The 57,671-nt window shown below is 31.5% G+C and carries 45 protein-coding genes (1 of these 45 running past the window's edge); 30 read left to right on the forward strand and 15 right to left on the reverse strand.

All coding sequences use genetic code 11. The annotated features are described in order from the left end of the window. The 6 genes from CLV86_RS04780 to CLV86_RS04805 form a co-directional block, all read right to left on the reverse strand. Positions 1 to 5,609 (reverse strand): choice-of-anchor L domain-containing protein (locus CLV86_RS04780; protein WP_121050270.1); only part of this gene is annotated, 5,609 nt, incomplete at its 3' end. A 158-nt stretch (positions 5,610 to 5,767) separates the two neighbouring features. After that, positions 5,768 to 8,119, reverse strand: coding sequence for a penicillin-binding protein 1C (gene pbpC / locus CLV86_RS04785; protein WP_121050273.1), 2,352 nt, complete (start codon positions 8,117 to 8,119; stop codon positions 5,768 to 5,770). A gap of 2 nt (positions 8,120 to 8,121) precedes the next feature. Further along, a complete protein-coding gene (locus tag CLV86_RS04790; RefSeq protein ID WP_121050276.1) occupies positions 8,122 to 8,439 on the reverse strand; it encodes an antibiotic biosynthesis monooxygenase family protein in 318 nt (105 codons plus the stop codon). 34 nt (positions 8,440 to 8,473) lie between these two features. After that, positions 8,474 to 9,337: an SH3 domain-containing protein gene (locus CLV86_RS04795; protein WP_121050279.1), complete on the reverse strand. Its 864-nt coding sequence runs from the start codon at positions 9,335 to 9,337 to the stop codon at positions 8,474 to 8,476. A 153-nt stretch (positions 9,338 to 9,490) separates the two neighbouring features. After that, positions 9,491 to 15,073 carry an alpha-2-macroglobulin family protein gene (locus tag CLV86_RS04800; protein WP_121050282.1) on the reverse strand — a complete coding sequence of 1,861 codons (5,583 nt, stop codon included), beginning with the start codon at positions 15,071 to 15,073 and terminating at the stop codon, positions 9,491 to 9,493. 125 nt (positions 15,074 to 15,198) lie between these two features. After that, entirely contained in the window at positions 15,199 to 16,284 is a 1,086-nt protein-coding gene (locus CLV86_RS04805; RefSeq protein ID WP_121050999.1) for an isoaspartyl peptidase/L-asparaginase family protein, read from the reverse strand. Between the two features lie 121 nt (positions 16,285 to 16,405). Here CLV86_RS04805 and amaB point away from each other — a divergent pair, with 121 nt between their 5' ends. From amaB to CLV86_RS04820, 3 genes are all read left to right on the forward strand, one after another. Then, positions 16,406 to 17,959, forward strand: coding sequence for an L-piperidine-6-carboxylate dehydrogenase (gene amaB, locus CLV86_RS04810; protein WP_121050285.1), 1,554 nt, complete (start codon positions 16,406 to 16,408; stop codon positions 17,957 to 17,959). Between the two features lie 207 nt (positions 17,960 to 18,166). After that, positions 18,167 to 19,099 (forward strand): OmpA family protein, encoded by a 933-nt coding sequence (locus tag CLV86_RS04815; RefSeq protein WP_121050287.1) that lies wholly within the window; start codon positions 18,167 to 18,169, stop codon positions 19,097 to 19,099. Positions 19,100 to 19,117: 18 nt separating this feature from the next. Continuing rightward, a complete protein-coding gene (locus CLV86_RS04820; protein WP_121050290.1) occupies positions 19,118 to 19,711 on the forward strand; it encodes a hypothetical protein in 594 nt (197 codons plus the stop codon). A 222-nt stretch (positions 19,712 to 19,933) separates the two neighbouring features. On the opposite strand, the gene CLV86_RS04825 is transcribed toward CLV86_RS04820, so the two are convergent. Genes CLV86_RS04825 through CLV86_RS04835 form a run of 3 tightly spaced genes read right to left on the reverse strand, consistent with a single transcriptional unit; the run spans position 19,934 to position 22,758 of the window. Then, positions 19,934 to 21,067, reverse strand: a complete 1,134-nt coding sequence (locus tag CLV86_RS04825) for an ATP-binding protein (RefSeq protein WP_121050293.1) — start codon at positions 21,065 to 21,067, stop codon at positions 19,934 to 19,936. Positions 21,068 to 21,098: 31 nt separating this feature from the next. Next, positions 21,099 to 21,860 carry an SDR family NAD(P)-dependent oxidoreductase gene (locus CLV86_RS04830; RefSeq protein ID WP_121050296.1) on the reverse strand — a complete coding sequence of 254 codons (762 nt, stop codon included), beginning with the start codon at positions 21,858 to 21,860 and terminating at the stop codon, positions 21,099 to 21,101. 22 nt (positions 21,861 to 21,882) lie between these two features. Next, on the reverse strand, positions 21,883 to 22,758 hold the full coding sequence (locus CLV86_RS04835; RefSeq protein WP_121050298.1) for an aldo/keto reductase: 876 nt from the start codon (positions 22,756 to 22,758) through the stop codon (positions 21,883 to 21,885). 197 nt (positions 22,759 to 22,955) lie between these two features. Between CLV86_RS04835 and CLV86_RS04840 the strand changes: the two genes are divergently transcribed. The 14 genes from CLV86_RS04840 to CLV86_RS04905 all read left to right on the forward strand — a co-directional run bounded on the left by CLV86_RS04840 (position 22,956) and on the right by CLV86_RS04905 (position 38,574). Next, the gene (locus tag CLV86_RS04840) at positions 22,956 to 23,957 is read left to right on the forward strand and encodes an AAA family ATPase (RefSeq protein ID WP_121050301.1); all 1,002 of its coding nucleotides are present in this window, start codon (positions 22,956 to 22,958) and stop codon (positions 23,955 to 23,957) included. Between the two features lie 129 nt (positions 23,958 to 24,086). Then, positions 24,087 to 24,950 (forward strand): DUF58 domain-containing protein, encoded by an 864-nt coding sequence (locus tag CLV86_RS04845; RefSeq protein WP_121050304.1) that lies wholly within the window; start codon positions 24,087 to 24,089, stop codon positions 24,948 to 24,950. 44 nt (positions 24,951 to 24,994) lie between these two features. Next, entirely contained in the window at positions 24,995 to 26,677 is a 1,683-nt protein-coding gene (locus CLV86_RS04850; protein ID WP_121050307.1) for a hypothetical protein, read from the forward strand. After that, positions 26,677 to 27,681, forward strand: a complete 1,005-nt coding sequence (locus tag CLV86_RS04855; RefSeq protein WP_076731689.1) for a vWA domain-containing protein — start codon at positions 26,677 to 26,679, stop codon at positions 27,679 to 27,681. The genes CLV86_RS04850 and CLV86_RS04855 overlap by 1 nt, the downstream gene beginning before the upstream one ends. Positions 27,682 to 27,820: 139 nt before the next feature. Next, positions 27,821 to 28,855, forward strand: coding sequence for a vWA domain-containing protein (locus tag CLV86_RS04860; protein ID WP_076731690.1), 1,035 nt, complete (start codon positions 27,821 to 27,823; stop codon positions 28,853 to 28,855). A 127-nt stretch (positions 28,856 to 28,982) separates the two neighbouring features. Beyond that, positions 28,983 to 29,828 (forward strand): tetratricopeptide repeat protein, encoded by an 846-nt coding sequence (locus CLV86_RS04865; RefSeq protein ID WP_121050310.1) that lies wholly within the window; start codon positions 28,983 to 28,985, stop codon positions 29,826 to 29,828. A gap of 68 nt (positions 29,829 to 29,896) precedes the next feature. Then, entirely contained in the window at positions 29,897 to 31,663 is a 1,767-nt protein-coding gene (locus CLV86_RS04870; RefSeq protein ID WP_076731692.1) for a BatD family protein, read from the forward strand. 25 nt (positions 31,664 to 31,688) lie between these two features. Further along, positions 31,689 to 32,444, forward strand: a complete 756-nt coding sequence (locus CLV86_RS04875; RefSeq protein ID WP_121050314.1) for a tetratricopeptide repeat protein — start codon at positions 31,689 to 31,691, stop codon at positions 32,442 to 32,444. A gap of 105 nt (positions 32,445 to 32,549) precedes the next feature. Beyond that, on the forward strand, positions 32,550 to 32,792 hold the full coding sequence (locus tag CLV86_RS04880; RefSeq protein WP_241828216.1) for a hypothetical protein: 243 nt from the start codon (positions 32,550 to 32,552) through the stop codon (positions 32,790 to 32,792). Between the two features lie 93 nt (positions 32,793 to 32,885). Continuing rightward, positions 32,886 to 34,478 (forward strand): SulP family inorganic anion transporter, encoded by a 1,593-nt coding sequence (locus tag CLV86_RS04885; protein WP_121050316.1) that lies wholly within the window; start codon positions 32,886 to 32,888, stop codon positions 34,476 to 34,478. Positions 34,479 to 34,483: 5 nt separating this feature from the next. Further along, entirely contained in the window at positions 34,484 to 35,284 is an 801-nt protein-coding gene (locus CLV86_RS04890; RefSeq protein ID WP_121050319.1) for a universal stress protein, read from the forward strand. Positions 35,285 to 35,314: 30 nt separating this feature from the next. Beyond that, positions 35,315 to 35,941: a carbonic anhydrase family protein gene (locus CLV86_RS04895; protein WP_076731696.1), complete on the forward strand. Its 627-nt coding sequence runs from the start codon at positions 35,315 to 35,317 to the stop codon at positions 35,939 to 35,941. A 17-nt stretch (positions 35,942 to 35,958) separates the two neighbouring features. Beyond that, a complete protein-coding gene (locus tag CLV86_RS04900) occupies positions 35,959 to 36,642 on the forward strand; it encodes a DUF2490 domain-containing protein (protein WP_121050322.1) in 684 nt (227 codons plus the stop codon). A 69-nt stretch (positions 36,643 to 36,711) separates the two neighbouring features. Further along, positions 36,712 to 38,574 (forward strand): SulP family inorganic anion transporter, encoded by a 1,863-nt coding sequence (locus tag CLV86_RS04905; RefSeq protein ID WP_076731698.1) that lies wholly within the window; start codon positions 36,712 to 36,714, stop codon positions 38,572 to 38,574. 97 nt (positions 38,575 to 38,671) lie between these two features. Here CLV86_RS04905 and CLV86_RS04910 read toward each other — a convergent pair whose 3' ends face one another. Continuing rightward, positions 38,672 to 39,199 carry a CvpA family protein gene (locus CLV86_RS04910; RefSeq protein ID WP_076731699.1) on the reverse strand — a complete coding sequence of 176 codons (528 nt, stop codon included), beginning with the start codon at positions 39,197 to 39,199 and terminating at the stop codon, positions 38,672 to 38,674. A 67-nt stretch (positions 39,200 to 39,266) separates the two neighbouring features. Here CLV86_RS04910 and CLV86_RS04915 point away from each other — a divergent pair, with 67 nt between their 5' ends. Together CLV86_RS04915 and pheS are read left to right on the forward strand one after the other, a co-directional pair. Beyond that, the gene (locus CLV86_RS04915; RefSeq protein WP_076731700.1) at positions 39,267 to 39,623 is read left to right on the forward strand and encodes a hypothetical protein; all 357 of its coding nucleotides are present in this window, start codon (positions 39,267 to 39,269) and stop codon (positions 39,621 to 39,623) included. Positions 39,624 to 39,771: 148 nt separating this feature from the next. Further along, a complete protein-coding gene (gene pheS / locus CLV86_RS04920) occupies positions 39,772 to 40,791 on the forward strand; it encodes a phenylalanine--tRNA ligase subunit alpha (RefSeq protein WP_076731701.1) in 1,020 nt (339 codons plus the stop codon). A 124-nt stretch (positions 40,792 to 40,915) separates the two neighbouring features. On the opposite strand, the gene CLV86_RS04925 is transcribed toward pheS, so the two are convergent. Both CLV86_RS04925 and CLV86_RS04930 read right to left on the reverse strand, forming a co-directional pair. Beyond that, positions 40,916 to 42,022 (reverse strand): HmuY family protein, encoded by a 1,107-nt coding sequence (locus CLV86_RS04925; RefSeq protein ID WP_121050325.1) that lies wholly within the window; start codon positions 42,020 to 42,022, stop codon positions 40,916 to 40,918. Between the two features lie 11 nt (positions 42,023 to 42,033). Then, positions 42,034 to 44,175, reverse strand: coding sequence for a TonB-dependent receptor plug domain-containing protein (locus CLV86_RS04930; RefSeq protein WP_121050328.1), 2,142 nt, complete (start codon positions 44,173 to 44,175; stop codon positions 42,034 to 42,036). 92 nt (positions 44,176 to 44,267) lie between these two features. On the opposite strand from CLV86_RS04930, the gene CLV86_RS04935 reads away from it, so the two are divergent. From CLV86_RS04935 to CLV86_RS04960, 6 genes are all read left to right on the forward strand, one after another. Further along, positions 44,268 to 45,176: a DUF6607 family protein gene (locus CLV86_RS04935; protein ID WP_121050331.1), complete on the forward strand. Its 909-nt coding sequence runs from the start codon at positions 44,268 to 44,270 to the stop codon at positions 45,174 to 45,176. Next, positions 45,177 to 46,640 (forward strand): ankyrin repeat domain-containing protein, encoded by a 1,464-nt coding sequence (locus tag CLV86_RS04940; RefSeq protein WP_121050334.1) that lies wholly within the window; start codon positions 45,177 to 45,179, stop codon positions 46,638 to 46,640. 10 nt (positions 46,641 to 46,650) lie between these two features. Continuing rightward, positions 46,651 to 47,136, forward strand: a complete 486-nt coding sequence (locus tag CLV86_RS04945) for a DUF2271 domain-containing protein (RefSeq protein WP_121050337.1) — start codon at positions 46,651 to 46,653, stop codon at positions 47,134 to 47,136. Between the two features lie 10 nt (positions 47,137 to 47,146). Next, positions 47,147 to 49,339 carry a PepSY domain-containing protein gene (locus tag CLV86_RS04950; protein WP_121050352.1) on the forward strand — a complete coding sequence of 731 codons (2,193 nt, stop codon included), beginning with the start codon at positions 47,147 to 47,149 and terminating at the stop codon, positions 49,337 to 49,339. Between the two features lie 16 nt (positions 49,340 to 49,355). After that, entirely contained in the window at positions 49,356 to 49,712 is a 357-nt protein-coding gene (locus CLV86_RS04955) for a DUF6686 family protein (protein WP_121050355.1), read from the forward strand. Between the two features lie 62 nt (positions 49,713 to 49,774). Next, positions 49,775 to 50,170, forward strand: a complete 396-nt coding sequence (locus tag CLV86_RS04960) for a hypothetical protein (RefSeq protein WP_121050358.1) — start codon at positions 49,775 to 49,777, stop codon at positions 50,168 to 50,170. A gap of 147 nt (positions 50,171 to 50,317) precedes the next feature. On the opposite strand, the gene CLV86_RS04965 is transcribed toward CLV86_RS04960, so the two are convergent. Beyond that, positions 50,318 to 51,319: an NAD(P)H-dependent glycerol-3-phosphate dehydrogenase gene (locus CLV86_RS04965; RefSeq protein ID WP_121050361.1), complete on the reverse strand. Its 1,002-nt coding sequence runs from the start codon at positions 51,317 to 51,319 to the stop codon at positions 50,318 to 50,320. 166 nt (positions 51,320 to 51,485) lie between these two features. On the opposite strand from CLV86_RS04965, the gene CLV86_RS04970 reads away from it, so the two are divergent. Both CLV86_RS04970 and lysM read left to right on the forward strand, forming a co-directional pair. Continuing rightward, positions 51,486 to 52,442: a nicotinic acid mononucleotide adenyltransferase gene (locus CLV86_RS04970; protein ID WP_121050364.1), complete on the forward strand. Its 957-nt coding sequence runs from the start codon at positions 51,486 to 51,488 to the stop codon at positions 52,440 to 52,442. A gap of 161 nt (positions 52,443 to 52,603) precedes the next feature. Then, positions 52,604 to 53,089, forward strand: coding sequence for a peptidoglycan-binding protein LysM (gene lysM, locus CLV86_RS04975; RefSeq protein WP_076731711.1), 486 nt, complete (start codon positions 52,604 to 52,606; stop codon positions 53,087 to 53,089). A gap of 87 nt (positions 53,090 to 53,176) precedes the next feature. Here lysM and CLV86_RS04980 read toward each other — a convergent pair whose 3' ends face one another. Both CLV86_RS04980 and CLV86_RS04985 read right to left on the reverse strand, forming a co-directional pair. Further along, positions 53,177 to 53,536, reverse strand: coding sequence for a YraN family protein (locus CLV86_RS04980; protein WP_121050367.1), 360 nt, complete (start codon positions 53,534 to 53,536; stop codon positions 53,177 to 53,179). A gap of 58 nt (positions 53,537 to 53,594) precedes the next feature. Continuing rightward, positions 53,595 to 54,599 carry a S66 peptidase family protein gene (locus CLV86_RS04985; RefSeq protein WP_211330593.1) on the reverse strand — a complete coding sequence of 335 codons (1,005 nt, stop codon included), beginning with the start codon at positions 54,597 to 54,599 and terminating at the stop codon, positions 53,595 to 53,597. Positions 54,600 to 54,637: 38 nt separating this feature from the next. Here CLV86_RS04985 and metG point away from each other — a divergent pair, with 38 nt between their 5' ends. The 3 genes from metG to CLV86_RS05000 form a co-directional block, all read left to right on the forward strand. Beyond that, positions 54,638 to 56,731, forward strand: coding sequence for a methionine--tRNA ligase (gene metG, locus CLV86_RS04990; RefSeq protein ID WP_121050370.1), 2,094 nt, complete (start codon positions 54,638 to 54,640; stop codon positions 56,729 to 56,731). A 127-nt stretch (positions 56,732 to 56,858) separates the two neighbouring features. Next, a complete protein-coding gene (locus CLV86_RS04995; protein WP_121050373.1) occupies positions 56,859 to 57,332 on the forward strand; it encodes a lipocalin family protein in 474 nt (157 codons plus the stop codon). 6 nt (positions 57,333 to 57,338) lie between these two features. Then, positions 57,339 to 57,671 carry the 5' end (the start) of a YiaD family glycine zipper/OmpA-like lipoprotein gene (locus CLV86_RS05000; protein WP_121050376.1) on the forward strand. 375 nt of this gene lie beyond the right edge of the window, so the window shows 333 of its 708 coding nt (coding positions 1-333); the start codon lies at positions 57,339 to 57,341; the stop codon falls past the right edge of the window.

Consider the following 57,671-nt stretch of genomic DNA (forward strand, 5'->3'; position numbering starts at 1 on the left):
TAATTCGTCTTCTCGTAAACTTTTACTCCATTTCTATTAAATATAGTTAAGCTTTGAACATCGAAACTACTTAAATCAAACGTGTCATTCTTCTGGTCTCCGTTTGGTGAAATACCTTGTGGAATTATACATGATTCTAGTTCATCTACAAAAATATCTTCGCTTGCTGTACAACCTGTTTCGTTAAACATTACTTCAATTGTATATGTTCCAGATGTTAATACATTATCTATAGTTAAATCTGTTTGTCCAGAAACTAATACACCTTCATTATACCAAGTAATTGTTACTTCAGATTCCGAATAATTATCTGCTATTGCTGTTACAGTGATTGGAACTGTAGCGTTAGGGCATACTTCGTAGTTAATAGCAGAATCAAAAGTTGTTACTGGTGATATGCCAAATGCTAAATTAAACGTTGTTGTTTCAAAACAACCGCTTGAAGCATCTTCTACTCTTACATATATAGTTTGAGCTCCTCCATCAAAATCAGATGGGTTAGTAATAGCATTTGTACTTGCTTCAGCATCTGCTAAATTAGTATGATACGAGAAGTTGAATCCTGTTTGGTTATTAATTATTACTGCTTCGTTAGAGGTTAAATCGTAATTAGAAATACCATCTTCGTCATCATCACAACCAAGAATGTCTTCAGCTTGAACAAGAACAGGTTTTGGTGCTAATGCTAAGTTAAAAGTACCAACCTTAAAACAACCAGTGGTATCATTCTCTATTCTATAATAAATTATAGTTGGAGGAGTGCTTTGGTAAGCTGTTGGGTTAGCTATTGCATTTGTTTCAGCTTCAGCATCGGCTTGAGTTTCGTAATAAGTTACGGATACATCGGTTTGAGTACCAATAATTGATGCTTCGTTTTCGGTAATATCAAAGAAAGCCTGACCTGTATTATCTGTGTCACAACCAAGAACGTCTGGTAACGAATCTGGTGACTCAGGACTTGGGAAGAATTCTACAATAATATTATCTATAACAAAACAAGAAGCATTCTGGTTTAAAACTATTTCTACTTGATAAGTGTTAGTTTCTGTAACTTCTAGTGTTAATCCATCTTCAGGAAGCCCAGTAGTTTCATTTATAATAGGCTCTTGAATCATAAATTCATCAATTGTGTACCAAGTAATAGTTGCATTATCACCAACAGGTACTCCAATATCTAAAGTTACACTTTCACCTTCACAATTTGCGTTTCCGTTTGCTAGAAGAATATCTTCTCCTAAGTCTACTTCACCAATTTCAAAACTAGAAGCTTTTAGGAATACTGCTGAGTCGTAAGCAGTATCTCCATCGTCGGCAATAACTAATTTAATATGGTAAGTTCTATTTGGTACTACTGTAGATTGTGCTACTAACGGTACTGTTCTACCAATAAAGTTAGTTGGGTTAGAGATTGGTGGTAAGCCACCTGCTCCATAGTAAGCATCAAATAATGTCTCGTTAGCTGAAGGGCAACTTGCGTTGTAGGTATTATCTCTAATTGTAAATACAGAAACTGGTGTTGTTGTTCCTGGTACTACTGCAAGGTTGGTAGTAGTACCTGTTACAGTATCTGTTAATAAGAAAGCAAACGCATCTGAGAATCCACATTGGAAAGTTCCATACTCTTCGGCAGCAAAAATAAATTCAAAAGACATGTCTTCTATAAATGGAACAAAGTCAAACTCAATAATTGAGGCATTGTTAGTTGTTCCTTCCATTATCTCTGCTTCTAAGTCGGTATCACCTGGCCAGTTAAAATCACCATCACTTAAATTACCTGTTTCTGGTCCTGGTGCATTTGCAGCATTACCTGTTGTCATTACAATTCCACTTTCAAAAGGGAATCCAGATCCATTAGCTTCAAAATAACCAATTCCATTATCTGAACCAAAATCTGTTCCTGTAGAAGAGGTAATATTTGATATTGTAGAACATGGAGAGTTTACTAATACATCTTCAACTAAACCTTGTACAGAATAAATATCATCATTATCATCGTTATCTCCATTAACATTGTCTGATAATGTTACATAAATTGGAGGTGGAACTGTAAATACACATAAGTCGAAAGTTGTTGTTGTTGGTGTTGAGCCATTAGAGAATACTCTAATATAATATGTATTACCAACAGTAAGGCCATTAACTATATTTTCGTTTGCTGTACTACAGCTTATATTGGTTAAGTTGTTACAATCGGTACCTTCATATACTCCATGAGATAAAAATGTTGTAGAACCTACAATGTTACTTAAGTTAATTGCATGATCTGTAGATACGGCAACAAAAGAGAACCAAACATCATCATTTGGTGTTCCATTACAAGGATTTGCTTGTGTCGACTGTGTAGCTCCATATAAAGAACCACTTGTAAAGTTTGTACAGTTTCCATCAGCATTTGCTGTAAACATTATTGCTCCATCACATTCATCATTAGCAGGTAATGTTGAAAAAGTTATAGGACCTGTCCAATCGCTAAATCCATCACCAGAAGCACTACAATCTGATCTTATATAAATTTCGTATGTTGTTCCAGCTGTAAGTCCATTTTCTGTAACGGTTGTACTTGTTGTAGCTGTACCGTTAGCTGTTGGTATTCCTGTTCCAACAGGTTGTACAACATATTCCCATGCCGTTTCTCCTGCACCTGGTAACCATGAAATGTCTACAGATGTTTCTGTTATATTAGCTGTTGTTATATTGTTAGGGAATAAACAAGGAGGTAACTCGTCTATTGTTACATCATCAATCGCAATATCATCATAGAAATCTGTAGGATTTATAACTTCAGAGAATATAAATTGAACTTGTATATCTCCTGTAATTGTTAATGTGCTAATATTAATTATAATATATTCCCAGCCATTGGTATTTGTATTGTATGTTGCAACAGGATTCCATGCTGCTCCATCCCAAACTTCAACGTCTAATTGAGAATTAGCATTTCCTTCATTATCACTTAATAGATAAAAAGATAGAGCTGGTGCTGTTAAAGCAGTTACATCTATAAGAGGAGACACTAATGTTGCTGGAGCATCAGATCCAGAAGAATCTACCCAAGCAAAATAACCATTTGTTGCGGTTGTTCCAGTTATAGTACCGTTATTACCTATATGATCGAATCCACCATTATCAGCAAATTCCCAGTTTTCACCACCAAACATTGTCCAACAATCTGGAATAGTACCAGCGTTTTCAAAACCTTCTGTATAAGGAGCAGTAAATGTTGCGCATTCTGTTGTAAATGTAAATGGACCAATCCAGTCACTAAATTCTGTTCCACAGTCTGCTCTTATATAATATTCGTAGTCTGTAATAGCTGTTAAACCTGTTGTTGTATATGGATTAGTTGTTGCAGCATCTCCGGCTCCAGTAGGAGTTCCTGTTCCAGGAGCTTGAACAACAACTTCCCATGCTGTTTCAATACCATTAGAAACCCAAGATAATGTAGCTGTAGTATCAGTTGTACTGTCAACAGCTAAGTTAGATGGGTTAGCGCATGTTGGTAACTCATCGAAAGTAACATCATCAATTGCGATATCATCATAAAAATCGGTTGGTGTAATAACTTCAGAAAAAATGAATCGTGCTTGAACATCTCCTGTAATTGTAAGTGTACTTAAATTTATTATTTTTTCTTCCCAACCGCTTGTGTTTGTATTATATGTGCCCATTAAATTCCAAGCGGCACCATCCCAAACCTCTACATCTAATTGAGAATTATCATTTCCTTCATTATCACTTATTTCGTAAAATGATAATGCTGGAGTAGTTAAGCCAGATACATCTACAAAAGGAGTGGTTAATGTTGCTGGAGCACTAGATCCAGAAGAATCTACCCATGCAAAATAATTATTTGTTGCAGTTGTTCCAGTAATTGTACCATTATCTCCAATGTGGTTAAAACCAGGATCATCATCAAAGAGCCAGTCTTCTCCACCATCCATTGTCCAACATAATGGAATAACTCCTCCGTTTTCAAATCCTTCTGTGTAAGGAGCTACAAATGTTGTACATTCTGTATCAAAAGTTAATGGTCCAATCCAATCACTAAAATCACCTCCACCACAATCTGCTCTAACATAATATTCGTATGTTGTTGCTGGTGTTAATGCTGTTGCTGTATATGGATTAGTTGTTGCAGCATCTCCAGCTCCAGTAGGAATTCCTGTTCCAGGAGCTTGTATTGCTACTTCCCAAGCTGTTTCTGTACCGTTAGAAACCCATGATAATGTTGCAGTAGTTGCTGCTGTAGCGTCTACAGCTAAGTTTGATGGGTTAACACATGATGGTAATTCATCAAAAGTAACATCATCTATTGCAATATCATCATAAAAATCTAATGGCGTAATAACTTCAGAAAAAATAAATCTTGCTTGTACATCTCCAGTAATATTAAGAGTACTAATGTTAATTGTACGTTGTTCCCAACCACTTGTGTTTGTGTTATATGTTGCCATTAAATTCCAAGCGGCTCCATCCCAAACTTCTACATCTAGTTGTGAATTATCATTTCCTTCATTATCACTAATTTCATAAAATGTAATAGCTGGAGTTGTTAGTCCAGAAACATCTACTAAAGGAGTAGTTAATGTTCTTGCACCAAGATCTCCTGAAGAATCTGCCCATGCAAAATATCCGTTTGTAGCTGTATTACCAGTTATTGTTCCATTGTCTCCAATGTGGTTAAAACCTGGAGCATCATCAAAGAACCAATCTTGACCTCCATCCATCGACCAACATAAAGGTATTGCACCTCCGTTATCGAAACCTTCTGTATATGGTGCTATAAAAGTTGTACATTCTGTTGTGAAATTTATTGGACCAATCCAAATACTGTAATCACCACCACCACAATCTGCTCTTACAAAAGCTTCATAATTTGTAGCTGGTGTTAAACCTGATGCTAAATATGGATTGTTTGTTGATGTTGCAGTGCCAGATCCGGTAGGAAAACCTGTTCCTTGAGGCTGCACAGCAACTTCCCAAGCCGTTTCAGTTCCTCCTGCTGTCCAAGAAAAATTTGCTTCTGTTGCAGTTGTATTAATAAGAGTTAAGTTATCTGGATTAGGACAAGTAGCATTGTAAATAATAACATTATCAATTAACCAATACCAAGCCCAAATATTGTTGTCATCATACACAAAACGAACTTGCATTGCACTGTTAGAATATGCTGTAAGATCAATGTGTTGTTCATCTGGTGTTGCAAAAGTACCAGCATCTGCCGATTGTGTTAAAACAGCAACCCAAGCACTACCATCCCAAACTTCTACAGTGGCAGTATCTGTACTACCATTATTAAAGTATTGAGTGAAATCTAAAAAAATAGCAGTGGCTCCTGTTGTATCAAAAGTTGGAGAGGTTAATGTTTCGAATAACAGTGTACCATTTCCATTTGCATCACTATCTACAATAGCAGCATTTGTACCATCAAGGCTGTTGTTTGCAAATCCTTGTTGTCCAGAAATCCAGGAATCTCCAGTGGCATCACCACCATCATCTATAGTCCAAGATGCTGGAATTTCTGTGTCAAAATTTTCGGTTAAATAAGTTTGAGCATTTATTGATAAACTTATTAAAAGTAAAATCAACAATAAAGTAATCTTTTTCATTATATGATCAGTGTTAGTATGTTATTAAAACAAGAATTGATTGTTAAATATATGCTAATTTATTACATATCTTGTTACAGATAGACGTAATGCATTCTTTTTCGATGAAGTGATACATTATGAACTAAAATTTTCAAGTATTCAATATTATTCTAAAATTATTGACTAATCTCTAAGTTTATTCGGGATTCATTGCCAACTTGATCTATGGCGGTAATGGTGTGTTTACCTTCTAAAGGCTTGATTGCAATATCGTGAATTTCAGTGGTTTTTCCTATGTATTTATTGTCAATATACCAATAAACAGTGCTCATTTTTTTTGAATGTGCAATCTTTAAAATGAGCTCGTTAGTTTCTTCGTTAAAATCCTTAGGAAGGAAAATTTTTGCATTGTTTTTTGGGTATATAAATTGCATTTTTTCATCTTCTATAGCAATACAATCATTTCTAAATCGAGGAAGTGTTTTGTAAAATGGATTTTTACTCCTATAATAATATTCCATTAAAGGAGGAAGCACAAACCATGAGGTGTTTTTTATGTTGTTTATTGTTTCGCATGAAGTGTTTACTTGATAGCTTTTAGAATTGTCTAAGTGAATTAATTTATGGTACGGACATGGTTTGGTTTTAAGTCCGCTATTTTGAACAAATGTTTTTAAGCTGTGTTCGCAATATTGTCCGGCTCTATAACCACTTTGTTTACATATATTTATTTCTGTCATTTCATCAAAAGGTTTGGCAAACCATTCGCTATTTGGTAACAAATCGAAAACATCAAACAAGATGGGAGCAGCAGCTTCTACGCCAACTAAACCAGGTCGTCCTTCGCCATCTGCATTACCAACCCAAACACCAACCACATAATCTTTTGTAGTGCCAATTGCCCAAGCGTCTCGAAAACCAAAACTGGTTCCTGTTTTCCATGCTATTTGTTTTGAATCATCAAAAAACTCCCAATTTTCGTCACCTTCAGGCCTGTTTACTTGCTTTAAACTTTCGTAAGTAAGGTAAATTGATGCAGCGTCAAATAATGTTTTTTCTGTAGATTTTTTTCCGAAGTCCATATTTTCCGAAGCTAAAAAAGTAGGTTCACAAAATTCATTTGAAAAATATTCGCTTGATGTTTCGTTAAAATGATTTAAAGTTGAAGAAAAACTAGCGTAGCTTTTACACAAATCCCACAAATTACTTTCGGCACCACCAAGAATTAAAGATAAACCGTAGTGGTTTGCATTGTATTTTATGTCTTTCAGTTTTAAATCTTTTAAATAATGATGAAATCTATCTAACCCAAAATCTTTAAGCATTCTTACTGCGGGAACGTTTAAAGAGCGCGACAATGCGCGGCTTGCAGGAACTGCACCATCAAATTCTTTATTGTAGTTTTCTGGCACATAACTTCCAAATTGAGTAGGAACATCTGCCACAAGAGTGTTTGGTAATAAATCACCTGCATCTAGCATGGCGGCATAAAGAAATGGTTTTAAAATACTACCTGTACTTCTGGGTTTAGTAATAACATCCACATCTTTCTGGTTTTTTTTATCTGTTGGTGCATTACCAATGTAAGTTAATACTTGGCGTGTTTTTACATCTAAAACTAGAACTGAAATATTATGAATTTCATTTTGTTTTAATAAGTTATAATGGTTGTGAACCACATTATTTGCTTGTTGCTGTAGTTTGTAATTTATTGTTGTTTTTATGCGTTCTCCAGAATTAGATTTTACTATTTTTTGAAGTAAATGTGGTGCGATTTGCGGTAATGGATACGGTTTTTGAGGTAAACCTTCTGCAATAGACAAATTATAAGTTAGAGAATCTATTATTTTATTTTGAAGGAGTTTTTGTAATAATCTGTTTCTTTTTTTTAATAATCTCTCTTGATTTTTCCCAGGATAAATTAAGCTTGGTGCATTAGGTAAAACAGCTAAAGTTGCACTTTCTGCCCACGATAATTCGTGCGGATTTCTATTAAAATAGCGCCAAGATGCAGCATCAACGCCAACTACATTGCCTCCAAAAGGAGCGTAGCTAGAATAGTATGCTAAAATCTCATCTTTGCTTTCGCGAATTTCTAAACGTGTAGCAAGAATAATTTCTTTAATTTTTTCTAAATAAGTTCGCGATTGTCCTTTTCGTGATAAGCGAATAACTTGTTGAGTTAATGTGCTTCCGCCTCGTTTTATTGCTCCAGAATTAATGTTTTGTTTTAGTGCTTTAAATATTGAAACAGGATTAAAACCAGGATGTTTGTAGAAATACTCATCTTCAAAATTAATAATACAGGTTTTAAATTTTTCTGGCACACTATCGTTTTTAGGAAATCGCCATTGGCCATCTTTGGCAATTTGTGCGCCTAATAATGTGTTGTTGCTACTTGTAATTACCGTTGCTGTTGGATCTTTAAAGAGTTGCTTTGGTAAACAAAAGTAATAGACAAGCAAAAGTATAACGATAATTACCGACTTGATTTTGTGCTTTTTTATGTAGGCAAATGCTTTATTCATTTTTATTCTTGCATGCGCTTGAAAGTGTATTCACGCTCCACTTTACAAATTTTTACATTGTACCAAGAGTACCAATCTTTAATCCCTTTTTGTTGTGCAATTACATGATCTGTTTGTTGTTTCCAGAGTTGTATTGCTTCTAAGTTTTCCCAATAACTAACAGTGATTCCTACCTTGTTTCTTGCAGAATCTATGCTAATAAAACCAGTTTGTGTTTTAGCTAAAGTTTCCATTAATTCTGCCATTTCACTGTAACCGTTGTCGCCTTCAGTTCTAGTAGAAGTAAAAATCACTGCGTAGTATGGTTTAAAGTTTTTCATCTTTAGTTTCCGAGAAAGCGGAAATCTTTTTTAATTAATTTTCGTGTTTTGGTACTGTAAATGTTACTGTTTTTTCAGTAATATTATCGTCGAAACCTGTTAATACAAATTTTAAAAATACTTGATTTGTTGACACGCTAATAGGAAACTGATGGGTATTACTTATATTTTCGATGTTTTTCATCCAGCTTTCTCCACATTTTTCTGCAACAATAGTTTTTAAATCTTCAATGGTAAAAGGCACAAATTGTTTTGTGTCTGCTTCGGTGTAAGTTAATGTTTCGAACCTTGTTTTGTTTATTTTTTTAATTGGTTTCCAGTCCGATTGAAATTGTTTCCACTCACTTAAATCGCAAAGAGAATCTTCATCTAAGATATTTATTGTGTTTTGATAGCGCTGTAAAATTTTTACACTTTTATAATTGTTATTTTTAACTTCAATGGTTTTTTTACCAGGAGTATTTTTAACATGTATATCTATGTTAAGATTGTTTTTTGTTGTTAAATCTTGCAATTCGTCGTCGTTATAAATAGCTAAATTTTTAATATGAATATCTGCTTCGGTGAGTTTAATATTCACAATTTTAGCCATTTTATTTTCAGATAAAAAACCATTAAAAACATAGCCTTTTAAATCTTGATAGCCATTCATTTTTATTTTTACCCATTCGCCTTCAACTTTTTTGCCTTGGTCTAGAATTACCAGTTTTTTATCTGTTTTTTCTACAACCTCAACAGCTTCGTTATACATTAATTTCCCTAGTTTAGAAGCACCAATATCCGGAAGCTCTCTAACCGTTAAACCGCTGTCTGCTGTTACGTAAGCATAGTCTTGACTGTAGCCAAGTGTTACAAATAATAATACAATTGCTGTGATAAAATGTTTTGTCGTTTTCATAATGTTTTGTTTTTAAATTAATATGACAGTTAAACATTTTAGTTGGTTTGTTATCACCTGAAAGCGGTTTAATAAAGCGTCCTTTATTGTCTTCAATTTCAAATCATAGTGGTTTTTTTTTGTTTTTTAGATTCCTGCTTGCGCAGGAATTTGTTATTTTTCTACGGTTACCCATTGTCCTTTTGTGCGTACTAAAAACTCATTATCGTACATGGCTTCCGCTTGAACACCTGGTAAATAATAGGTACCTAAGTATGATGCGTTAAGCATAACATTAAAGGTATTTGTACCGTATTTTCCTTTTTTATTTAAATCGAAATAAAAGTTTACACGATCGTCTCGAATATCTGTAAATCGTGCTTGGCTTGTGGTATTACTTCCAAAGGCAGTAAAACGCGTATTTACAATTTCCCAACCAGAAGGAAATATTTGTGTTAAAGCAACATCTGTAACACGTTCGTTTTTAAGGTTAGATACGGTAACAGTTGCCACAAAATCTTGACCTTGTTTTAAGTTTGTTATATCTATTGTATTTCCTTTTAAATCTTTATAAACAACACTAGTGCTTAAACCTCTTTGTTCGGTTAACTCTTCGCCTAAAGGTAATTTTCCAGAATTTAATACACGAATGTAAACCACATTGCCTTGTTTGTTTTTAAAGCTTAATTTATTGTTTCCGTTTATTACTTTTAACTCGCGTTGTGCGATTGCACTTTTGGTATTTATAGTTTCGGTTTTACCATTAATGGTGTATTGTAAATCAAGAGATTTTCCACCGGTTGCTTTAACCATTTTAGCCATTGCTAATAAGCTGTAAGCTGTTGTTTGTGTACTCATCCAGCGGTTGCTTGACAACTCTTTTGCCAATGTTTTTGCTAATTCTTGCATTCTAGAATCTTTGGTAAGTACCATAGTTTCTAATGCCATTGCACGATTTCTATCTATAGAACCGTAAGTGTAATAATTATATTTAGGTGCTTTAAATTCTATATTTGCAGTTTTAGAAATGGCGTTACTAGCCTCGTTTTGTCCTGCTAAGGCATAAGCGGCAGCCAATCTCCATTTTGCTTCGTTAGAAATTTCGCTAAACTCTTTAAGCCTGTTCATAGCACCTAAATCTGGACTTCCTGCTAAGGCTAAAGTGTACAATCTGTATGCTTGTGCTAAATCACTATTGTATATTTTGTAGCTTGGTCTCCAGCTTCTTGCTGCTTCTTTTTGATATTTAATCCAATTACTTTTAAAGGTTAATGGTAATACGAATCCTAGTTTTTCGGCTTCAAGCATAAAATGACCTGCGTAACTGGTTCCCCAATCATTAGCAGTGTTTTCTCCCATCCAATAACTCATGCCTCCATTTGGTCTTTGGAAATTTCCAAGACGCTTAATGCCATTTTCTATATTAGATTGAATTTCTTGTTTTTTCTTTAACGGAATATCAAAAATTTCATTTAAATATAACTGCGGAAACACTCCTGACGTCGTTTGCTCTACACAACCATGAGGATATTGTACAAGATATTGCAGTCTTCGAGAGAAATCCATTGGTGGCATTGTTGAAAATTCAATCATTGCACTATTAGAACCTTCAACACCAAAAGTTGTAAAATCGAGACTAGCTGAAGCCGATTTTTCTAACGTTTGATCGAGCGCTTTAGAGGTTATCGGATTCACATTCTCAACATCAAGTTCTACTTTGTAAGTCGATTTTTCGCCATTTCCACTCGCAATAACCTCTACAGTATTTATACCATTTGCTTTGCTAACGTCTAACTCAAAATAAGCCATTTGCTCGTCTGGTTTTGCAAAAGATAATCTTTTAGATTGCTCACCAACAACAGAAATGCCGTTGCTTAATTTTAATTTAATATCTACATTTTTAACCTTTGGTTCCATAGCAAAAACAGTAACAGGAAGTGTAACTTTTTCACCAGGACTTAGTTTTCTAGGTAGCGTTGCTAAAACCATTAAAGGTTTTTTAACTTCAACAGATTTGTCTGTGCTTCCATAAGCTTCAGTCTCTGTGTTTCCGGCAATAACCATTGTTCGTACAGCACCAATATAATTAGGCATTTTAATTTTGTGTTCTGTTCTTCCGCCAGGTTCTAATGTAAACGGACCTAAAACTTTAACAACAGGTTTAAAACGGTTTGCTTTTTTGTTTTTTCCTTCGGCAGCACTTCCGTCTCCACCAATAGCAAATATTTGATCGATACTGCCAGAGTACGCTCCAACAACATCATCAAAAATATCCCAAGTTTTTACACCTAAAGCTTCGCGAGCATAAAATGAAGACCACGCATTAGGTGTTTTAAATCGTGTTAAATCTAATAAACCTTCTTCAACCATTGCCACAGTATACGTCATAGGTTTGTTGTTTTTTTCTGAAACAATAACAGTAAATTCTTCTTCTGGTTTTAAAACGCTAGGCATTCTAATTTCAGGTTCTAATTTGGTGTTTGGGTCTTCAACTAAAATTGGAATAACTCCATAAAGACGTAACGGTAAGTCGTTAGCAGTTGTAGCATGCGGTTGTAATAATGAAATGTTTACAAACACATTTGGCGCCATTGCTTTAGTAATAGGAATATCTACAACCGTTTCACCTGCTTTTGTTTTTAACCATTTATGTTCTATAACTTCTGTACCATTTTCTATAGAAATTAAAGCGCGACCTTCGGTTCCTGACGGAAACGTAATTTTAGCAGTTTCACCAACATTATAATTTTCTTTATCTGCTGAGAAAACTAACATTTTTGCTGCCTCTTTATCGCCTGTTGGTTGCTTTTTCCACCAATTTTTATAGAAGTATGCTGTGCGACCGGTTGCGTGACCACTTTTAGGATCGTAAACACGAATTAAATAGCGTCCGCCATCTTTTTCAGGAACATTAATATTGAAGCTGGCTTTACCATTAGCATCAGTATTAATTTTACTATTCATATATGGTTTATGAAAAGAACTTGAGGTGTATTTTGATAAATTATCGTAAGATGAATTCCACCACCAACGCCATTCAACTTTATAAACTTTTACCTCTAATCCCTTTCTTTTTATAGGATTGCCTTGGTCGTCTACAACTACAATATCAAAGGATTGATTTTCGTCTGTAAAAAACGAGCCATAAGCTCTTCCTTTAGGCGAACGTAATCCAACAAACGATTTGTAAGGTGCATATTGTTTTGTAAAAGCATCCATAGAAAAATCGCCACCATTTTCGAAAGCACGTACTAAAAATTGTACGTTTAACATACCAGGAGCATTTTGCCCAACGCTTAGTTTGTTTTTAATTTCGGTAAAACCTTCTTCGTTTACATTGCCTTCAAAAACGTTTAGTTCTTCTTGAGAAAACGAGCGTGAAGGATCTCTAAACGTATAGTCTTTAAAATTTTTAAAAGGAGCATATGCATTACTGAATTTCGCTTTAATTTCAGTTTTTACATTTTTTGCAGGTGCTCCATGTAACCAGTTTACATTTAGTGTTCCGTTTAAGGCTTCGCTACCGGAAAGCACTTCATTTTTAAAATCGACTTTAATTTTTAAGCGGTTTGGTTTTACTGTTTCTACTTTTAAACCTTTGTAAAACGTAGCACCACCAACACTAACTTTTGCATTCCAGTTTCCTGTTTTGTTTTCGGTTGAAGTAGGTACTGTAAACGTGTAAAAATTATTTATGTTTTCGCTTGTAATTTTTTTGTAGGCTAATTTTCCATTAGGATCTGTAACTTCCATTTTTATTGGATGACCTTTTGGTAATTTATTACCATTATCGTCTAAAATAAAAGTAAGATGTAGTGAATCTCCAGGTCGCCAAACGCCACGTTCTCCATAAATATAACCTTTTAAGCCACGTTGTAAATGGTTTCCAGAAACATCGAATTTACTTAGTGATAGTGCTTGTCCATCTCGTAACTTTATATAAGTTTTATTTTTGCCTTTACTTACAATTGCAAAAGAAGCGTGATTGTTGGTTTCTATTTTAGCTAAACCTTCTTGGTCTGTTCTAGTGCTAGAAATTTCCTGTTGTTGGTAGTTGTAAAGCGTTATTTTTGCTGCAGCTTCAACATTAGTATTTAAGATATTTGTAACTGCAAAATAGTAGTTGTTATTTGCTCCTTTTTTTACAATAACGCCAAGGTTTGATGCTAATAAATTTTGTGAAATTTCACGATCTTGGTTGTAGTACGCGTCATGACATGGGTTGTCGCGTTCTCTCCAATTGTAGTTGTAATTTCTGTATCTGTACGTTACATTATCCCAGTATTCTTCTTCTCTGCGGTCTTCATCTTCGGTTGTACTTTCGCTGTATTCGTCGTAGTAATAATCGTCTTCGTAGTACTCATCTTCATAATAATCATCGTTGTTTTCAGAATTTGTAATATTTCTATTTACAGAACAATCGTACAAGGAATATTCTTTCTTAAAACTTACTTCTACACGATAAATAGCACCTGAATCTACAGTTAAAAATTTAGATAAATCTGCACTGTAGGTTTTCCATTTTCCGTCATTTTCAATACCATCGTTTACTAAGGTAATGGTTTGCTTTGCAATGCGTCTTCCTACTTGTCTAATACTATTATCATTACCTCCTTGAAGATTATTGTCTTGCAAAAACTGAAGTATATTATCTTGATATATTTTTATAATTTTTAAGTCTACTTTTTTAAGATTTACGGCTTCAAAATTGAATTTTAATTCTTGAGAATTAGGAAGAATAACACCACTGTTTACTAAACGAACTTGAGGTTTTACTTCTTCGAAAGAAATGGTTTCAGAAAATGGTTTTTTAAGTTTATAGCCTTCGGTGTTTTTAATACCTTGAAATACATCAACCTGTACGTTTCCTGTGATTTTAGAATCTGGGTATGCTTTTAAAACATTACCATCGACCACGTATTTTGAATTTTTGGTATTTTGAATGGTTACCAATCCATCAAAATTTTGTTGTTTTTTAATAGGATCGGAAAAATTTATAGAAAGGTATTGCTCTGGGTTTTGTACAACATCAATTTTTGTAATAGTAAAATTGTTTTTTCCAGGAATTACAACCGTGTTTTCACCAGAATTATCTGCTTTAATGGCTTTTCCGTTCCATTTTACGAGTATTTTGCTATCTTCAATTTTTCGGTTTATACTATCTATTTTAAATTCAAATTGTCTAGATGGTAATCTATTTTCATTCCATTCAATTTTTAAATCTTTTCCGCTTTGCGAAGCCTCAACTAATTGTTTTGCTTGATCTATTGTAATATTATCTGCAGATTTTACTACACCTAATAAATATTGCCATTCTTTGCTATACGATTGTAACTCGTTAGTAACAATGTTAAAGTTTGGTGTTATGGTTTTAAATTGAAATGTATAGTTTGAAAATTCCGATGGGATATCTGGATATATTTCTTTTAATTTTACAGTAACAGCATATTCTGTGTCACTTTCTAAAGCTTCATTTGGTGTAAAGGTTAGCGCATGTTTGTTGGCAACAATTAAATTTCCAGAAACGTGAGGTGTAATGCTAATTAAATCGTCTTCAATTATATTATCTATTTCCCAACCTTCGACTTCTTTAGCTAAACTAATTTGAATATTACTAGAGGTAGAAACACGTCCAGAAGTAGTATAGCTAATATAGTCTCTAAACTTAAAAAGGTTATCGGTTTCGGTTGATTTTTTCTTACAAGACTGTGCCAAGAAGATACAGAGAATCAAGGCAAAAAATGATTTTATTTGCATAGTTGCTGGTTTAAAAAGTGAATTACAGTGATAAGAAAAATCTGGTGAGAGTATTCTTGTTAATATAATTACGCTCAATTATTTAAGTTTAGATTATAGTTGGTTGTTAGATTTTTGTTAAAGTTTTATTTAGAATAGATTTTCACAATTAATTCGCCTTTATCATCCATACTAGCGCGATACATTCCTGCGGTGTTAAAATCCATGACCATATTGCCGTTTTTATCTACTGCAATAATACCACCATTTCCACCTAAATTCGGCACCTTTTTTTGTATTACTTCTTTAGCAGCTGCTTTTAAGCTTAAACCTTTGTATTCCATTAGTGCAGAAATATCGTGAGCAACGGTTGCGCGAATAAAAAATTCTCCCCAACCTGTTCCAGAAACCGCACACGTTGCATTATTAGCGTAATTTCCAGCGCCAATAATTGGCACATCTCCAACGCGACCATATCGTTTATTTGTCATGCCTCCGGTTGAAGTACCAGCGGCTAAATTGCCGTTTTTATCTAAGGCAACGCAACCAACGGTTCCAAATTTACTGTCTTTAATATCTGCATCGTAAAAAGCCGATTTATTTTCAATAGTATTTTCTTGTTCTTTTTTAATTACTCGTTTTAAAGTTTTAAGTCTGTTTTCAGTTTTAAAATAATTTGGAGAAACAAGTTCTAGATTCTGTTCTTTTGCAAACTTTTCTGCACCTTCACCAGCCATCATTACATGAGGTGATTTTTCCATAATTGCTCTAGCAAGATTAATTGGGTTTTTTACGGTTTTTGTTCCTGCGGAAGCGCCTGCATTTAGGGTTTTGCCATCCATTATTGATGCATCTAGCTCGTTGGTTTCGGCATTTGTGAAAACAGCGCCTTTTCCCGCATTAAAGAGAGGAGAATCTTCTAAAACATTTATGGTTTTTTCAACGGCATCAAGGCTACTTCCGCCATTTTTTAAAATAGTATAACCAGTTCTAATAGCTTCTTCTAATTTGGCTTTGTATTCGGCTTCTTTTTCATCTGTCATGTTCTTTTTTAAAATAGTACCTGCACCACCATGTATAACAATTGCAAAATCGTTTACTTTTTTAGATGTGTTTTCTGTATTTGTATTTTCTCTTGTAATATTTTCAGGATTTTTATCTGGATTTGGTACGAGCTCGCCACAGCTATATGCTAATAAACAAAGTGTGATGTAGAAGATAATTTTTTTCATTTTTTTGGTGGTTTTTATTAGCATTAAAGTTACATTTTTTTAAGAAAGCTATAACTGTAAAACCACATAATTATTAGTATATTCGCTTCAAAATTTAATAATTCGTAAAAAATAGAGATATATGCAAGCAGTTTCAACTGATTTCGGAATAAAAGAAGCCTTAGAGCAATTAGGCATAAAAGATGTAAACCATGGAACTTCTACTGGTTCAAATAACTTTGGAAGTGGAGAAGAGATTTCTTCGTATTCACCAACAGATGGTTCTTTAATTGCTAAAGTTTCTACAACAACAAAAGAAGATTACGAGAAAGTAATGGAAGCAGCAACTTCTGCTTTTACAACTTTTAGAGCGATGCCAGCACCACAAAGAGGTGAAATTGTAAGACAATTTGGTAATAAACTTAGAGAATTAAAAGAGCCTTTAGGTAAGTTAGTGTCTTACGAAATGGGTAAATCGCTTCAAGAAGGTTATGGTGAAGTTCAGGAGATGATAGACATTTGTGATTTTGCTGTTGGTTTATCAAGACAGTTAAACGGACAAACAATTCCATCTGAGCGTCCAGGACATGTAATGCGTGAGCAGTGGCATTCGTTAGGAGTTGTAGGTATAATTTCAGCTTTTAACTTTCCAGTAGCCGTTTGGGCTTGGAACACAGCTTTAGCTTGGGTTTGTGGAGACGTTTGTGTTTGGAAAGCATCAGAAAAAACACCACTTTGCTCAGTAGCTTGCCAAAATATAATTGCAGGAATTTTAAAAGAAAATAATTTGCCAGAAGGTATTTCTTGTATCATTAATGGAGACTATAAGGTAGGAGAAATGATGACTACAGATTCTAGAATTCCATTAATATCTGCTACAGGTTCTACTAGAATGGGACGTATTGTTGGTGCAACAGTTGCAGAACGTTTTGGAAAATCTCTATTAGAATTAGGAGGAAACAATGCTATTATTATTACACCAACTGCAGATTTAAAAGTTGTAGTTCCAGGAGCAGTATTTGGTGCAGTAGGAACTTGTGGACAACGTTGTACATCTACAAGACGATTAATTATTCATGAAAGTGTTTACGATAAAGTACGCGATGCTATTGTTGGTGCTTATGGACAATTAACAATTGGAAATCCTTTAGATGAAAAAAATCACATCGGACCATTAATAGATAAAGATTCTGTAAATACTTACTTAACAGCAATTGAAAAAGCAAAAGCCGAAGGCGGAAACGTTTTAGTTGAAGGTGGCGTTTTAGAAGGTGAAGGTTATGAGTCTGGTTGTTATGTAAAGCCAGCAATTATTGAAGCAGAAAATGATTTTGAAATTGTACAAACTGAAACTTTTGCACCTATTTTATATTTAATGAAATATTCTGGAGATGTTGAAAATGCTATTGATACTCAAAATGGAGTAGCACAAGGATTATCGTCTGCTATTATGACTAATGAAATGAAAGAGGCAGAAAAATTCTTATCGTTTGCAGGATCAGATTGTGGAATTGCAAATGTAAATATAGGAACATCTGGAGCTGAAATTGGAGGTGCTTTTGGAGGTGAAAAAGAAACAGGTGGCGGACGTGAGTCTGGATCTGATGCTTGGAAAGTTTACATGAGACGCCAAACAAATACAGTAAATTATTCAGACGAGTTACCTTTAGCTCAAGGTATAAAGTTTGATTTGTAAAATATAACTATTTGTTAGTTAAAAGCCACATCGAGAGATGTGGCTTTTTTTTATGAAAAACACTTATAATTACACAATGTAAGTTAATCGCTTATTTTGGTAATTTTACCGAATTTTAACTATTTGATTTCTATTTTGTTACAAAAAAAGTTAAAAATTAACACTTTTTTAATAACTTAAGGCTCACTAACACTAAATCAAAATATAATGAGTAAAAAAACCAGTTATCTTCTTGGTATTTTGCTAACCATTATTATCGGCACTATTCTGTATTATTTTTTCTGTTGTAAACCTTGTTTAGAAGCAGCAAATAAAGAAGCGGAAGTCGAAAATATCGTTAGAGAACCAGAAGTAAAAATTGCAACAAAAAATGTTTTTTCTGCAATAGATTCTAAAAGTAGTTTAGAATTTAATAGTAGTGATAATTTTAATTTTAAAGGTTCGGCCTTTTCTCTGTTAGAGCCCGTTTCAGATGATTTAAAAGTAGAAATAGAAAAAATGTCTACATATTTAAATGATAATCCTGGAAAAGCTATAGATATTACTGGATATTATACAAGTGAAGAAAATAATACTTCTGCATTTCCAAATCTTGGATTGGCAAGAGCAAATGCAATAAAAAATTATTTTGTGTCTCACGGGATGTCTTCTAAAATGATAAATACTTATGGTAAATTAAATGATAATTTAACTCCTGATGACTCAAATATATATTACGGACCAGTATCTTATAGCATAATTACTAAAGACGAGAATGATACAAGCGAGGCAGATGCTTTAAAAGAACTGCACGATGAGATTATTGCAGATCCTTTAGTGCTATATTTTAATACAGCTTCTGCATCTATAAACCTTGATGTTAAGCAACGTGAAAAAATATTTAAAATGGTGAAATATGTTGATAAGTTAGATAGTGCTTCTATAAAAATTATTGGGCATACGGATAATACTGGAAATAGAGAGAACAATATAAGATTAGGTTTGGATAGAGCAGAATTTGCTAAAAATTATTTGGTAAGTAATGGTGTTTCTTCAAGTAAAATTAAAACATCTTCAGAAGGTCCAGATAAACCAATTGCAGATAATAATACTGATGAAGGAAAAGCAAAAAACCGAAGAGTAGTAGTAACATTAAACTAACATTAAAAACATATAATTATGACTTTATTATTAATATCAAACATTCCATGCTGGCTAATACCATTATTAGTTGGTGTTATTTGCGCAATTTTAGGTTATCTATTAGGAAAGCTTTTAGGTGGAGGAAATAACGAAACCTCTAATGAAATAGACGTCGATGTTTATAAAAATAGAATTTCTAAGCTTGAAGCAGATTTAGAGGCTTGTAAAGCAAATAAGAAATCTACATTCTCTGGAGGAAACTCTTCTGGAGGAGCAGCTGCTGCAAGTTTAACTGCTGTAGCTCCAAAACAATCAAGTGGAACAGTGGCAGTGGCTTTTGATGCGGCATCTGCAAAATTATTTTTTGGAAAAACAATAAAACAGGACGACTTAACTGTGGTAGAAGGTATTGGGCCAAAAATAAAAGAGTTATTTCATAATCATGATATTACAACTTGGGCAGGATTAGCAGATTGTACTGTAGAAAAATGTCTAGAAGTTTTAAAAAGTGGTGGTAAACGTTTTGAAATTCATAAACCAGGAACTTGGCCAGAACAAGCTAAAATGGCTGCTCTAGGACAGTGGCAAAAATTAAAAGAATGGCAAGACTCTTTAGATGGAGGGAAATAGATAAAATTCCGAATTAAAAATTCAAAAACCGTTTCTTCTGAAAGTTTCAGAATGAGACGGTTTTTTTTTTTGAACAACCTTATTTCAATGCCATTGCTGTAATGGGAGAAATAAGGTCTATAGAATTGATTAATAGCATTGTAAAGATATGGGAACATTTTATTTTATATGTTACTAAATGTATAATTGGTAGTTAATTTTGTGTAAGTGGTTAATTTGTAATTAATTGTATTTTACTTTGCGTAATATTCTTATAGATTCTTTATATCTTTTATATACTTTATTGCTATGTTTTTTTAAAAAAGGTTTAGAGCTGTTAAGTTTATCTATAGCTTCATTAAAACCATTTAAATAACAAATTAGGTAAGTTGCAGGTAGGTTGTAGAGGTCTATTTCTTGAGAAGGTGTTAGCCTTATTCCTTTTTGTATCTGCTCGATTAAAGAATTATTGCTGTTATAGATGTGGTGTAATATTTTTTTATCAAATTGTGGAGGCTGAAAAACTAAAGTACTATTTATACTATAGTTTGCATTATCATGAAATTTAATTATTGTTTCTTCTAACGGATAATATTTATAATTACTATGAAGACCTAATGATACATATTCAATTACTTTAAAGCTGTCTTTATCAAAAGAAATTGCAACTTCGTCTAAAGTAGAATAAAATAAACGAACTTGTTCATTAATTAATTCAATATCAACACGTGAGAAAAAAACTTCATCTTTTACTTCCTTTTTTTGTCCAGCCCAACACACCACGAAATATTCTTTAAAAACTTTATATTGAGGCTTGAAGTCTTTGCGCTTGTTCATAAAATTAAAAGTGCTATCAAGCGTATGTTCTATGTTATTATGAGAATGGTTTTCTATATCTGCAACAATTTTAGAATTTACATCCTTAATGTCGCTTTTAAAAACCTTAGGCATACTCATGCTTCCATCTCTAAAAAAAACAGAACCACCATAGTATTTCCATATGTTTTTTCTTAAAGATGTTAAGCCATCAATAGCGCGAATGGTTACTAAGCCTACAACCTTGTCATCTGGTAAATGTGGAAATGGTATATTTTCATATTGTACAATTGGAGGATTGTTAAGGTAGGCGTTTATTAGGTTTTGTATTTTAGAATCGTCGAAAAAATCTACTCCAATAATAGAATTATCTTCATCTTTTACACCAATTACTATAAAAGAATTGTTTTTAGGATTGCTATTAGATAAAGCACAAACATGTTTTAAAAACTTTGCTTTTCCTTCTTTTTGTCCAATATCAATTTTACGCTTTTTGTCATAAAAACTGTTCTCGTCGTTATGTGCGAGTAAGTTTTTTATTAAAAGGCGTTTATTAATCATGAGTATTTATTGAGAGTATTTAGTGTTCAATTTATGTTTTTTCCTTTTTAACAATAGTGCTACTGGCTTGTGCGGTACAAAACATTAACACATCGGCAATGTTAACGTGTGGAGGTCTTGAAATGGCAAAGTAAATTACATCGGCGACATCTTCTGGTTGTAAAGCTTTGTAGCCTTTGTACACATTATCTGCTATTGTTTCGCCTTTAAAACGAACTTGGGAAAATTCGGTTTCTACTAAACCAGGATTTATAGCTGCTACTTTAATACCGTATGGGTTTAAGTCTATTCTCATACCTTCAGTTAATGCAACAACAGCGTGTTTGCTGGCGCAATAAACATTACCTTTTGGGTACACTTCTTTTCCTGCCGATGATCCAATATTTATAATATGCCCAGATTTACGTTCTGTCATTTGTGGAATTACGGCCTTGCTTACGTAAAGTAAACCTTTAACATTAATATCCATCATGGCATCCCAGTCTTCTATATCGCCTTTGTTTATTGGGTCTAAACCATGTGCGTTTCCGGCATTGTTAATTAATATGTCTATTTGGTTGAAGCTTTCTGGTAAAGATTCTATTGCTGAAAAAACTGCTTTTTTATCCCGAACATCAAAATTTAAAATATGTACTTCGGTTTGTTTTTCTAAAGCTTCTTTTATTGTCAATAATCGCTCTTTTCTTCTACCACAAATAATTAATCTAATATTATGTTGTGCCAATTTATAAGCAGTTGCTCTACCAATTCCGCTTGTAACTCCTGTTATTAATGCTGTTTTTTTATTATTCATAATTTTTATTTCGCTATTTACTTTATGGTACTTTGTGTCCTTGAGCGGCTACTAATATTAAAAACCAATCTTCTAATTCTAAATCTATATTTAATGCTTTTGTAGCATTTGTTATTCTATTTAAATTGGTGGTGCCAATAACAGGATGAATGTTTGCTGGATGTTTTAAAATCCATGCTAAAAGTAATTGATCCTCGGTAGCATTATATTTTTCTAATAACTTACCTAATTGTTTGTGTATGCGTCTTGTTTGTTCTGTGTCTTCTTTAAATACATTGCCTAATGGAGACCACGCCATAGCTTTTATATTATTTATTTGCATATAATCAAGAATACCATCGTGCATGGCGCTATGCTGAGTTAAAGAAAATTCTATTTGATTAGCGGAAACTTCAACATGTTTTGAAATTAATTCAATTTGAGAGGTTTTAAAGTTAGACACGCCAAAATGTTTTACTTTGCCAGATTTCTTAAGTGTTTCAAACGCTTCGGCTATAACCTCGGGTTGCATTAATGGACTTGGTCTGTGTAATAAAAGCAAATCCAAATAGTCTGTTTTTAAGTTTTCTAGGGATTTTTCTGCGGAAGCAATAATATATTCTTTTGTGTAATTATAATGTTTAACTTTAAGTTCTGGTCTCGATTTGCCAAGATACTGTATACCGCATTTAGATATAAATTGAATGTTTTCTCTGTTTATGTTACTTTTAGAAAAAGCATTTCCAAATTCTTTTTCTGTGGTATAATCTCCATAAATATCTGCATGGTCAAAAGTGGTAACTCCATGCTCTATGCAGTGATTTATACGTTTTATAAATTCGGGTTGAGAAAGTGAGTTTCCCCAAGCTCCCCAAGTCATTGTACCGGCAATAATTTTTGAATAATTTTTGTTCGCCATTTGCTTATTTACTTTTTTGCTTTATGCTATTTTTAATGATAATTAATTTAAGCATTAAAAATACCAAACATATTGTTAATACTTCCTTTATATGCTTGAATTTTTAACCAATTGTTAACACGATTGCATTAAAAAAATTAACAATTTGCAAATCGTAATTTCGGATAGTATATTCGGCTTTTAAAATTTATATAATGATGGAAGAAACAAGTACAATTGATATAAAATCAATTAACGAAAAAATTGAAAAAGAAAGTGCTTTTGTCGATTTATTGACACTTGAAATGAATAAAGTAATTGTTGGTCAAAAACACATGGTTGAACGATTACTAATTGGACTTTTAGGCCGTGGACACATTTTACTTGAAGGTGTTCCTGGTTTAGCAAAAACATTAGCTATTAATACGCTTTCTAAAGCAGTAGATGGTAGTTTTAGCCGTATTCAATTTACTCCAGATTTGTTACCAGCAGATGTTGTTGGTACGCTTATATATAATATGAAAGAGAATGATTTCTCTATTAAAAAAGGTCCAATATTTGCCAATTTTGTTTTAGCTGATGAAATTAACAGAGCGCCAGCAAAAGTGCAATCTGCTTTGTTAGAAGCGATGCAAGAGAAACAAGTTACCATTGGAGACGAAACTTTTGTTTTAGATAAGCCTTTTTTAGTAATGGCAACAATGAATCCTGTAGAGCAGGAAGGAACGTATCCGTTACCAGAAGCACAAGTAGATAGATTTATGCTTAAAACGGTAATAGATTATCCTAAAAAAGATGAAGAGCAATTAATTATGCGTGCTAACTTAAAAGGTTCTTGGGATAAAGTAAATCCTGTAGTTTCTGTTTCGCAAATTTTAAGAGCACAAGAAGTTGTTAGAGAAGTATATATGGACGATAAGATTGAGAAATATATACTAGATATAATATTTGCTACACGTTATCCAGAACAATATAAATTACAAGATTTAAAACCATTAATATCTTTTGGAGCTTCGCCACGTGGAAGTATTAACTTAGCAACAGCCGCTAAATGTTATGCTTTTATTAAGCGTCGTGGCTATGTAATACCAGAAGATGTTCGAGCTGTAGTACACGATGTTTTAAGACATAGAATTGGAATTACTTACGAAGCTGAAGCCGAAAATATTACTAGCGAAGATATTATTGATAAGATTGTTAATGTTGTTGAGGTACCTTAAACGAGTATTCAATAATCAGTATTCAATTATTTATTAGAATCCTGATTTATTACAATAAATTAATAAAATATAACAATTTCACATTTTCGGACTGCATACTGCATGCTGATGATTGCTTATTAAAAGAAAATGGATACTAAAGAATTACTAAAAAAAGTACGTAAAATCGAGATTAAGACACGTCGTTTGTCTGATCATATTTTTGGAGGCGAATACCATTCGACCTTTAAAGGGCGTGGTATGACTTTTTCTGAAGTAAGACAGTATCAATACGGAGACGATATTAGAAATATAGATTGGAACGTTACCGCTAGAACAAATCAGCCGCATGTAAAAGTTTTTGAAGAAGAGCGAGAATTAACCATGTTATTAATGGTGGATATTTCTGGTTCAGAATTGTTTGGTACAGACCAGCAATTTAAAAATGAAATAATAACCGAAATCTCTGCTACATTAGCCTTTTCGGCAACACAAAACAACGATAAAATAGGTCTTATATTATTTTCAGATGAAGTAGAGTTGTACATTCCTCCTAAAAAAGGTCGCTCGCATGTTCTTAGAATTATTAGAGAATTAATAGAATTTGAACCTAAAAGTAAAGGAACAAACGTTGCAGAAGCATTAAAATTTATGCGTAACGTCATGAAGAAAAAAGCTATTGTTTTTTTACTTAGCGATTTTATTGCCGACGAATATAAACAAACACTTAAAATTGCTGCGGGAAAGCATGATATTACTGGAATTAGAGTGTATGATAAAAGTGAGGAAACTATACCTAACTTAGGCGTTGTACAAATGCAAGATGGAGAATCTGGAGAAATGATGCTAGTAAACACTTCGTCAAAAAAAGTAAGACAAAATTACAGTAAGTTTTATAATGAAAAAGTAGAATATTATAAAGATAGCTTTGCTAAATCTGGAGCAGGAACCATAGATTGTCGAGTAGACGAAAGTTATGTAAAAAAATTACTAGGCTATTTTAAAAGAAGATAAATTGAATCTTTGATTTAGTTTAAATCTAAGCCCTAATTATAAAAATGAAAAAAAAACAATTAAATATAAAAATGAGAACAGAGCAAAATAAAACTATTGTTTTATCTCTTTTCTTTGCTCTTTTTTCACTGTTTTCATTTAGTCAAGTTAAATCATCCATAGACTCTACTTCAATAAAAATTGGTGCACAGGTTACTTATAAAATAGAAGTAGATACAGATACAACATCTTTAGTTATTTTTCCAGAAGGCCAAACATTTTCTCCTATGGAAATGATTGAGTCTTACACAATAGATACAACAAAGCAAAACAATAGATATAATCTTATTAAAAAATACGGATTAACACAATTCGATTCTGGAAAGTATACTATACCAAGACAAAAAGTATTAATAGGTACTAAAACATTTTTTACAGATTCTTTAAATGTAGAAATTAGAGAAGTTGTTGTAGATACAACAAAACAAGGTTTGTACGACATTAAACCAATTATAGAAGTAGAAAAAAGTGTTGGAAATTGGTGGAAATATCTACTATTAACAATTTTTATTATTGCCTTAATAGCTTTTTTACTATGGTGGTTTATATGGAGAGTAAAACCATTAACCAAAGAAGAAGAAATTGCATTATTACCACCTTACGACCGTGCAAAATTAGCATTAAAACAGTTAGATGAAAGTAATTATCTTCAAAATGAAAACTTAAAAGGTTATTATTCAGATTTAACATTCATTATTAGAAAATATCTTGACGAGAAAGTGTATGATCGTGCGCTGGAAAGTACAACAGACGAGTTAATTACTAGATTAAATTTATTAAAAGAAGGCAATCAAATAGAATTAAGCAAAGACGATATTAATAATATTGAAACCATTTTAAAGCGTGCCGATCTAGTAAAATTTGCAAAAGGAACACCAGATATTGCATTAGCAGAAATAGATAGAAAAACAATAGATTTAGAAATCGACCACGTTAAGGAAGCATTGCCAGAACCAACCGAAGAAGAAAAACTTTTAGATAAACAATATAAAGAAGACCAAGAACGTAGAAAGAAAACTAAAAAAATCGTGCTAACTGTTGGTATTGTTGCATTTTTGTTATTAGGGACATTGGTGGGTTTTGGTTACAAATATGGTTTTGGTTATGTAAAAGACACTATTTTAGGTCATGAAAGTAAAGAACTTTTAGAAGGAGAATGGGTAACAAGCGAGTATGGTTTTCCACCAATTACCATTTCAACACCAAAAGTTTTAAAACGAATTGAAATTCCAGTAGCTCAAGATCAAGAGAACCAACCAAAATCTAGTAGTTTTTCTTATGGCACAATGTTAGATGTGTTTAATGTAACTGTAAATACAATACAGTTTCCTAAGCAAATGCGAAATGCAGAAACTCAAGAACAAGCAAATACTCCAGAAGTGGATTTAGTTGCATTGTCTGAAAAAGCACTGCAAGGTATGGAAGCTAAAGGAGCAAAAAACATTATAGCTTTAAAAGATAAATTTAAAACTCCAAATGGAGCCGAAGGATTAAAATCTCACGGAACCATGAATATTCCAACGGTAGGAAGCGATAAATTAAGAGAAGCAAAATTTAGTTTTGTGTTATTTACTGCAGAAAACGTATTGCAACAAGTGGTTATTATTTACCCAGATAACGATACTTATGCAAACGATATGGTAGAACGTATATTAAACTCAATAGAGTTAAATCCAAAAACAAAATAATGTTTGAAGGTATAGAATTTTTAAATAAAGGTTTTTTCTGGTTGTTATTACTACTACCAGTAGCGATACTATGGTATTATTTTAAAAATAAGCATCAAACAGCCGAGTTAAAAATATCAAGTTTAAAAGGCTTTAAAGTTACTAATTCATGGTTGCCTAAATTAAAACACCTTTTATTTGGGTTAAGGTTAATAGCATTAACAGCTTTAATTATTGCAATGGCAAGGCCAAGAACTGTAGATGTTTCAACAAAAACAAAAACAACTCGAGGAATAGATATTGTTATGGCAATAGATGTTTCTGCGAGTATGTTAGCAAAAGACTTAAAACCAAATAGATTACAAGCCCTAAAAAAAGTAGCTGCAGAGTTTATTAAAGGTAGACCTAACGACCGTATAGGTATTGTAGAATATGCGGGAGAAAGTTATACAAAAACGCCAATAACAAGCGATAAAAGTATTGTTTTAAATTCTCTTAACGATATTAAATATAATACAATAATAGAAGGAGGAACAGCTATAGGTATGGGATTAGGTACTGCTGTAAACCGATTAAAAGATAGTAAAGCAAAAAGTAAAGTAATTATTTTACTAACAGATGGTGTAAATAATTCTGGAGCTATGAATCCTAAAATAGCAAGTGAATTAGCTGTAGAATTTGGAATAAAAACATACACTATTGGAATAGGTACAAATGGTATGGCGCTTTCACCATATGCAACAAAGCCTAATGGGCAATTTCATTATCAGAGAGTTAAGGTTGAAATAGATGAAGCTTTGCTTAAGGAAATTGCACAAGTTACAGGAGGAAAATACTTTAGAGCTACAAATAACAAGAAGCTAGAAGAAATTTACGACGAGATTAATAAACTTGAAAAAACAGAAATAGAAGAATTTAAATTTTATAATTACGAAGAAAAATTTAGATGGTTTGTTTGGGTTGCGGGAATTTTACTATTATTTGAGTTGTTATTACGAATCACTATTTTTAGAAGTTTTGTATAAAATCTAAAAAAAATAATCACTAGCAAAGCAGTTGTAAAAAGTAAAAAAATATATTGTATTTAGTTATAAATAAAACAGTTAAATAAAATTTTGAGTAAACATTAATACATTGTTTACTTATATAGAATACTAATAAAAAATGCAGTTAGAAGAAAAAATATGGTTTTGGGCATTACTAGTTATTCCTATAATTTTAGTCCTTTTTTTAGTGCTTCAAATTTGGAAAAGGCACACGCAAAATAAATTTGCTAATCAAGCTATTTTAAAACGGTTAAGTCCTAATAAATCAGTATTTAAATCGGTACTTAAAATTGTAGTTCTTTGTTTAGCATTTGCTAGTTTAACAATCGCTTTAGTAAACCCAAAAATTGGTTCAAAATTAGAAACAGTTAAACGCGAAGGTGTAGATATTGTTTTTGCTGTAGATGTTTCTAAAAGTATGCTTGCCGAAGATATTGCACCAAACCGTTTAGATAAATCTAAACAATTAGTAACACAAATAATTAATAATTTAGCTAGTGATCGTGTGGGTATTATTGCATATGCAGGTAAAGCATTTCCGCAATTACCAATTACTACAGACTATGGTTCTGCAAAAATGTTTTTGCAAAACATGAATACAGATATGTTATCTTCTCAAGGAACAGCAATTAACGAGGCTATAGAACTTGCAAAAACATATTACGACGACGACCAGCAAACCAATAGAGTTTTAGTTATAATTTCGGATGGAGAAGACCACAGTGAAGCCTCTGCAAACGTAGCAGAAGAAGCTAGCGAAGCTGGAATTAGAATTTTTACTATTGGTGTAGGTAGTGAAAAAGGAGGTCCAATACCTATAAAGCGAAATGGAATTGTTTTAAACTACAAAAAAGACAGGCAAGGAGAAACCGTAATTACTAGGTTAAACGAAGAAACTTTAAAAAATATAGCCACAGAAGCTAACGGTGTTTATATAAATGGTAATAACACCAATAATGTGGTAGAGCAAATTAGAGATATTTTAAATAAAATGGATAAAACCGAATTTGAATCTAAACAATTTGCAGCTTACGAATCTCAATTTCAATGGTTTTTAGGCTTAGGAATATTACTTTTATTTTTAGATATTTTCTTTTTAGAACGAAAAACAGCTTGGCTAAAAAAGTTGAATTTGTTTAACGAGAATTTTTAATACAATAAACTGAAAAAAGTTTCAATTTAATTTTTATAAAATCCTTAACACTAGACAATTCAAAGCTTTTATATATTTATACGCTAAATAATTTTAAAAGAGACTCCTGTTTTTACAACAGCAAAAGATGAAAAATATAATAACCTACATATTAATTTTTACTATTTCATTAGCTTTCGCACAGCAAGAGGATAAAGAAAAAGAACGTCAAAAATTAAATCAAAAAGTAAATAATTTAATTAGCGACGCTAATGATTTAGCTAGTAATAACGAGTTTGTAACAGCAGAAATGGAATATAGAAAAGCTATTTCTGGAAAACCAACAAGTGTTGCTGGAACATATAACTTAGGGCATTCATACTACAAAAAAGGAAATTATGATGAAGCGTTATATCGTAATCAACAAGCAGCTAAAAATGCTACAGATAAACTAGAAAAACATCGAGCATACCATAATATTGGAAACATATTAATGCAAGAAGATAAATGTAGTGAAGCTGCAGAAGCGTTTAAAAATGCACTTAGAAATAATCCATTAGACGAGGAAACACGTTATAATTTTGCTTTAGCAAAAGAATGCGCTAAAAACCAAGAACCTCCACAAGAAGAAGATAATAAAGACGATAAGGATAAAGATAAAAAAGAAAACGAAGACCAGAAAGAACAAGATAAAAAAGAGCAAGAAGATGAAGGAGAGAATAAAGAAGATAATAAGGATCAAGGAGACGATGATAAAAAAGAAGGCGACCAAAACGAAGACGAAGGTAAGCCTGATGAAGAAAAAGATAAAGATGGTGAAGGTAACGATGAGAAAAAAGAACAACCCAAACCACAACAACAACCAGGAAAATTATCGCCTCAACAAATCCAAAACTTATTAGAAGCAATGGATAATCAAGAACAAAAGGTCCAAGATAAAATGAATGCCGAAAAAGCAAAAGGAGCTAAAGTTCAAACAGAAAAAGATTGGTAATAAAGTTTAAAACAAAGAGTTTTAACTAAGAAAACACTTATTTAAAATCGAGTTTTTTAACATTATAAATGAAAACAATAAAACACATAGCAATTTTACTATTTATACTTTCATCAAGTATATTAAGTGCCCAAGTGCAATTTCAAACTAGAGTAAGTAAAAAAACTTTAGGTTTAAACGAGCGTTTGCGTGTTGATTTTTCTATGAATAAAGATGGAGACAACTTCAATGCTCCAACCTTTGATGGTTTTGATATTGTTGGAGGTCCTAATCAATCTGTTAGTAATTCTTGGATAAACGGAAAACGTTCTTTCGAGAAAACATACAGTTATTTCTTAGCACCAAAAAGAAAAGGCAGTTTAATGATTGAGTCTGCTAGTATAGAAATAGATGGTGTTACCTATAAAACTAATTCTATTGTAATTACTGTAACTAAAGAAATACAAAAACCTAAAGACCCAAATAGTGTAATAGCAAGTGATAATATTCACTTAGTTGCAGAAATATCTAAAACAAACCCATATTTAAACGAAGCTATAACAGTAGTTTATAAACTCTATGTAGCGCCAAATACAGGCGTAAGTAATTGGAGAGAAACAGACGATCCTGAATATGACGATTTTTGGAGCCAACACATAAACCCAAAAGGTCTTAAAATAGAAAGAGGGCAGTATAATGGAGAAGACTACCAATATGTTGTATTACGTAGAACCGTTTTATATCCTCAAAAAACAGGAAAATTAACAATAGAACCTTTACGTTTAAATGTTACAGCAGAAGTTCCAACGAAAAGACGAGATATTTTTGGACAGCGTTTAATGAGTAAAGTTAATGTTCCTGTAGCTGCAGGAAAACATGTAATTAATGTAAAACCACTTCCAGAAGCAGGAAAACCACTAGATTTTTCTGGAGCAGTTGGAGACTTTAAATTTACATTAAGCACATCTAAAAAAGAATTGAATGCCAACGAATCTTTACAAGCAAAAGTTTCGGTATCTGGTAAAGGAAATTTAAAACTATTATCCTTACCTAAATTAACCTTACCAAACTCATTAGAAGTTTACGAACCAGAACACAGCGAAAATGTGCGTACTAGTTTAGCAGGTATGCAAGGTGAAGTTTCAGATAGTTACACTATTGTACCACAATACAAAGGAAAATATCCTATACCAACAATTTCCTTTTCTTATTTCGATTTAAAAACAGAAACCTATAAGCGTATATCTTCTAACGAAAACATTATTAACGTGTTAGAAGGTCCTGTTTATGGTGCTTCAGATAATAATTTAACAGCAGAAGGAGCTCCAAAACAAAATGTTATTTTAAATAACGATCAATTTGCATTTATTAAAACAGAAGCGAATTTAGTTTCAAAAAATAAAGCTCAGTTTTTTAAATCAACAGCTTTCTGGACTTGCTTATTAACTCCATTTTTAGCCATTCCTCTTGCTATTGTTTTTAGAAGAAAAAGAGAAAAGCGTGCTGGAGATGTTGTAGGTAATAGATTAAGAAAAGCAGATAGATTGTCTAAAAAATATTTAAGTGAAGCTAAAAAAGCATTAGGACAAAAAGAAGCATTTTACGTCTCATTAGAAAAAGCTTTACATAATTATTTAAAAGCAAAATTAAATATTGAAACAAGCGACTTAAGTAAAGAAAAAATAAGAACACTTTTAGCAGAGCGTGAAGTTGAAAATACCGTTGTTTTAGATTTTGAAAACATACTTGAAAATTGTGAATTAGCAAGATACACGCCTATAACAACAGTAACAATGCAGCAAGATTATGATAAAGCAGCTAGCACAATTAACTTAATAGATAAGCAAATTAGATAGACTTTAGTTTTTACGAAAAGTAAATATGAAAAACATATTCTACATATTATTATTTTTCTTCGTAAGTGTTTCGGCACAAAACGAAAAAATATTTGAGCAAGCAAATACCTTATACAATACAGGTAGTTTTGCTGAAGCATTAGATAGATATAAAGTAATATTAGAAACAGATAAACATTCTGCAGAGTTATATTTTAATATTGCTAATGCCCATTACAAGCTTAATCATATTGCTCCTTCAATATATTATTATGAAAAAGCCTTATTATTAAATCCTAACGATGAGGATATAAAAAACAACTTAGCTTTTGCTAACAATATGCGTATTGATGCTATAGATACGCTACCAGAAGTAGGTTTAAAGCGATTTGTAAAAAAAGCAGCAAATAGTTTAACTGTTGATAGTTGGGCAAAATTATCGGTGTTTTTAGTAGTTCTTTTTGTGTTGTTTTATTTATTATATTATTTTACCTTTAAAACTGGAAAAAAACGATTTTACTTTATAAGCAGTTTTACATTAATTGTTTTAGCTTTTATTGCTTTAGCATTTACATTTTACACTTATAATTTATCTAAAAAATATAGTCCAGCAATAGTGTTTGCTAAAGAATCACAAGTTAAAAGCGAACCAAATTTGCGAAGTGATGAAGCATTTGTTCTTCATGAAGGAACCAAAGTTCAAGTTTTAGATACGGTTAAGAATTGGAAAAAAATTCAATTAAGTGACGGTAAAACAGGATGGCTTAAAAATGAAGACATTAAACTGTTAAATGTTTTTTAGACTTTATTTAACAAATAAATGATCGTTTAGATTTATATTTGCAACTTCAATAAATTGCTGAGCATGCAGAGAAAAAAGATATCGATATTTTTAACTATATTATTTATGGCTATTATTACAGCGCCATCAATAATTATGGTTGTAGACGATTCTTTAGATATATCTGTTTTCTATAGTCTTTCAGAAGAGGAAGAAGAAACTACACATTTAAAAATAGTTTTTCCTAAAAACGACAATACAGAAAGCTTATTTAGCGATTTATATAATATTGATGAGCTAGATTATTTTTTTAAAAAATACGCAAAGCCTCATTTAAGCTTTACCTCTCCACCGCCAGATTTTATTTAATATTTTTTCGTTAGACATTTAATTGTCCCCAATAAAAAAAAATATTAAAATCACTACTGAAAAAACTTCAGTAGTATAAAATCATTATATCAAATGTTTAAAACATTAAAAAGCGACTTGCCTGCAAGTGTCGTAGTATTTTTTGTCGCGTTACCTTTATGTTTAGGTATTGCTTTAGCCAGTGGAGCACCTCTTTTCTCTGGTTTAATTGCCGGAATTATTGGAGGTATTGTAGTAGGAGCTTTAAGTGGCTCTAAAATTGGAGTTAGTGGGCCTGCAGCAGGTTTAGCTGCTATTGTATTAACAGCTATAGGAACTTTAGGTGGTTATGAAAACTTTTTAGTTGCTGTGGTACTTGGTGGAGTAATTCAATTACTTTTTGGTGTTTTAAAAGCCGGAATTATTGGATATTATTTTCCATCATCTGTTATAAAAGGAATGCTTACCGGAATAGGAATTATTATTATCTTAAAACAAATTCCTCACTTTTTTGGTTACGATGCAGAACCAGAAGGAGCAGATAGCTTTGTAGAAGCTTCTGGAGAAAACACATTTTCTGCTTTATTTAATATTTTCGATAACTTAATAATAGGCTCAATGGTAGTTGGCTTTATAGCATTAGGTATTTTACTATTATGGAGCAATGTGTTAGTTAAAAAAGGAAAGTTTTTTGAAATTATACAAGGACCATTAGTAGCAGTTGTAGTTGGTATTATTTTTTATATGGTTACACAATCTAACGAGACTCTTGCAATTGCAGATTCTCATTTAGTTAGTGTTCCTGTTCCAGATAGTATAGATTCTTTTCTTGGTCAATTTAGCTTCCCTAATTTTGCAGCAATAACAAATCCAGAAATTTGGGTTGTAGCTTTCACCATAGCACTTGTAGCAAGTTTAGAAACTTTATTATGTGTAGAGGCGACAGATAAGTTGGATCCAGACAAAAATGTAACACCAACAAATAGAGAATTATTAGCACAAGGTGCAGGTAATATATTATCTGGATTAGTAGGTGGACTTCCAATTACACAAGTAATTGTAAGAAGTTCTGCTAATATTCAATCTGGAGGAAAAAGTAAATTATCTACTATTTTTCATGGTTTCTTATTATTAATTTCGGTTATTTTAATACCATCTTTATTAAATAAAATTCCGTTATCTGTATTGGCAGCAATTTTATTAATTGTTGGTTATAAGTTAGCAAAACCAGCATTATTCTTAAAAATGTATAAGTTAGGTTGGAAACAATATGTACCATTTTTTGTAACTGTAGCCGGAATTGTTTTTACAGATTTATTAGTAGGTATTGGTTTAGGTTTAGCAGTTGGTATTGTAGTTATTTTATTAAAAAGCTACCAAAACTCTCACTTCTTACACATAAAAGATAAGAGTAATGGTAAACATAAAATTACTATGGAACTTGCCGAAGAAGTAACATTTTTTAACAAAGGAGCCATTTTAAAAGAATTAGATAGTTTACCAAGAGATACTTATTTAGAATTTGACATTACAAAAACTAGATATCTTGATTATGACATTGTTGAAATTCTTGAAGATTTTGCATTTAAAGCAAAAGAAAGAAATATCGATATTAAATTAATTTCTAAACGTGGTGTTGTAGAAAACCCACTAAGTTTTATAGAATTCTTCCAGCTTAGACCAAAATCTAGTATTAGTTTAAGCTAAGCGCTATGAAAAACAATAGATACAAAATATTAGTACTTTCCGATTTTAAAAAACCGGAAAGTACTTTATTAAAAAGTAGCGTTGGCTTAGCTAAAATTATTGGAGGAGAAATAAACTTATTTCACGTTAAAAAACACACAGATATTGTTAAGAGAGATAATCAATTCTCTGCAATGAGAAGTTTAAACGAAGAACATAACAATACTATAAAACGAATAGATAACTTAGTAAACAAATTTTCAAAAGCACATAATTTAAAAATTAGTGGAGATTATGCTTTTGGAAATATTAAAGAAGAGATAAAGAAACAAATTAAGCTTTATAATCCAGATATTATTGTTTTAGGACAACGAGATGCTTCAACATTTAAGTTAATTGGAGATAGCATAACACGTTTTGTATTAAAATCTTTTAATGGAATTATAATGATTACTTCAAATAAAAATGCGTTAGAACCAGATAAAAAAATAACTTTAGGTGTTTTAAATGATTCTAATAAAATTTTTAATACTAATTTTTCTAAAGATTTAATAACACATACAACAACACCTTTAAAATCTTTTAAAATTATAAACAGTCATATTGAAGAAGAAAATATCTCAAGTTTAATTGAAGAAAAAGTAATAGAGTATAAGTTCGAAAAAAATGATAATGCTTTAACTACACTATCTTCTTATCTTTTAAAAAATAACATAAATTTACTGTGTGTAGATAGAAATAAAAAACAAAATAAAAGCACACAAAACATACCACTAAATGATGTGGTAAATAATATAAACGTTTCATTATTAGTTTCTGAAGCATAATAACAATTAAATAAAAAATAACATATACATATGAAAGCGCATACAAAAGAAACACAAGCTACAATGACACCAGAAAAGTCATTACAGTACTTAAAAGAAGGAAATAAAAGATTTCAAGATAATTTAAAAGCTAATCGTAACCTTTTAGAGCAAGTTAACGATACTAGTGATGGCCAGTTTCCATTTGCAACTATTTTAAGTTGTATAGATTCAAGAGTCTCAGCAGAATTGGTTTTTGATCAAGGTTTAGGTGATATTTTTAGTGTACGTATTGCAGGTAACTTTGTAAACGAAGATATTTTAGGAAGTATGGAGTTTGCTTGTAAATTAGCAGGAACAAAACTTATAGTAGTGCTTGGCCACACAAGTTGTGGTGCAGTAAAAGGAGCTTGTGATCACGCAGAAATGGGTAATTTAACAAAGTTAATAGAAAAAATTACACCGGCAGTAAATGCTGTTTCAGAGCCTAAAGACGAAAGCTTAAGAACTTCTAAAAATTTAGATTTTGTTGATGAGGTTTCTAAGAAAAACGTAGAATTAACAATAGATAGAATTCACGCAGAAAGTCCAATATTAACAGAGATGGAAAAGAATGGTGAAATAAAAATTGTTGGTGCTATGTATAATATTAATAGTGGTGCTGTAGAGTTTTACTAAAATTAACATACATATAAATGAGTCGATTTAATTTAAAAAAGACTAGTAAAATAGCAACACTAATCATTTTATTAGTGTTGCCTTTTTTTGCAATGAGTCAAGATAGTAATTTAGGAAATTGGTTAATTTACATTGGTAATAAAAAATTAAATTCTAAATGGAATATCCATAATGAAGTTCAATATAGAAATTACGATGCCGTTGGAGACTTAGAGCAGTTACTACTTAGAACAGGAGTAGGTTATAATTTATCTGATAATAACGATAATATTTTATTAGGATATGGATATATTTTATCTGAAAATTACATAGGTGATACAGATGAAAAAGTCTCTGTAAATGAACATCGAATTTTCCAGCAATTTACTACAAAACAAAAAGTAGGTAAAGTTGGTTTAAGTCATAGATATAGGTTTGAACAACGTTTTGTTGAAGATGATTTTAAAATGCGTTTTAGATATTTTTTAGGAATAAAAATACCGCTTCAGTATAAAGAAGAAGGTAAAAATCCTTTGTACATGTCTTTGTATAACGAAATATTTTTAAACACAGAGTCTTCTGTTTTTGATAGAAACAGAGTATTTGGTGGTTTAGGTTATACCTTTTCAGATAATTTAAGACTAGAATTAGGTTATATGAATCAGTTTTATGAAAACTCAGGAAGAGATCAAATTAATATTATTGCTTTTGTAAATTTCTAAACAAAACTTTGCTCAAACGTTTCTGTTTATGTAAAAATTAGACTATTTTAATACAAATATTAATAAACTATGAAGAATTTATTTTCAAATATTAAAGGTGATGCATTTGGCGGTATTACTGCAGGTATAGTTGCCTTACCATTAGCTTTAGCATTTGGTGTTTCTTCAGGTTTAGGTCCAGAAGCAGGACTATATGGAGCAATATTTATAAGTTTTTTTGCTGCACTTTTTGGCGGTACTGCAACTCAAATTTCTGGACCAACAGCACCAATGACAGCTGTTAGTATGGTAATTATTGCAGGTATTGTAGCTGCTAACGATGGTAGTGTAGAGCAAGCATTACCAGCAATATTAACCGTATTTCTTTTAGCAGGCCTTATACAAATTGGGCTTGGATTTTTAGGTTTAGGAAAATATATAAGATACATACCTTATCCTGTAGTGTCAGGTTTCATGACGGCAATTGGAGTAATAATATTATTAACACAAATTTTACCTTCAATTGGCTATTACCCTAAAGAAGATATAGAGTTTGTAGCACAATTTAAACCACAAGCCGAAGAGGTTATATTAGAGAATATTCTTAAAGAAGAAGCAGGAGAAGGAATTTTAGTACTTGAAGATTTTAAAGAAACCATTAATCGAGCACAAAAAATAACACCAGAACAAATTTTAAATGAATCAAAAACTTTAGCAGCTAAAGAAGCATCTGGTACTGTAGGAGCCATAAAAGTGTTACCAAGAGCATTAAAAAATATTAACTGGTTGGAGCTCATGTTAGCATTAGGTACCATATTTATAATTTATGGTTTTAAGCGTATTACAACTGCAATACCAAGTACATTGGTAGCCTTAGTTATAGTATCGGGAATTGCTTATGGATTTAATTTAGGTTATCGTCCTATTTCAGAAATTCCTGGAGGAATACCAATTCCAAGACTAGAAATGTTTACAAATTTTAGTCTAGGAAGCATTACTCCATACATTTTTACAGCACTTACATTATCCTTATTAGGTGCAATAGATTCATTATTAACTAGTGTAGTGGCAGATAATATGACCAAAACTAAACACAAACCTAATAAAGAATTAATTGGTCAAGGTATTGGTAATAGTATTGCTGCTGTTTTTGGAGGAATTCCAGGAGCTGGTGCAACCATTAGAACCGTTGTAAATATTAATGCCGGAGGAAAAACTAAATTATCTGGTATGATTGCAGGTGTAATGTTATTATTAATAATGTTAGCATTAAGTGATGTTGCATCAAAAATTCCAGCAGCTGTTTTGGCAGGAATTTTAATAACCGTAGGTATTGGTGTTATGGATTATAAAGGACTTAAAGCCATACCAAGTTTACCTAAAGATATCAAACTAGGACCTGTTAAACTAAGCTCTGAAGTTTTAATAATGCTTTTAGTTTTATTTCTCTCTACATTTTGGGATTTAATTTATGCTGTTGGTATAGGTTTAATTATAGCATCTCTTATGTTTATGAAAAAAATAGGTGATTTAACTGCAGAGCGTTCCGATGTAAAATCACTAAAAGAAGAAGCATGGGACGATGAAGATAATTTTCCTTCAGCATTAAAAGAAGAGGTTTTTATAAAGCATCTTAAAGGACCTTTGTTTTTTGGGTCTACAAGCGATTTTCAAGCATTAACAGAACAAATTCCAGAAACGGCAAAAACAGTTATTTTAAGGTTAGGCCGTATGCAATATATGGATCAATCTGGTTTATATGCTATGGAAGATATGCTTCAAGATTTAAAAAAGAAGGGCGTAAGAGTTTTATTTGTTGGCTTGCTTAGGCAACCACGTTATATGATGGAGCGAATAGGTATTATTCCAGAATTTATTCCAAACGAGCATATTTTTAAAGATTTTAAATCATGCTTGAAATGGATTAAATCTAATGTAAAAGATGTGTATTAAATTTATTTTTTTTAGATAATATTTTTTTAAAAAAAAGAGATAAAATCCAGCATAATATCAAAACCTAGACTAGACTTAATAGTATTATATAAGTTTTTTACACCTTATTTTCATCTTCTGCATTAATATCATTTTCATCATTTTCAGACTTGATAATAGTAGGAAAAATAATAGGAGCTATAGATTTAACAGGTTCGTAAAGTATAGAACCCTCAATATGCTCTTCGTCTACAAAAGTAATTGTGTTATTCATTTTATTAAAAACAATTAATAAAACACTTAATATTAAACCTATTTTAAGAGCGCCAAAGACGCCTCCAAGTAGTTTATTTAAAATGCCAAGAGAAGCAAAATCTGCTAGTTTGGTAAATGCTTTTCCTGCTAAAGAAATAACAAGAATAATAATAACAAAAGTAATTGCAAAAGCTGTAATATTAATAGTTTTTTCGGCCCATTCTGTTCTACTTTGTAAAAAATCGGCAACAAAATAGCTAAAATGAATAGCACCATAAACACCAGCAACTAGCGAAACTAAAGATGCTACTTCAACAAAAAGACCTTTTAAAAAACCACGAACCAAGCCAAAAAGCAGTAAAGCTCCTAAAACAATATCAATAACAGCCATAATATTATATTTTTAGCAAATATAACCTAACTTTGCAACTTTCAAACCTTATACTTTTAACAAGAACATGTCAAGAGATCAAGAATTAAAAGAACGATGGGAGTTGGTAGTAGAAAAACTGTCTAACCAATTTGCAGATGGAGAGCAACTTGATTTAGATGCTATAATTTATTTAATAGGAATTCAAGAATTAGGACAATTAGATCGCAAATTTAAAAAAGACCATAAACTAGATTTAATGCATATTGCCATTTGTAAACTATTAGTACCATATGGTTATTACGAATTAGATTTTGTAGATGAAGATGGTTGGCCACACTACCTAATTAAAGAGCAATTACCAAGCCTAAAAGCAGGAGAACAAAGCGTTTTAATGAAAGAAGCTATTGTTAACTATTTTGTTGAAACAGAATATATAAATTAAACTATAGTAATTTTTAAAACGATACGTTTTATTTTAAATATACAGATGCAGAAGAAATGCATTAATTTGTTTTTAATAGACAATAAATACAATAAGGCATTTAATAGAGATAAAATTTATAAATTTGCCATCATTTTATAATGACGTTATGATAGATAAAATAAAAGAACTTATTGCTGAAGCAGAAAGTTTTAAAGCTCAATCTAAAGAAGAAGTAGAAGCTTTTAGAATAAAATATTTAGGAAAGAAAGGTTTACTTAACGATTATTTTGCCGAGTTTAAAAATGTTGCTAACGAGCAAAAAAAAGAGTTCGGTCAAGTAATAAACCAATTAAAAAATACTGCTCAAAATAAAGTTAATACTTTAAAAGAAGAGTTAGAGAATACTAGTACCGATAGTTTAGGCAATTTAGATTTATCAAGACCTGGAGAACCTATTACATTAGGAGCAAGGCATCCTATATCTATTGTTAAAAACGATATTATAGATATTTTTTCTCGTATTGGTTTTAATGTAAGTGAAGGACCAGAAATTGAAGATGATTGGCATAACTTTACAGCATTAAATCTTCCAGAATATCATCCAGCAAGAGACATGCAGGATACCTTTTTTATACAAACTAATCCAGATATTTTATTACGTACACATACAAGCTCTGTTCAAGTGCGTTATATGGAAAATAATCAACCTCCAATTCGAACAATATCGCCAGGTAGAGTATATAGAAACGAAGCAATTTCGGCTAGATCACATTGCTTTTTTCACCAATTAGAAGGATTATATATAGATAAAGATGTAAGTTTTGCAGACTTAAAACAAACATTACAATATTTTACAACCGAACTGTTTGGTAAAGCTAAAATTAGATTACGTCCATCGTATTTTCCTTTTACAGAGCCAAGTGCAGAGGTAGATGTTTATTGGGGACTTGAAACAGAAACAGATTATAAAATTACCAAAGGAACCGGTTGGTTAGAAATTGGTGGTTGTGGTATGGTAGATCCTAATGTATTAACCAATTGTGGAATAGATGCTAACGAATATTCTGGTTTTGCTTTTGGTGTTGGTATAGATCGTATTGCTATGTTACTTCATCAAATAAGTGATATAAGATTGTTAAGTGAAAATGATATTAGATTTTTAGATCAATTTAAATCTGCTTTATAAAATTTAAAAAAATATTATAAATTAAAAATCCCAATGATATCTACATCATTGGGATTTTTAATTTGTTATTGTAATCTTTTAATAATCTGTATTGAATATTTAAAGATTAGCTTTTGTGTTTTAATTACTGTAATAAGCTATATACAAATTCTGGGTAACCACGCTCTCCCGCTTCATTAAATAAAGCTAAAAACTTAAGTTTATATAGGTTTCCATCTGTATCGCTAACAATGTAAAATACATTATCTTTTAAAGATGGAGAAGAATTTGGTCCTCCGCTATTTCTCCAGCTACTTCCAATACTTCTTTGGTCTAAAGAAAATAATGTATTGTCAATATCTGCTAGAGTAAAGTTATCATAAGATAAATCTGTTTCTACTTCAGTATCTATCATGTAAACTTTTGTATCTTCTTTAATATTGCTTAAAACAAAATCAGAATAAAAATAAGGTCCATAACTATCTGCACCAATAAAAACTTCATCAGTAAACGTTGTAAAATTTAAATCCCAATCTTCTTTTGCTGGTTCTATAACAATTTCACTATTAGTATTAAAACTAAAAAAAGTATAGTTGTAATTAGCATTTTTAAAAATAGTAACTTCTTGGTGAGTTGTAGCATCTAAATCTGCATATTGTAAAATGTAGTTTGCTCCATCTTGAAGCACTCTAATTTTTTTCCAACCTCTTGGGTCATCAGAAGTATCAATACTACCTGTAGCTGGAGTTTCTGTACCAACTTCTTTCCCTAAGTTTACTAAATAAACATTGTTATTGCTATCTGTAGCAGAAATTTCTGAAATAGCAGTAGCATTTAAATCTCCAGAAGGGTCATCAACATATTGCATACTAACTTCATTATAAGTATTTGTTCTTACCATAGGTTGTAAATCCTGTATTTCTTGGTCGCTAGAAGTTACTGCATCAATATCTGTTGCAGTTAATTGTGCAGCAGCCATAGCTATAGATCCATTAATTACAACTCTAAATTCTGTACCAGAGTAAAAGCCTAAATCCCAAGAATCGCGTTGCACACTTGTTGTTGTATTTGTGCTTAAATCTACATATACTTGGTTTTGTTGGTTTGGTCCTCCTACAGATGGTGCTATTGCAGCTCCTTCAATAATAATATTTAATGGTCCTGCAACAGTATTGTTATCATCATCACTACTACAATTAGTAAATACTAATGCAGTTAAGCAAAGTGCTAGAGTAAAAAATTTGTTTTTCATGTTATTGTTGTTTAAAAGTTTAAATTATATAATAGTTTTAGGTAAAAAGATCGTCCGTAGCCTAATAAAAGACTGCTATTACTAGCGCTGTGTGCTCCAGTTGTTGAAGCACCATTAATATCTACACTTGTAACATCTAATAAGTTTCTAATTCCTGCTGTAGCTTGAAGTTTATTGTTAAAAAAAGATTTCTTAACAGAAGCATCCATCCAGCTATAAGCATTGGTATTGTATTTTTTAAAGGTGCTGTTTCCGTTAGCATCGCTAACTTCTGCAATGTATTTTTGTTGTTTTCCGTTGTGCTTAAAAAGTACAGTTAAAGCAGTGTCCCATTTTTCTATTAGATAGCTTGCACTTGTATTAAGCTGGAAAGCATATAAAAAGTCGTTTTCGGCATTAACTTCGTCATTGATAACTCTAGAAATACCTTGTACGGTTGCACCTAAATTAAACGTCCAATTATTTTGTTTTATAACGTTTTCAGATGTGAAACCAATTAACCTATAGGCATCAATATTTATGTATTGGTATTGTAAAGGTGTTGGATTAACAATGGCTAGTTCAATTTTATCTTCTAAATTTATATAGCTTAGTTTTAAATTGTTAACCATAGACGTGTTGTTAAACCAACTACGTTTTTTAAAGTTTAAAAATGCTGAAAAACCAGCTTCTGGATTTAAATTTTCATTACCTCTAACATCGTGATTAGAATCTACAAAGTAGTAGTATAATTCTTCGAAGTTTGGCGTTCTGTACGATGAGCCAATACTAGCGCGAAGCTCGTAACCTTTATTGAATAAATATCTGGCACTAAACGACCCTAATAGTTTTGATTTAAATTTAGAATTATATTCGTATCTAAGTCCTGGACGCAGTGAGAGTTTGTTGGTTAATTCAAGTTCAGAAGAAGAGAATACTGCAAAATTATTCTGTTTTAATTTTTTATCTTGTTGTGTAACATCTCCAGATGCTTGCGTATCAAAACCAGTTATAAACCTAGTTTCGTAACCTAATTGATAATTAAAATTATCACTGTTAGAAAGATTATTTATAGTTCCTTTAGAGAAAAAGACATCGCTAGATTGGTATTCCTCATCGGTTTCATCAGATTTTTCTTTAGTAACTATATAGTAGTTATATTCGTTTAAATCTCTTTTTTGCGTTTGGTAAGATAATGAAGCATTATAATTAGCACCAGAATTTAAGCGCCCACTTAAATTTAAATTATTTACAAATCTATTTGTAGTATAAACTCTATCGGTAGCAGATGGATTACTAGTTTGGTTAGCAACATCTATATTAGGCCTTACTGCAGCATCATAAAAATTTAGCTCTTCGTTAAAATATTCAAACTTGTAAAATAGCTTAAAATTATCTGTATTATAATTTAGGTTTGCTTTAGTGGTTAGTTGTGTTTTTGGTAACCAATCATAACCGCGTAAACCATCATTTAAATAGTAATCTTCACCTTGTCTTTCGTTAAAAAAACCAGCAAATTGATTACGGTTAAAACCAATTTTAGCAGCCCATTTTTCGTTAAAATTATGACCAATATTTAATGCTTGTATATGTCTTCCTTCATCAAACCAAGCGTATTCATCACTTACTGTTTCTTCTTGTACAAAGGTTTGTATTTGCCAATCGTGATCAATATTTTTTTTAGTTATTATATTAATAACACCAGATACTGCATTGGCTCCATAATCTACTCCCATTGCGCCTTCTACAATTTCTATACGCTCTATGTCATCTAGATTTATTTGTGTTAAATCTATATTATTACCTAATCCATTATCACTAACTAAAGGAATATTATCTAATAGAATATTAAAGTATTGTGCATCTAAACCAAAAAATGAAATGGTCGAGCGACCAGTAGACGCACTTGGTATAATGTTTAAATTTAGGTTAAAGTTTAGTAAGTCTGCCAGATTATTTGCAGCTTGCTGATCTATTTTTTTTCTATCAATAACAATAACGTTATGTACAGATTTTTTAATAGACTGTGGGTTGTATTGTCCAGTAATAATAACTTCTTCAAGATCTGTTACGCGTGTAGAATCTACAATTGCAGTATTTTTTTGTTGCGCAAATAAGCTCGCAACTAAAAAAAAAGAAAAATAAACCGTTAAATAGTTTTTATTTAGAATCATTCTTGATTAAATTCGCTGCAAATATATATCTTATTTTAATTCAGTCTAAATAAGAATGACGTTTTTTACAATAAAATTATAAACATCTAAAAATGAAAAGATTAACAGTTTTGCCATTATTATTAATAGTGTTTTCGCTATCTCTAACAGCTCAAAGCAAGAAGAAAAAAGACCAAGAAGCTATAAAGAGCATGTGTGGTTGTTATGAGGTGACGTTTAATTTCACCGAAACATTTAATTACAGTCAAGATTCTTTATATAAACCTTCAGACACTAAGATTGCTTCAGGTTTAGAATGGGCACAATTAGTAGAAGATGATGATAATAAAATTTCAATTCAGCATCTATTACAAGTAGGTAGTCCAGATGCACCACATATTGTTAAGCATTGGAGACAAGATTGGTTATTTGAGAATACAGATTTTTATATGTTTAATGGCGACAATAAATGGACGTACCAATCTAAGCCTAAAAAAGAAGTTAAAAACCAATGGACGCAAAAAGTATATCAAGTAGACGATAGTCCTCGTTATGAAGGTTCTGCAACATGGGTGCATGTAGATGGTAAAAGTTTTTGGGAAAATACAACAACAGCACCATTGCCAAGACGTGAGTACACAAAAAGAAGCGATTATAATGTAACTGTAAGAGGAAATAGACATGAGATTACTAAATACGGTTGGTTACATGACCAGGATAACGAAAAAGTAATTAGAGAAACAGGAAAAGAAGACGTAATTTTGGCAAAAGAAAAAGGATATAATACTTATGTTAAAGTAGACGATAGTCGTTGTAAAGCATCACAAGATTGGTGGAAAAATAGTCAAGAAAAATGGGCTAAAGTACGTGCCAAATGGGATGAGGTTTTTGCAAGAAATCAAAACCTAGAATTACACGCTAAAGTAGATAATAAAGTATTATTTAAATACTTATTTGATGACGAAAATTACGCAACAAAAGAACAAATAAACCCATTAATTGAAAGCTTTATAGTAAAATAAATGAAAAATTTAATCAGAGTAGCTATACTTTTTATAAGTATACAAATTACAGCACAAGACAACGCATTATTAAACAGAAAATTTTGGAGCCCAACAGTTTCTATTGAAACCGTAAAAAAGGCAATTGCAGAAGGTAATAATCCATCGCAATTAAACAATAATAACTTCGATCCATTGGTGTATGCAATATTGCAATCTGCACCAAACGACGTTTTAAAATTTATGTTATCTATAGAAGGAAACGATGTGAATAAATTAACACATGACGGACGTACGTATATCTTTTGGGCAGCCTATGCCGGTAACGATACTATAATGCAGTACCTTATTAGCAAAGGCGCAAAAACAGATATTTTAGACGACCATGGTTATACTATATTAAATTTCGCAGCAAACGCAGGACAAGCCAATACAGAGGTTTATAATATTTGTTTAGAAAATGGAGCCAATTTAAAAAACGATGTTAATCACAATGGAGCTAATGCTTTATTATTAGCAGCAACAAGTAACTTTGAATTGGTAGAGTATTTTCAAGATAAAGGCTTAGACATTAAGAGTACAGATAAAGATGGTAACGGTATATTTAATTACGTTGCAAAAAACGGAAACATTGAAGTTTTAAAAAGTTTAGAAGCAAAAGGCTTAAAAGGAAACGACCAAGCATTTATTTTTGCAAGCCAAGGTACACGAGGTAACACAAACGGTATAGAGGTTTACGAGTATTTAGAAAGTATTGGTTTAAACCCTAATACAAGAACTAGTGATGAGGTTTCACCATTACATAATGTTGCTACAAGAAATAAAGATCTTAAAGTAATAAACTACTTTATTGAAAGAGGAAATAATGTAAATACTGCCGATAAAAATGGAAACACACCATTTTTAAATGCAGTGAGAAGTAACTCGGTTGAGGTAATAGAAAGCCTTTTAAGCCAAGTTAAAAATATTGAACAAGCCAATAAAAAAGGAGAAACAGCTTTAATGCTTGCTGTACAAAACAACAGTGCAGAAGTTGTAGAGTTATTATTATCTAAGGACGCTAATATTGAAGTAAAAGACTCAAAAGGAAATAATTTAGCGTATTACTTAATAGAATCTTATAATCCAAGAAACGAGAAAGGTTTTGAAAATAAATTACAACTATTACAAAAAAGTGGGTTAGAATTTACAAAACCTCAAGATAATGGTAATACATTAATACATTTAGCTTTAGATAAAAACAACGTTAAATTTTTAAAGCAAATAGCACAATTTGAAGTTGATGTAAATGCGGTTAATAAAGACGGCTATACAGCACTACATTTAGCAGCAATGAAAGCTACAAACGACAAATTATTAAAGCATTTATTAGCGATTGGAGCCAAAAAAGATGCTAAAACAACTTTTGATGAAACAGCTTTTGATTTAGCATCAGAAAACGAAATGTTATCTCAAAAAGACATCTCAATAAACTTTTTAAAATAAATATTACAAAATGAAAAATTTTAAACTAATTTTTAGCCTAGCTGTACTTAGTCTGGTTATGTTTTCTTTTTCAAAAATTGCGCCTTCAACTAAATACAAGTGCATGGTGCAAATGACTAATTATACTGGTGAAGGCGCATATATTGCAATTTCATTAATTAATCCAGAAGGTGAGTACGAAAAAACACTTTACGTGCAAGGTGATGATGAAGAATGGTATCATGACATTACACAATGGTGGAAATTTCAAGGTAAAGTACGCACAAATATTGATGCTTTAACAGGAGCAACAATTTCTGGTGGCGAGCGTGCTATTAGCGTTATAGAAATAGAAGATTCTAAAATAGATTCTGGTTACAGTATACGTTTTGAAACAGCAGTAGAGGATCAAGAATATTACACAAAAGACGTTGAGTTTTTACTAACATCAGAGAGTGTAAAAAGCAAAAAGGAAGGCACAGGATTTATACGTTATATACGTTTAATGCCTAACTAAACACGTATCTATGATCATTTCTATTTGGAGGTATAGTCACTTAGCATTAGCTATAACTTCTTTTGTATTTGTTTTTTTAGCAACAGTTACAGGAATTGTGTTGGCTTTTCAACCAATTTCAGAACAAATACAACCTTTTAAAATAGATGGTATAGAGCATTTAAATGTAGAGCAAACAGTTGCTACATTTAAAAAACAATATCCAGAAATTATTACAATAGAAGTAGATGCAAATCAATTTGTGTCTGCTTCTGTAATAACTAAAGATGGTAAATCTTTAAACGGTTATTTTAATCCTAAAAACGCTTCTTTTTTAGGCGAAAAGCCCGAAGTTTCAAACCTCTTTAAGTTTACAACCAATTTACACCGCTCCTTGTTTTTAAAAGGCGTTGGTCGTTTTTTTGTAGGCTTAGGTTCTTTTTTACTATTCTTAATTGCCGTTACAGGTTCTATTTTAATTATTAAGCGCCAAAGCGGCATTAAAAAGTTTTTTGCAAAAGTTGTAAATGAAGATTTTGCCCAATATTGGCATGTTATTTTAGGTAGACTATCTTTAATACCAATACTAATAATCACGCTTACAGGTGTGTATTTATCTTTATTAAAGTTTGATGTAATTGAAGAAAAAAAAGAAAAACACACTATAGATTTTCAAACTACAGCCGAAGTAGAAATCAAGCCTGAAACTTCAGTGTTTAAAACCACTACTTTAGATCATGTTGAGACTTTAGAGTTTCCGTTTTCTACAGATGAAGAAGATTATTTTACTCTAAAATTAAAAAATAAAGAACTTCTTGTACACCAATATTCTGGTCAAGTTTTAAGCGAAGTAAAAAACCCAATAGTAACTTTTTTATCTAATTGGAGTTTAGTTTTACACACGGGAAAAGGTAGTATACTGTGGTCTATCATACTATTAATTGCGTGTATAAACATTTTGTTTTTTATCTATTCTGGTTTTAAAATGACTATAGATAGACGTAAAAAAACAGTATTCCCAAAAAATAAATTCACTAAGGATAATGCAGATATTGTTATTCTTGTAGGATCTGAAACTGGTAGCACTTACCATTTAGCAACAGCCTTTTTTAAAGCTTTGTTAGATAAAGGTAATCGTGTTTTTATTTCAGATTTAAACAGTTATACCAGTTATAAAAGTGCTTCGCAATTAATTGTATTAACATCAACTTATGGTGAAGGTGAAGCACCAATAAATGCTAAAAAGTTTTTAACGTTATTAAACACTGTAAAACAAGAGCGCTTAATACATTATGCCGTTGTAGGATTTGGGTCTCTACAATACCCAGAATATTGTAAATACGCACAATTAGTAGATGCTAATTTACAAGTGCATAAGCAGTTTCAGCCCAATATGGAGTTGTTTAAAATTCATAACCAATCTGAAACCGAATTTAAAAATTGGGCTACAAAATGGAATAATATTGTTGCATCTGGTTTAGATATAGCAAACTTAAAAGTATCTAATAAACCAAGAAAAGAGCAGTTATTTACGGTTGTAAATAAAACAGAAACTAATATAGATAACACTTTTTTAATTACTTTAAAACCTAATAAAAAACTTAAGTTTAAGTCTGGAGATTTACTATCTGTAATTCCTAAAAAGGATAAAATAGAGCGTTTATATTCTATTGGAAAAATAGATGGTAATATTGTTATAAGTGTAAAAAAACATGAGTTTGGTGTATGCTCAAATTATTTTTATAATTTAAAAAAGAATGCACAAATAAAAGCTGTAATTAACAAGAACTCAAATTTTAATGTGCCTAAAAAAGCACAAAGTTTTATTTTTATTTCAAACGGTACAGGAATTGGCCCTTTTTTAGGTATGATACAGCAGTATAAACCTATTACAAAGCATCTTTTTTGGGGAGGCAGAACACAACAGTCGTTAAAACTTTATAAAAACACTATAGATAGTAGTTTAAAAAATAACACATTAACTAGTTTTAATGTGGCTTTATCTCAAGAAACTAGTGATAAAGTTTATGTGCAAGATATTCTTGAAAAACAATATACAATTATTGCAGATGTTTTAAATACAAAAGGTGTAATAATGATTTGTGGTTCTATTGCTATGCAAAACCAAGTGTTAGAAGTATTAAATAAAATTACAACTGAAAAATTACAGCAACCATTAAGTGTTTTCGAGCAGAACAAACAAATATTAACCGACTGTTATTAATCTATAAAACAATATTATGTGTAAAGGAATACAAGCGATTAATAAAACATCTAAAGGCGAATTAAATTTTTGTGGAAACTGCCAGCGGTTTCATTTAGAATTTAATAATATTTATTTTGAGTTTACGCCTGTAGAGTATAAGCAGTTTAGAAAATATGTACTTTTAATTGAATCAGAATTTTGGGAAAGAAAGTACTCTAACATTAATGTTAGACGTAGAATTCCAATTCCAACCTTACAAGAAAATTTAGTTTTAATGTTTAATAGGCAGGAAGTAGCAGAGCTTAAAGCATTAATTACTAATAAAAAGGAAGCTGTTTTTAATACAATTTTAAATGTAGATGATATAGATTATACGTTTATTATTAATTAAAGATAAGAGACTTTTTTATTGTTTAAATTTGCACAAAATTAAGTTTTAAGAGATTTAAATAAATGAAAAAAGACATTACTATACCTGAGGTAAAAGATATACATGTTGCTGTTGTCCAGGAAGAACATATAGAATATAAAACGTTAGACTGGAATGCTTATATTATAAATAATAGCGATCAAGATTTAGATACAGTAATTATAGTGTCTCAAGGTTATAACGATACTAAAATGACGCCACCAATGCGCCATACTATAGCTAAGCTACCAGCAAGAAGTTATGCTAAAATAGAATACTTACAAACTAAAGTATTGGCCTTAAATAATACTTTTAAAATTACTTTTTTTGAAGGCAATACAATGTACGACAAAACATATTTGTTTAGAAAAAATACAATTAACGATAAGGCTTTACAAAGCGTACCATTAATGCAATTAAAAGGTATTTTGGTTAAGTAATTAATCTCATTTGGTTGTGTTAGCGATTGCAGTAGAAATCCTTTTTATGAGGCACGATTAAAAAGATTGTAACGTAAAGCGCGACCTTTAGGTAACGCCCAAAAAAATATATAAATTAAAAAATCCCTTTAACTAAAGGGATTTTTTTTAATCTAATTTATCGGTTAATTTTTTAAATACTTTTTTAGCATCTTTACCTTCGTAAAGTACAGCATGAACGGCATTTATTATGGGTAACCTTGTTTTCTTTTTGTTTTTTTCGTTTAGTAAATAGGCGCTTTTTGTGGCATAATAACCTTCGGCAACCATTTTCATTTCCATTTGTGCAGATTTTACGGTGTAACCTTTACCAATCATGTTTCCAAACATGCGGTTTCTAGAAAATACAGAGTAACCTGTTACAAGTAAATCTCCTAAATATGCCGAGTTGTTAATGTTACGTTTCATTTTATGCATTTTTTTAATAAAACGCTTCATTTCGCGTATGGCATTACTCATTAAAACACTCTGGAAATTATCGCCATAACCTAAACCATGTGCAATTCCTGCTGCTACTGCATATACGTTTTTAAGCATTACGGCATATTCTGTACCTATAACATCATCACTGGTTTTTGTTTTTATATAGTCGCTAGATAAGGCATCTGCAATAGATTGTGCCTTTTCGGCATCTGCACAAGAAATAGTTAGATAAGAGAGTCTTTCTAGCGCAACTTCTTCGGCGTGACAAGGTCCAGCAATAACACCAATGTTTTCAAAAGGCACATTATAATTTTTATGAAAATGTTCTCCTAATAGCAAACCTGTTTCTGGAATAATACCTTTTACAGCACTCACTACAATTTTATTTGTAAGTTCTAAATGAAGTTTTTTTAATTCATCTGCAATAAAAGCAGATGGTATTACAAATATTAAAACATCTGCATAAGCAACCATTTCGTTAATATCGTTACTTAATTTAAGTTGTTCTAAATGAAATTCTACCGAACTTAAATATGTTGGGTTATGCTGCTCTTTTAGTAAATGCTCCTTTGTGTAAACGCTGCGCATATACCATCCTATTTCTTGTTTGTTTTCGGATAACATTTTAACTATTGCCGTAGCCCAGCTTCCAGATCCAAAAACAGCGTATTTTAATTCTTTACTCATTGAAAATAGTTTCTTTTAATTTCCTGATAAGGCGGAAATCTCACTTCTTTAATAATTCAAAATTACGCATTTATAAATTGTTTTTAAGATACTGAAAATCATTAACATAATTTTTTGGCATGCCTTTTGAAATTAGATTTATATCAATCTTTAAAACGAAACGATTATGAAGACATTAAAATTACTTTCAGTTTTTGCTTTAATGGCAACATTATTTACTTCTTGTTATACAGAAGTTTTGGTAGAAGACGATTATATTAATAATACAGCACCAGGAATATCTGTAAATCAGTTATTAAATTCTTATGAGTTGTGGTATGTAGATATTAATGAAACTATTGGTTATGGAGAATCACCGTTTTTGCAAATTGCTTTTACAGTATCTTTTAGAAATGGAGTATTATATGCTAATAATAATTTAGTTGGTATAGGAAACCAAGGAAATGGTTTCGGAATTCCAATAGGTTATTACGATGCTTATAACATGATTTTAGATATTGATCATGATATTGATGGATATGATAGTTTTGATGTTTACCAAATAGATAGTAACACAATAGAATTGTATAATCCATTTAACGATACATCATATTTTTTAAACGGTTACCAACGTTCTAATTTTGATTACGACTATGTTTTTTATGATAACATCCATTATTTTGTTCAAGAATATGAAGCTTGGGAAAAAACATATACTAGTAACTACGGTGCATTAAACGAGTTTGATAACGAAAACTGGTTACAATTTTTATCTGGCGGAAACGATTCTACTTTTAGAAGTTCTCAAGATCCATCAGGTATAAATCCAAATAATATTTATTGGGATTTTACAGGAGATTATGGAGTACAAAATATAAGCGGTAATTTTTATTTAAAAAACTTAACTCTAGATTACGATTACTTTGATAATGAATATTTTGAATTAAGCGTAATAAACGATCAAAGAATTGAACTGTTACATGTCGATTCTGGAACCGTGTATGAGTTTACTGGCCGTGGTTATATTGAATATTTAAAAGAAGGTAATACTGTCGATAAATCTAAAACATCAGGGCAGAAAAAGCGTGTTCAAAGAAGCGCAAAGAAAGACAATGTAAGAGAGAATACACGAGAAGACGTATAAATAACACCAATATTAAAACTGCTTTAAAAAATAATGTTTAGAGCAGTTTTTTATGTTATTCATCGAAATTTAAGAGAATAATAAGAGTGATAAGTTGCAATTGAAGTAGTTTTTCTCCAACTTTACAAGACTTAAAATTATTAACTAAATAAAATACAATTATGGGATTATTTTCATTTATTAAAAATGCAGGTGCTAAAGTATTTGGCATCGGAAAAACAGATAAAGAAGAAGCTGCAGAAGCTGCTGCCGCAGAACTTAAAGAAGAAGCTGCTGCTGCAAGAAAACTAGAAGAAACAATTAGAGACTTAGATTTAAAAGTTGAAGGTTTAAGTGTGCATATAGATGATGATGCAGCTACAATTTCTGGTCAAGCATACGATCAAGCTACTCGTGAAAAAGCAATTTTAGTAGTAGGAAACAGTAACGGTATTGCAACTGTAGACGACCAAATGACGGTTGAACATAAAGAACCAGAAGCTCAATTTCATACTGTAGTAAGCGGAGATACTTTAGGTAAAATTGCTAAAAAATTCTATGGTAATGCCATGAAATATCCAGAAATTTTTGAAGCTAATAAGCCTATGCTTGAGCATCCAGATAAAATTTACCCAGGACAAGTTTTACGTATCCCTGAATTAGATTAAAATATTTTTTTCGTCTTTAAATAAGCCGATTATATTATAGAAAAACCAGAATGTTTAATACATTCTGGTTTTTTGCTTTAAAAAACACTAAAAATGATAAAAAGCATTTTCTAAATGTTCTATATTAAATTTTTTACTGTCTTTTACTATGGCAATAATATCAAACCTCACTTCTACGTCCAATTTGTTTTCAATAACATACTCGTTAACTGCTTTTACTAAACGTTGTATTTGTTTTGGCTTTACAAAATCTTGAGGGTTTCCAAAATTTGTAGTCGATCGTGTTTTAACTTCTATTATCGCTAAAATATCTTCAAGTTTAGCAATAATATCAACTTCGGCTTTATCAAAACGGTAATTACGTTCTACAATTTCATAGCCTTTTTGTAATAAAAAATCTACTGCTAATTGTTCTCCTTTTTTACCTAATTCGTTATGTTTTGCCATGGATTAATAATTAGTTTTTTACTACGTAATTAGCAACATTTAGCACTTATAAAAATCACTATTCAAAAGTGACTGTAGATTGCGAACTTTTTACTACTAACTCTATTGTTCTTCCTAAAATCATGGCTCTATTATCTTCTTCATGGCCAGCAGGCATATTAAACGCTATAGGAAAATTATAGTCTTGCAATGCATCTAAAATTAATTGTTGTACACTGCTTCCCCAAAGTGTTGTGTTTTTTCTCATTCTACTCATATCTCCAACAATTACACCTTTACAATTATCAAAATAACCAGCACGCTTCATACTTTGTAACATACGGTCTATATGGTATTTGTACTCACCAATTTCTTCAATAAATAATATTTTTCCATCCACATCAATACTGGTGTTAGATCCTAACATAGTATGCAAAATAGTTAAATTGCCACCAACAAGCTTTCCTTTAGCGGTACCAACTCTATTATATGTAGAACCTTTTAAAGTATATGCTAAAGGCGCTCCAAAAATTGCAGATTTAAACGTTTCTATACTCTCTTCAATTTTACTTAAATCATTAGGCAAACTCACACACATTATACCGTGAATTGTTTCTACTCCTATAGTATGTAATTGGTTATGCAAAGCTGTAATATCACTATATCCAATAATCCATTTTGGTTGCTCTAAAAATTTAGAATAATCAAGTTTATCTAATATTCTAACAGTACCATAACCGCCACGTGCACTCCAAATAGCTTTTATAGTTTTATCGTCTAATGCTTTCTGGAAATCTTCGCAGCGCTCTGCATCGGTTCCAGCAAAATGATTGTCTTTTTTAAAAACATTATTACCTATTACAACATTTAAATCCCAACTTTCTAGAAGCTTTTTAGCGCGAGCAACTTCATCATTTCTGTTTTTTAAAATTCCTGAAGGCGCAACAATAGCAACGGTATCGCCTGCTTTTAAATAAGGTGGTTGTATCAATTTATTTTCATTTTTATTTTGTGCAATTACATTGGTATTTCCAAATAGAAAAATAGCACTACACAAAAACAATATTATTCTAATTTTCGACATGTTGTAAATGTACATTTTTTTTCTAAATGGCTATCAAAATGTGTACTTTTACGGCTTCAAAAGAAAAGAAGATGTCAAAAAGATATACAATTACTGCTGCATTACCATATACTAACGGACCAATACATATTGGACATTTAGCAGGTGTTTATGTGCCTGCAGATATTTATGCAAGATATAAGCGTTTAACTGGTAACGATGTTGCTTTTATTTGTGGAAGTGATGAGCATGGTGTACCAATTACTATTAAAGCAAAAAAAGAAGGCGTTACACCACAGCAAATTGTAGATAGATATCATAAAATAATTAAAGATTCTTTTGAAGTTTTTGGTATTACTTTCGATAATTATTCAAGAACTTCTGCAAAAATTCACCACGATACAGCATCAGAGTTTTTTAAAACATTGTATGATAAAAATGAATTTGTAGAAGAAGTTTCAGAACAATTATATGATGCTGAAGCTAACCAGTTTTTAGCAGATAGATTTGTTGTTGGTACTTGTCCAAAATGTGGTAATGAAGAAAGTTATGGAGACCAATGCGAAAATTGCGGAACTAGCCATAATGCTACAGATTTAATTAACCCTAAATCTGCAATTACAGGAAATGTTCCTACTTTAAAAGAAACAAAACATTGGTTTTTACCACTAAATAAGCACGAGCAGTTTTTAAAAGATTGGATTCTTGAAGGTCATAAAAAAGACTGGAAACCTAATGTTTACGGTCAAGTTAAATCATGGATAGACGATGGCTTAAGACCTAGAGCCGTAACACGTGACCTTGATTGGGGAATCCCAGTTCCGGTACCTGGTGGCGAAGGCAAAGTACTTTACGTTTGGTTCGACGCTCCAATAGGTTACATTTCTGCAACTAAAGAATGGGCTGCAAGAGAAGGTAAAGATTGGGAACCGTATTGGAAAGATGAAGACACTAAACTAGTACACTTTATTGGTAAGGATAACATCGTATTCCATTGTATAATTTTTCCAGCTATGCTAAAAGCAGAAGGATCTTACATTTTACCAGATAATGTTCCTGCCAACGAGTTTTTAAATTTAGAAGGCAACAAATTATCAACATCTAAAAACTGGGCTGTTTGGTTACCAGAATATTTACAAGATTTCCCAGATAAGCAAGATGTATTACGTTATGCATTAACTGCAAATGCTCCAGAAACAAAAGATAACGATTTTACTTGGAAAGATTTTCAAGCAAGAAACAACAACGAGTTAGTTGCCATTTTTGGTAACTTTATAAACCGTGTAGTAGTATTAACAAATAAATATTATAACGGTATAGTACCAACTCCAAGTGATTTTTCTACTATAGATGAAGAAACCTTGGCAGCAATTAAAGCGTATCCAAGTGTTCTAGAAAGTTCTATAGAACGCTACCGTTTTAGAGAAGCTTCTCAAGAATTAATGAATTTAGCAAGACTCGGAAATAAATATCTAGCAGATGAAGAGCCGTGGAAACTTGTTAAAACAGATGAAGACAGAACTAAAACAATAATGTTTGTTGCATTACAAATTGCATCTGCTTTAGCGACATTATCAGAACCGTTTTTGCCGTTTACATCAACTAAACTAAAAAATATTCTTAATTTATCTTCAGAAGAATTACAAACATCTTGGAGTGAGATTACTTCTAAAGAAATTCTACTTCCAGCAAACCATACCATTGGAAAAGCAGAGTTGTTATTCTCTAAAATTGAAGACAGCGAAATACAAGCACAGTTAGACAAATTAGAAGCAAGTAAAAAAGCTAACGAAGCAGCTAATAAAGTTGTTGAGCCACAAAAAGATACTATTACTTTCGACGATTTTACAAAATTAGATTTACGTGTTGGAACCATTCTAGAAGCCGAAAAAATGCCAAAAGCTAAAAAGCTTTTAGTATTAAAAGTAGATACAGGAATAGATGTTAGAACTATAGTTTCTGGAATTGCAGAAAGCTTTACAGCAGAAGAAGTTGTTGGTAAAAAAGTAACTGTTTTAGTAAACTTAGCACCAAGAGCATTGCGTGGAGTAGAGAGTGAAGGCATGATTTTAATGACTGAAACACCAGAAGGTAAACTAGTGTTTGTAAATCCTGATGATACTACTATTGGTAATGGGTTGCAAATAAGTTAATTATTTTTTAGAGTGAGATTTATAACACCTATTCGCACTTATAGTTAAATATTTATTAATTGTATTTTTTTTAATATTAATAAAAGTTTTAAATATTAATTTTAAATAAATCAAACTTATAACCAAAATGAAAAAACTATTATTACTATTATTCACAGCAACTTTTTTATGGTCTTGTGGAGGTACAAAAGTTGTAAGACAATCTAAAAAAACTATAAAAGGTGAGTGGGTTTTAAGTTCTGTAGATTATAGCAAGTCAGGAACTTATAACGTCACGTTATTAGGTGATACTTCTAAAGAATGTTTCGAACAAAGTACATGGCAATTTATACCAAATAATAATACTGGAATTTACAGTATTACTAATGGAAGCTGTGCAACAGGCGACAGGAACTTTATCTTTACAATTCAGGAAACAGATGAAACTACAGGCTTATATCATTTTTTATTAAAGCCAACAGATGCTAAAGGCAAAAGTGAAACTAATCAAGGTTTTAGAATGAAATTGTCACAATTGTCAGATATAATTATGCAATGGCAACAAACGGTAAGTGTAGACGGAGAACCATTTACAATTAATATGAACTTTTCAAAAATTTAAAAAACTATGAAATTAAATATATATAAAATATCAAGTATTGCATTTGCTTTAATGTTAGCATTGACATTTACTAACTGTACAGCAACAAAAAATGCTAATAATAAACAAAAAGGTGGTGTTATAGGCGCTGCTGGTGGTGCTGTTTTAGGAGCCATTATTGGTAACAATGTAGGTAAAGGTGGTAATGGAGAATTAGGAGCTGTTATTGGTGGTGTTATTGGTGGTGGAGCAGGTGTACTTATAGGAAATAAGATGGATAAACAAGCTCAAAAAATTGAAGAGGAAATTCCTGGAGCAGTTGTAGAGCGTGTAGATGATGGTATTGTTGTAACCTTCGAT

It is taken from the genome of Lacinutrix venerupis (assembly GCF_003663945.1).
Taxonomy (GTDB): Bacteria; Bacteroidota; Bacteroidia; order Flavobacteriales; family Flavobacteriaceae; genus Lacinutrix; species Lacinutrix venerupis.

What these genes read in the sequence shown, in the direction of transcription:
- CLV86_RS04860 (WP_076731690.1), top strand. Translation starts at nt 27,821, where the DNA reads ATGCAGTTAGAAGAAAAAATATGGTTTTGGGCATTACTAGTTATTCCT.
- CLV86_RS04985 (WP_211330593.1), bottom strand. Translation starts at nt 54,599, where the DNA reads ATGTCGAAAATTAGAATAATATTGTTTTTGTGTAGTGCTATTTTTCTA.
- CLV86_RS04945 (WP_121050337.1), top strand. Translation starts at nt 46,651, where the DNA reads ATGAAAAATTTTAAACTAATTTTTAGCCTAGCTGTACTTAGTCTGGTT.
- CLV86_RS04915 (WP_076731700.1), top strand. Translation starts at nt 39,267, where the DNA reads ATGTCAAGAGATCAAGAATTAAAAGAACGATGGGAGTTGGTAGTAGAA.
- CLV86_RS04845 (WP_121050304.1), top strand. Translation starts at nt 24,087, where the DNA reads ATGGATACTAAAGAATTACTAAAAAAAGTACGTAAAATCGAGATTAAG.
- CLV86_RS04960 (WP_121050358.1), top strand. Translation starts at nt 49,775, where the DNA reads ATGAAAAAAGACATTACTATACCTGAGGTAAAAGATATACATGTTGCT.
- CLV86_RS04875 (WP_121050314.1), top strand. Translation starts at nt 31,689, where the DNA reads ATGAAAAACATATTCTACATATTATTATTTTTCTTCGTAAGTGTTTCG.
- CLV86_RS04950 (WP_121050352.1), top strand. Translation starts at nt 47,147, where the DNA reads ATGATCATTTCTATTTGGAGGTATAGTCACTTAGCATTAGCTATAACT.
- pbpC (WP_121050273.1), bottom strand. Translation starts at nt 8,119, where the DNA reads ATGAATAAAGCATTTGCCTACATAAAAAAGCACAAAATCAAGTCGGTA.
- CLV86_RS04890 (WP_121050319.1), top strand. Translation starts at nt 34,484, where the DNA reads ATGAAAAACAATAGATACAAAATATTAGTACTTTCCGATTTTAAAAAA.
- CLV86_RS04925 (WP_121050325.1), bottom strand. Translation starts at nt 42,022, where the DNA reads ATGAAAAACAAATTTTTTACTCTAGCACTTTGCTTAACTGCATTAGTA.
- CLV86_RS04885 (WP_121050316.1), top strand. Translation starts at nt 32,886, where the DNA reads ATGTTTAAAACATTAAAAAGCGACTTGCCTGCAAGTGTCGTAGTATTT.
- CLV86_RS04795 (WP_121050279.1), bottom strand. Translation starts at nt 9,337, where the DNA reads ATGAAAACGACAAAACATTTTATCACAGCAATTGTATTATTATTTGTA.
- CLV86_RS04930 (WP_121050328.1), bottom strand. Translation starts at nt 44,175, where the DNA reads ATGATTCTAAATAAAAACTATTTAACGGTTTATTTTTCTTTTTTTTTA.
- CLV86_RS04805 (WP_121050999.1), bottom strand. Translation starts at nt 16,284, where the DNA reads ATGAAAAAAATTATCTTCTACATCACACTTTGTTTATTAGCATATAGC.
- CLV86_RS04840 (WP_121050301.1), top strand. Translation starts at nt 22,956, where the DNA reads ATGGAAGAAACAAGTACAATTGATATAAAATCAATTAACGAAAAAATT.
- metG (WP_121050370.1), top strand. Translation starts at nt 54,638, where the DNA reads ATGTGTACTTTTACGGCTTCAAAAGAAAAGAAGATGTCAAAAAGATAT.
- CLV86_RS04935 (WP_121050331.1), top strand. Translation starts at nt 44,268, where the DNA reads ATGAAAAGATTAACAGTTTTGCCATTATTATTAATAGTGTTTTCGCTA.
- CLV86_RS04955 (WP_121050355.1), top strand. Translation starts at nt 49,356, where the DNA reads ATGTGTAAAGGAATACAAGCGATTAATAAAACATCTAAAGGCGAATTA.
- CLV86_RS04850 (WP_121050307.1), top strand. Translation starts at nt 24,995, where the DNA reads ATGAAAAAAAAACAATTAAATATAAAAATGAGAACAGAGCAAAATAAA.
- CLV86_RS04870 (WP_076731692.1), top strand. Translation starts at nt 29,897, where the DNA reads ATGAAAACAATAAAACACATAGCAATTTTACTATTTATACTTTCATCA.
- pheS (WP_076731701.1), top strand. Translation starts at nt 39,772, where the DNA reads ATGATAGATAAAATAAAAGAACTTATTGCTGAAGCAGAAAGTTTTAAA.
- CLV86_RS04900 (WP_121050322.1), top strand. Translation starts at nt 35,959, where the DNA reads ATGAGTCGATTTAATTTAAAAAAGACTAGTAAAATAGCAACACTAATC.
- amaB (WP_121050285.1), top strand. Translation starts at nt 16,406, where the DNA reads ATGCAAGCAGTTTCAACTGATTTCGGAATAAAAGAAGCCTTAGAGCAA.
- CLV86_RS04940 (WP_121050334.1), top strand. Translation starts at nt 45,177, where the DNA reads ATGAAAAATTTAATCAGAGTAGCTATACTTTTTATAAGTATACAAATT.
- CLV86_RS04880 (WP_241828216.1), top strand. Translation starts at nt 32,550, where the DNA reads ATGGCTATTATTACAGCGCCATCAATAATTATGGTTGTAGACGATTCT.
- CLV86_RS04910 (WP_076731699.1), bottom strand. Translation starts at nt 39,199, where the DNA reads ATGGCTGTTATTGATATTGTTTTAGGAGCTTTACTGCTTTTTGGCTTG.
- CLV86_RS04835 (WP_121050298.1), bottom strand. Translation starts at nt 22,758, where the DNA reads ATGGCGAACAAAAATTATTCAAAAATTATTGCCGGTACAATGACTTGG.
- CLV86_RS04895 (WP_076731696.1), top strand. Translation starts at nt 35,315, where the DNA reads ATGAAAGCGCATACAAAAGAAACACAAGCTACAATGACACCAGAAAAG.
- CLV86_RS04970 (WP_121050364.1), top strand. Translation starts at nt 51,486, where the DNA reads ATGAAGACATTAAAATTACTTTCAGTTTTTGCTTTAATGGCAACATTA.
- lysM (WP_076731711.1), top strand. Translation starts at nt 52,604, where the DNA reads ATGGGATTATTTTCATTTATTAAAAATGCAGGTGCTAAAGTATTTGGC.
- CLV86_RS04965 (WP_121050361.1), bottom strand. Translation starts at nt 51,319, where the DNA reads ATGAGTAAAGAATTAAAATACGCTGTTTTTGGATCTGGAAGCTGGGCT.
- CLV86_RS04980 (WP_121050367.1), bottom strand. Translation starts at nt 53,536, where the DNA reads ATGGCAAAACATAACGAATTAGGTAAAAAAGGAGAACAATTAGCAGTA.
- CLV86_RS04820 (WP_121050290.1), top strand. Translation starts at nt 19,118, where the DNA reads ATGACTTTATTATTAATATCAAACATTCCATGCTGGCTAATACCATTA.
- CLV86_RS04825 (WP_121050293.1), bottom strand. Translation starts at nt 21,067, where the DNA reads ATGATTAATAAACGCCTTTTAATAAAAAACTTACTCGCACATAACGAC.
- CLV86_RS04815 (WP_121050287.1), top strand. Translation starts at nt 18,167, where the DNA reads ATGAGTAAAAAAACCAGTTATCTTCTTGGTATTTTGCTAACCATTATT.
- CLV86_RS04905 (WP_076731698.1), top strand. Translation starts at nt 36,712, where the DNA reads ATGAAGAATTTATTTTCAAATATTAAAGGTGATGCATTTGGCGGTATT.
- CLV86_RS04790 (WP_121050276.1), bottom strand. Translation starts at nt 8,439, where the DNA reads ATGAAAAACTTTAAACCATACTACGCAGTGATTTTTACTTCTACTAGA.
- CLV86_RS04855 (WP_076731689.1), top strand. Translation starts at nt 26,677, where the DNA reads ATGTTTGAAGGTATAGAATTTTTAAATAAAGGTTTTTTCTGGTTGTTA.
- CLV86_RS04830 (WP_121050296.1), bottom strand. Translation starts at nt 21,860, where the DNA reads ATGAATAATAAAAAAACAGCATTAATAACAGGAGTTACAAGCGGAATT.
- CLV86_RS04800 (WP_121050282.1), bottom strand. Translation starts at nt 15,073, where the DNA reads ATGCAAATAAAATCATTTTTTGCCTTGATTCTCTGTATCTTCTTGGCA.
- CLV86_RS04995 (WP_121050373.1), top strand. Translation starts at nt 56,859, where the DNA reads ATGAAAAAACTATTATTACTATTATTCACAGCAACTTTTTTATGGTCT.
- CLV86_RS04865 (WP_121050310.1), top strand. Translation starts at nt 28,983, where the DNA reads ATGAAAAATATAATAACCTACATATTAATTTTTACTATTTCATTAGCT.